This window comes from Nocardia sp. NPDC047654 (assembly GCF_043205035.1).
GTDB lineage: Bacteria > Actinomycetota > Actinomycetes > Mycobacteriales > Mycobacteriaceae > Nocardia.
This window is the reverse complement of record NZ_JBIDDF010000008.1, coordinates 115,344-172,850: the sequence shown is the minus strand read 5'-3', so window position 1 is coordinate 172,850 and position 57,507 is coordinate 115,344. Positions and strand designations below refer to the sequence as shown.

General features: G+C 67.4%; 51 protein-coding genes and 2 pseudogenes (2 of these 53 running past the window's edge). 16 read left to right on the top strand and 37 right to left on the bottom strand.

Annotated features, from left to right (window positions below):
* The 6 genes in view from ACGF7Y_RS21840 to ACGF7Y_RS21815 are tightly spaced (at most 51 nt apart) and all read right to left on the bottom strand, a layout consistent with a single transcriptional unit that may run on beyond the window.
* Positions 1 to 456: the 5' portion of an alpha/beta hydrolase gene (locus tag ACGF7Y_RS21840; RefSeq protein WP_393236405.1), read on the bottom strand. The gene continues 501 nt to the left of window position 1, outside the view; the window shows 456 of its 957 coding nt (coding positions 1–456); its start codon is at positions 454 to 456; its stop codon lies off the left edge, out of view.
* 51 nt (positions 457 to 507) lie between these two features.
* Positions 508 to 2,016, bottom strand: coding sequence for a sugar ABC transporter ATP-binding protein (locus ACGF7Y_RS21835; RefSeq protein ID WP_393236403.1), 1,509 nt, complete (start codon positions 2,014 to 2,016; stop codon positions 508 to 510).
* A gap of 5 nt (positions 2,017 to 2,021) precedes the next feature.
* Positions 2,022 to 3,104 carry a hypothetical protein gene (locus tag ACGF7Y_RS21830; RefSeq protein WP_393236401.1) on the bottom strand — a complete coding sequence of 361 codons (1,083 nt, stop codon included), beginning with the start codon at positions 3,102 to 3,104 and terminating at the stop codon, positions 2,022 to 2,024.
* Positions 3,101 to 5,269: an ABC transporter permease gene (locus tag ACGF7Y_RS21825; protein ID WP_393236399.1), complete on the bottom strand. Its 2,169-nt coding sequence runs from the start codon at positions 5,267 to 5,269 to the stop codon at positions 3,101 to 3,103. The genes ACGF7Y_RS21830 and ACGF7Y_RS21825 overlap by 4 nt, the downstream gene beginning before the upstream one ends.
* A 6-nt stretch (positions 5,270 to 5,275) precedes the next feature.
* On the bottom strand, positions 5,276 to 6,349 hold the full coding sequence (locus ACGF7Y_RS21820; protein ID WP_393236397.1) for a sugar ABC transporter substrate-binding protein: 1,074 nt from the start codon (positions 6,347 to 6,349) through the stop codon (positions 5,276 to 5,278).
* 44 nt (positions 6,350 to 6,393) lie between these two features.
* A complete protein-coding gene (locus ACGF7Y_RS21815) occupies positions 6,394 to 7,413 on the bottom strand; it encodes an ABC transporter permease (protein ID WP_393236395.1) in 1,020 nt (339 codons plus the stop codon).
* A 243-nt stretch (positions 7,414 to 7,656) separates the two neighbouring features.
* On the opposite strand from ACGF7Y_RS21815, the gene ACGF7Y_RS21810 reads away from it, so the two are divergent.
* Together ACGF7Y_RS21810 and ACGF7Y_RS21805 are read left to right on the top strand one after the other, a co-directional pair.
* Complete coding sequence (locus ACGF7Y_RS21810; protein ID WP_393236393.1) at positions 7,657 to 8,712, top strand: LuxR C-terminal-related transcriptional regulator; 1,056 nt, start codon at positions 7,657 to 7,659, stop codon at positions 8,710 to 8,712.
* Between the two features lie 15 nt (positions 8,713 to 8,727).
* Positions 8,728 to 8,961, top strand: a pseudogene (locus ACGF7Y_RS21805) (MmgE/PrpD family protein); the annotation flags it as partial.
* Between the two features lie 156 nt (positions 8,962 to 9,117).
* On the opposite strand, the gene ACGF7Y_RS21800 reads toward ACGF7Y_RS21805, so the two are convergent.
* Positions 9,118 to 10,719, bottom strand: a complete 1,602-nt coding sequence (locus tag ACGF7Y_RS21800; RefSeq protein WP_393236392.1) for a sigma-54-dependent Fis family transcriptional regulator — start codon at positions 10,717 to 10,719, stop codon at positions 9,118 to 9,120.
* A 196-nt stretch (positions 10,720 to 10,915) separates the two neighbouring features.
* Here ACGF7Y_RS21800 and ACGF7Y_RS21795 point away from each other — a divergent pair, with 196 nt between their 5' ends.
* Positions 10,916 to 11,794, top strand: coding sequence for a helix-turn-helix transcriptional regulator (locus tag ACGF7Y_RS21795; RefSeq protein ID WP_393236391.1), 879 nt, complete (start codon positions 10,916 to 10,918; stop codon positions 11,792 to 11,794).
* 475 nt (positions 11,795 to 12,269) lie between these two features.
* Positions 12,270 to 13,490, top strand: coding sequence for a CoA transferase (locus ACGF7Y_RS21790; protein WP_393236389.1), 1,221 nt, complete (start codon positions 12,270 to 12,272; stop codon positions 13,488 to 13,490).
* A 139-nt stretch (positions 13,491 to 13,629) separates the two neighbouring features.
* Here the strand turns inward: ACGF7Y_RS21790 and ACGF7Y_RS21785 are convergent, their stop codons facing one another.
* Together ACGF7Y_RS21785 and ACGF7Y_RS21780 are read right to left on the bottom strand one after the other, a co-directional pair.
* Entirely contained in the window at positions 13,630 to 14,343 is a 714-nt protein-coding gene (locus tag ACGF7Y_RS21785; protein WP_393236487.1) for a nitroreductase, read from the bottom strand.
* Positions 14,344 to 14,354: 11 nt separating this feature from the next.
* Complete coding sequence (locus ACGF7Y_RS21780; protein ID WP_393236387.1) at positions 14,355 to 15,527, bottom strand: CaiB/BaiF CoA transferase family protein; 1,173 nt, start codon at positions 15,525 to 15,527, stop codon at positions 14,355 to 14,357.
* Between the two features lie 277 nt (positions 15,528 to 15,804).
* Between ACGF7Y_RS21780 and ACGF7Y_RS21775 the strand changes: the two genes are divergently transcribed.
* On the top strand, positions 15,805 to 17,286 hold the full coding sequence (locus ACGF7Y_RS21775; RefSeq protein WP_393236385.1) for an aldehyde dehydrogenase: 1,482 nt from the start codon (positions 15,805 to 15,807) through the stop codon (positions 17,284 to 17,286).
* Between the two features lie 23 nt (positions 17,287 to 17,309).
* Complete coding sequence (locus ACGF7Y_RS21770) at positions 17,310 to 18,707, top strand: MmgE/PrpD family protein (RefSeq protein ID WP_393236384.1); 1,398 nt, start codon at positions 17,310 to 17,312, stop codon at positions 18,705 to 18,707.
* Between the two features lie 159 nt (positions 18,708 to 18,866).
* On the opposite strand, the gene ACGF7Y_RS21765 is transcribed toward ACGF7Y_RS21770, so the two are convergent.
* From ACGF7Y_RS21765 to ACGF7Y_RS21725, 9 genes are read right to left on the bottom strand one after another with little or no spacing between them, the layout of a single operon-like run.
* A complete protein-coding gene (locus ACGF7Y_RS21765) occupies positions 18,867 to 20,084 on the bottom strand; it encodes an acetyl-CoA C-acetyltransferase (protein ID WP_393236382.1) in 1,218 nt (405 codons plus the stop codon).
* 13 nt (positions 20,085 to 20,097) lie between these two features.
* Positions 20,098 to 21,246, bottom strand: a complete 1,149-nt coding sequence (locus ACGF7Y_RS21760) for an acyl-CoA dehydrogenase family protein (protein ID WP_393236380.1) — start codon at positions 21,244 to 21,246, stop codon at positions 20,098 to 20,100.
* Between the two features lie 36 nt (positions 21,247 to 21,282).
* Positions 21,283 to 21,939, bottom strand: coding sequence for a GntR family transcriptional regulator (locus ACGF7Y_RS21755; protein ID WP_393236378.1), 657 nt, complete (start codon positions 21,937 to 21,939; stop codon positions 21,283 to 21,285).
* Positions 21,939 to 23,114 carry a CaiB/BaiF CoA transferase family protein gene (locus ACGF7Y_RS21750; protein WP_393236377.1) on the bottom strand — a complete coding sequence of 392 codons (1,176 nt, stop codon included), beginning with the start codon at positions 23,112 to 23,114 and terminating at the stop codon, positions 21,939 to 21,941. Before ACGF7Y_RS21750 ends, ACGF7Y_RS21755 begins: the two co-directional genes overlap by 1 nt.
* On the bottom strand, positions 23,111 to 23,902 hold the full coding sequence (locus tag ACGF7Y_RS21745; RefSeq protein WP_195152437.1) for an enoyl-CoA hydratase/isomerase family protein: 792 nt from the start codon (positions 23,900 to 23,902) through the stop codon (positions 23,111 to 23,113). The genes ACGF7Y_RS21750 and ACGF7Y_RS21745 overlap by 4 nt, the downstream gene beginning before the upstream one ends.
* Positions 23,903 to 23,913: 11 nt before the next feature.
* The gene (locus ACGF7Y_RS21740) at positions 23,914 to 25,068 is read right to left on the bottom strand and encodes a CaiB/BaiF CoA transferase family protein (RefSeq protein ID WP_393236375.1); all 1,155 of its coding nucleotides are present in this window, start codon (positions 25,066 to 25,068) and stop codon (positions 23,914 to 23,916) included.
* Positions 25,069 to 25,082: 14 nt separating this feature from the next.
* Entirely contained in the window at positions 25,083 to 26,252 is a 1,170-nt protein-coding gene (locus ACGF7Y_RS21735; protein ID WP_195152290.1) for an acyl-CoA dehydrogenase family protein, read from the bottom strand.
* Positions 26,253 to 26,254: 2 nt separating this feature from the next.
* On the bottom strand, positions 26,255 to 28,210 hold the full coding sequence (locus ACGF7Y_RS21730) for an AMP-binding protein (RefSeq protein WP_393236373.1): 1,956 nt from the start codon (positions 28,208 to 28,210) through the stop codon (positions 26,255 to 26,257).
* Between the two features lie 37 nt (positions 28,211 to 28,247).
* On the bottom strand, positions 28,248 to 28,709 hold the full coding sequence (locus tag ACGF7Y_RS21725; protein ID WP_067488553.1) for a MaoC family dehydratase: 462 nt from the start codon (positions 28,707 to 28,709) through the stop codon (positions 28,248 to 28,250).
* A gap of 130 nt (positions 28,710 to 28,839) precedes the next feature.
* Between ACGF7Y_RS21725 and ACGF7Y_RS21720 the strand changes: the two genes are divergently transcribed.
* The 5 genes from ACGF7Y_RS21720 to ACGF7Y_RS21700 are packed head-to-tail and all read left to right on the top strand — an operon-like array spanning position 28,840 to position 32,973.
* On the top strand, positions 28,840 to 30,003 hold the full coding sequence (locus tag ACGF7Y_RS21720; protein WP_393236370.1) for an acyl-CoA dehydrogenase family protein: 1,164 nt from the start codon (positions 28,840 to 28,842) through the stop codon (positions 30,001 to 30,003).
* A complete protein-coding gene (locus tag ACGF7Y_RS21715; protein ID WP_393236368.1) occupies positions 30,000 to 30,899 on the top strand; it encodes an HpcH/HpaI aldolase/citrate lyase family protein in 900 nt (299 codons plus the stop codon). The genes ACGF7Y_RS21720 and ACGF7Y_RS21715 overlap by 4 nt, the downstream gene beginning before the upstream one ends.
* Complete coding sequence (fabG, locus tag ACGF7Y_RS21710; protein ID WP_393236366.1) at positions 30,896 to 31,642, top strand: 3-oxoacyl-ACP reductase FabG; 747 nt, start codon at positions 30,896 to 30,898, stop codon at positions 31,640 to 31,642. Before ACGF7Y_RS21715 ends, fabG begins: the two co-directional genes overlap by 4 nt.
* A complete protein-coding gene (locus ACGF7Y_RS21705; protein WP_393236364.1) occupies positions 31,639 to 32,508 on the top strand; it encodes a hypothetical protein in 870 nt (289 codons plus the stop codon). The genes fabG and ACGF7Y_RS21705 overlap by 4 nt, the downstream gene beginning before the upstream one ends.
* A 12-nt stretch (positions 32,509 to 32,520) precedes the next feature.
* The gene (locus tag ACGF7Y_RS21700) at positions 32,521 to 32,973 is read left to right on the top strand and encodes a MaoC family dehydratase (protein ID WP_195152285.1); all 453 of its coding nucleotides are present in this window, start codon (positions 32,521 to 32,523) and stop codon (positions 32,971 to 32,973) included.
* A gap of 58 nt (positions 32,974 to 33,031) precedes the next feature.
* On the opposite strand, the gene ACGF7Y_RS21695 is transcribed toward ACGF7Y_RS21700, so the two are convergent.
* From ACGF7Y_RS21695 to ACGF7Y_RS21655, 9 genes are all read right to left on the bottom strand, one after another.
* On the bottom strand, positions 33,032 to 33,925 hold the full coding sequence (locus ACGF7Y_RS21695; protein WP_195152284.1) for a CoA ester lyase: 894 nt from the start codon (positions 33,923 to 33,925) through the stop codon (positions 33,032 to 33,034).
* Positions 33,926 to 33,981: 56 nt separating this feature from the next.
* Positions 33,982 to 35,118 (bottom strand): lactonase family protein, encoded by a 1,137-nt coding sequence (locus ACGF7Y_RS21690; RefSeq protein WP_393236362.1) that lies wholly within the window; start codon positions 35,116 to 35,118, stop codon positions 33,982 to 33,984.
* Positions 35,119 to 35,400: 282 nt separating this feature from the next.
* Entirely contained in the window at positions 35,401 to 36,900 is a 1,500-nt protein-coding gene (locus ACGF7Y_RS21685; protein WP_393236360.1) for an aldehyde dehydrogenase, read from the bottom strand.
* Positions 36,901 to 37,030: 130 nt separating this feature from the next.
* Positions 37,031 to 37,744, bottom strand: a complete 714-nt coding sequence (locus tag ACGF7Y_RS21680) for a GntR family transcriptional regulator (protein WP_393236358.1) — start codon at positions 37,742 to 37,744, stop codon at positions 37,031 to 37,033.
* A gap of 871 nt (positions 37,745 to 38,615) precedes the next feature.
* Positions 38,616 to 39,056, bottom strand: a complete 441-nt coding sequence (locus tag ACGF7Y_RS21675) for a nuclear transport factor 2 family protein (RefSeq protein ID WP_393236356.1) — start codon at positions 39,054 to 39,056, stop codon at positions 38,616 to 38,618.
* A 48-nt stretch (positions 39,057 to 39,104) separates the two neighbouring features.
* Entirely contained in the window at positions 39,105 to 40,595 is a 1,491-nt protein-coding gene (locus tag ACGF7Y_RS21670; RefSeq protein WP_393236354.1) for an aldehyde dehydrogenase family protein, read from the bottom strand.
* Entirely contained in the window at positions 40,592 to 41,041 is a 450-nt protein-coding gene (locus ACGF7Y_RS21665) for a VOC family protein (protein ID WP_393236352.1), read from the bottom strand. The genes ACGF7Y_RS21670 and ACGF7Y_RS21665 overlap by 4 nt, the downstream gene beginning before the upstream one ends.
* 70 nt (positions 41,042 to 41,111) lie before the next feature.
* Positions 41,112 to 42,665, bottom strand: coding sequence for an aldehyde dehydrogenase family protein (locus ACGF7Y_RS21660; RefSeq protein WP_393236350.1), 1,554 nt, complete (start codon positions 42,663 to 42,665; stop codon positions 41,112 to 41,114).
* Positions 42,666 to 42,904: 239 nt separating this feature from the next.
* Positions 42,905 to 43,141 (bottom strand): aldehyde dehydrogenase family protein, encoded by a 237-nt coding sequence (locus ACGF7Y_RS21655; RefSeq protein ID WP_393236486.1) that lies wholly within the window; start codon positions 43,139 to 43,141, stop codon positions 42,905 to 42,907.
* Between the two features lie 358 nt (positions 43,142 to 43,499).
* Between ACGF7Y_RS21655 and ACGF7Y_RS21650 the strand changes: the two genes are divergently transcribed.
* Positions 43,500 to 43,793 (top strand): putative quinol monooxygenase, encoded by a 294-nt coding sequence (locus ACGF7Y_RS21650; RefSeq protein ID WP_393236348.1) that lies wholly within the window; start codon positions 43,500 to 43,502, stop codon positions 43,791 to 43,793.
* A gap of 25 nt (positions 43,794 to 43,818) precedes the next feature.
* The gene (locus tag ACGF7Y_RS21645) at positions 43,819 to 44,967 is read left to right on the top strand and encodes a lactonase family protein (RefSeq protein WP_393236346.1); all 1,149 of its coding nucleotides are present in this window, start codon (positions 43,819 to 43,821) and stop codon (positions 44,965 to 44,967) included.
* Positions 44,968 to 45,049: 82 nt separating this feature from the next.
* On the opposite strand, the gene ACGF7Y_RS21640 is transcribed toward ACGF7Y_RS21645, so the two are convergent.
* Positions 45,050 to 45,964, bottom strand: coding sequence for an alpha/beta hydrolase (locus ACGF7Y_RS21640; protein ID WP_393236344.1), 915 nt, complete (start codon positions 45,962 to 45,964; stop codon positions 45,050 to 45,052).
* 316 nt (positions 45,965 to 46,280) lie between these two features.
* Here ACGF7Y_RS21640 and ACGF7Y_RS21635 point away from each other — a divergent pair, with 316 nt between their 5' ends.
* On the top strand, positions 46,281 to 47,510 hold the full coding sequence (locus tag ACGF7Y_RS21635) for a CaiB/BaiF CoA transferase family protein (RefSeq protein WP_393236342.1): 1,230 nt from the start codon (positions 46,281 to 46,283) through the stop codon (positions 47,508 to 47,510).
* A 39-nt stretch (positions 47,511 to 47,549) separates the two neighbouring features.
* Here ACGF7Y_RS21635 and ACGF7Y_RS21630 read toward each other — a convergent pair whose 3' ends face one another.
* Together ACGF7Y_RS21630 and ACGF7Y_RS21625 are read right to left on the bottom strand one after the other, a co-directional pair.
* Entirely contained in the window at positions 47,550 to 48,017 is a 468-nt protein-coding gene (locus ACGF7Y_RS21630) for a hypothetical protein (RefSeq protein WP_393236340.1), read from the bottom strand.
* Positions 48,018 to 48,033: 16 nt separating this feature from the next.
* Positions 48,034 to 49,059, bottom strand: coding sequence for an FAD-dependent monooxygenase (locus tag ACGF7Y_RS21625; RefSeq protein WP_393236339.1), 1,026 nt, complete (start codon positions 49,057 to 49,059; stop codon positions 48,034 to 48,036).
* A gap of 369 nt (positions 49,060 to 49,428) precedes the next feature.
* Between ACGF7Y_RS21625 and ACGF7Y_RS21620 the strand changes: the two genes are divergently transcribed.
* The gene (locus tag ACGF7Y_RS21620) at positions 49,429 to 50,367 is read left to right on the top strand and encodes an alpha/beta hydrolase (RefSeq protein WP_393236337.1); all 939 of its coding nucleotides are present in this window, start codon (positions 49,429 to 49,431) and stop codon (positions 50,365 to 50,367) included.
* Between the two features lie 72 nt (positions 50,368 to 50,439).
* On the opposite strand, the gene ACGF7Y_RS21615 is transcribed toward ACGF7Y_RS21620, so the two are convergent.
* From ACGF7Y_RS21615 to ribA, 5 genes and pseudogenes are all read right to left on the bottom strand, one after another.
* A complete protein-coding gene (locus ACGF7Y_RS21615) occupies positions 50,440 to 51,333 on the bottom strand; it encodes a LysR family transcriptional regulator (protein WP_393236335.1) in 894 nt (297 codons plus the stop codon).
* 49 nt (positions 51,334 to 51,382) lie between these two features.
* Positions 51,383 to 52,816 carry an MmgE/PrpD family protein gene (locus tag ACGF7Y_RS21610; protein ID WP_393236333.1) on the bottom strand — a complete coding sequence of 478 codons (1,434 nt, stop codon included), beginning with the start codon at positions 52,814 to 52,816 and terminating at the stop codon, positions 51,383 to 51,385.
* An 8-nt stretch (positions 52,817 to 52,824) separates the two neighbouring features.
* The gene (locus tag ACGF7Y_RS21605) at positions 52,825 to 53,598 is read right to left on the bottom strand and encodes an N-acyl homoserine lactonase family protein (RefSeq protein ID WP_195152260.1); all 774 of its coding nucleotides are present in this window, start codon (positions 53,596 to 53,598) and stop codon (positions 52,825 to 52,827) included.
* 61 nt (positions 53,599 to 53,659) lie between these two features.
* A complete protein-coding gene (locus ACGF7Y_RS21600) occupies positions 53,660 to 55,123 on the bottom strand; it encodes an aldehyde dehydrogenase (RefSeq protein WP_393236331.1) in 1,464 nt (487 codons plus the stop codon).
* Positions 55,124 to 55,303: 180 nt separating this feature from the next.
* Positions 55,304 to 55,930, bottom strand: a pseudogene (ribA, locus tag ACGF7Y_RS21595) (GTP cyclohydrolase II); the annotation flags it as partial.
* A 141-nt stretch (positions 55,931 to 56,071) separates the two neighbouring features.
* Here ribA and ACGF7Y_RS21590 point away from each other — a divergent pair.
* Positions 56,072 to 56,197: a hypothetical protein gene (locus ACGF7Y_RS21590; protein ID WP_393236330.1), complete on the top strand. Its 126-nt coding sequence runs from the start codon at positions 56,072 to 56,074 to the stop codon at positions 56,195 to 56,197.
* On the opposite strand, the gene ACGF7Y_RS21585 is transcribed toward ACGF7Y_RS21590, so the two are convergent.
* Together ACGF7Y_RS21585 and ACGF7Y_RS21580 are read right to left on the bottom strand one after the other, a co-directional pair.
* A complete protein-coding gene (locus tag ACGF7Y_RS21585) occupies positions 56,179 to 57,333 on the bottom strand; it encodes a CaiB/BaiF CoA transferase family protein (protein WP_393236328.1) in 1,155 nt (384 codons plus the stop codon). The two genes, ACGF7Y_RS21590 and ACGF7Y_RS21585, sit on opposite strands and share 19 nt — an antisense overlap.
* Positions 57,326 to 57,507, bottom strand: the 3' end of a protein-coding gene (locus tag ACGF7Y_RS21580) for a CaiB/BaiF CoA transferase family protein (protein ID WP_393236326.1). The gene runs 997 nt beyond the window's last position; 182 of the gene's 1,179 nt are visible here — the last part of the coding sequence; its start codon lies beyond the right edge, outside the window; it ends in the stop codon at positions 57,326 to 57,328. Before ACGF7Y_RS21580 ends, ACGF7Y_RS21585 begins: the two co-directional genes overlap by 8 nt.

Genomic DNA, 57,507 nt, shown 5'->3' with positions numbered 1-57,507 from the left:
CACGGTGCCGACGGCCTTGATCCGGCGGTCGGTCTTGGTGGCGTCGATCGCGTAACCGCCGCCGGCGCACACACCGAACGCACCGATCCGGTCGGCATCGACGAAGTCGAGGGTCGACACATAGTCGACTGCGGCGCGGACGTCCTCGACCCGGGCGAAGGGGTCTTCCAGACGGCGCGGAATACCGCCGCTCTCGCCCTGGTGGGAGGCGTCGAAGGCGAGGGTGACAAAGCCCTCGGCGGCCAGCTTCTCCGCATACAGACCCGCGGTCTGCTCCTTCACGCCGCCGCCGGGATGAACACACACGATCGCCGGGTAGTACCGGTCGGCGGAGAAGTTCTCGGGTAGGTACAGATCGCCCGCCATGGTGACTGTGGCGTTCGGGAAGTCGATGTGCTGCACGATGATGTCCTCGGCTCGTCGGGGTTCTTTCCGGATGACATCAGTCTTCGACATCCGGAAAGCCCCTGGCAGGACGACTCTGTTCCTGGGAAGGATCCTTCCCCCTCAGTGCACCGCCGCGAACATCAGTCGTGCGTCGTCGGCCTCGGCCGGATCGAACTCGGCCACGATGCTGCCCTGCTTGGCGACCAGGATCCGGTCCGAGAGCGCCCGGATCTCCGGCAGGTAGGACGAGATCACGATTACCGCGACACCGTCGTCTGCCAGGGCGCGGATCATCGCGTGGATTTCGGTGATCGTGCCGAGGTCCACACCGCGGGTCGGCTCGTCGATGATCGCGACCAGCGGCTGGCGGGTCAGCCCTTTGGCCAGCACCACCTTCTGCTGGTTGCCGCCGCTGAGTTCCTCGAGTTGGGCCCGGTCGGGTCGCAGCGTGCGCACATGAAACCGCTCGACGAAGCGTTGAGCCACGGTCTTGCGCTCCCCCGGCCGCACCAGCAACGGCAGGCGTGGCGCGCTGCACAAATGCCCGAAATAGATGTTGTCGGCGATCGAGAAGTGGCCGAAGAAGCCCGAGGCCTTGCGGTCCTCGGTGATGTAGACCAGGCCCGCGCGGCGGGCGTCGCGCGGTGTCCGGAAACGCACCTTGCGGCCGTCGAGTCGGACGGTGCCGCCACGCAGACGCCGGCGCTTGGTCACCCCGGCGACGATCATCGCGGTCTCGCTGCGCCCGGCACCGACAAGGCCGTAGATGCCGACGATCTCCCCCGCGTGCGCGGAGAACGACATGTTGCGCACGGCCGGAAGCAGTGTGATGTCCTCGACCTCGAGCACCGGCGCCGGGTCGGGCTCCCGATGCGGCGGTACCCGTTGATATTCCACGCTGCGCCCCACCATCATTCGCACCACCTCGGCACGATCGAAGGCCGGTTTGTCCAGCGTGCCCTGCACCTCGCCGTCGCGCAGCACGGTGATGCGGTCGGCCTCCTCCAGCGCCTCGTCGAGCATGTGGGTGATGAAAACGACCCCGATGCCCTGCCTTTTGAGCCTGCGCATCGACAGGAACAGTTGCAGCCGTTCCTCCGGTGTCACCGAGGCGGTCGGTTCGTCGAGGATGACGACCTTGGCGTCGCGGTGCACGGCGCGGGCGATCTCCACCATCTGCTTCTGGGCGATACCGAGCGCACCCGCGGGCACCTCGGGCCGGATGTGGAAGTTGTGTGACTCCAGCAGTTCTCGCGCCACCACGTTGAGCTGGGAGAGATTGTTGAAGGCCTTCTCCTCACCGAGGAACAGGTTCTGCGCCACGGTCATCGACTCGACGAGCGATCCTTCCTGGTACACCATCGCGACCCCGGCCTCGGCCGATTCCTTGGGGGTACTGAAGTTGCGCATGCGGCCGGTGACGAACAGGGTGCCGGCGTCGTGTTCGATCGCCCCCGAGATCACCTTCACGAGGGTGGATTTTCCCGCGCCGTTCTCGCCGAGCAGGGCGTGGATCTCGCCCGGGGTGACCTCGAAGTCGACATCGCGCAGCGCGTATGTTCCGTTGTAGTGCTTGCTGATCCGGCTGAGCCGGATCACCGGCTCGGCGGCCACGGCGGTGTCGCTCACTGTGCTCACCTTTCGTTGTCTGTCTGCGGCTCGATCAGGTTGCGGAAACCGCGCGCGGCCACCGTGATTCGGCCGTCACGTGACGCCACACCGGTGACCCCGTGGCGGTCGCTGTCCGCGCGCGAATGCACACTTTCGGCGATGCGTCCTCGCTGATCGATCCGGAAAGCCAGGCCGTACGACCGCGCGGGCGCCCACGGTTTGATCACGCCGTGTACACGCAGCTGCCCCAGTTGCAGGGTGTCGGTGTAGGGATCCGGGCACCGCAGGCGGGGGACGAACCACTGGTCCTGACGAATCGTCGCGGTCATTTCGCGCAGCAATTCGGGTTCGTCGAGCAGCAATTCGGTGAAGCGGTTGCGCGCATAGGGCGCGGCGACCCACCAGCCGTCCGTGGTAGCGGCGATCCGGCCGGGATATACCGGCAGGTTCGGCCCCACCGCGGTCCCGGGCTTACCCAGGGCGGCCACGCCGCGCCGTTCGATGCGATGGTCGAAACCCAGCGACACCAGAACCTCACCGTCGCAGACGTTTTCGATGCCGCCCGGCCAGCCGAGACCTTCGGCGACCACCTCGGCGCGCGAGCCGTCGACGCGCAGGATGCGCCCGCTCCGATCATCGGCGACCAACGCGGCGGACCAGTCCTGCACCTCACGGGAGCCGATGGTTGCCAGCACGACACCGTCGGGCAGCAACGCCAGATCGGTGACGCACGCGGCCAGTTCGGCATCGGTGCACAGGTCGGCGGCCACTCCGCTCGCGTCGACCGTGACGAGGCCGACGCCCTCGACGGCGGCGACAAGCCGGTCCTCGGCGACCAACAGACTCCCGACCTGCCCGCCGAGCGTCACCACGTGCGTGACGACGCCGTCGGTCAGCGTGAAAATGCTGTCGCCGCTGGAGAAGACGACCTCACCGTTGTCGCGGATGAGCACGTCGTCGGGTTCGAACTCGGTATCGGGCAACAGGGTCATGCCCTCGTCGAGCCGGCGATTGGGCCGCAGCCCCGCCTCGAACGGCGGCACCGCGCGGTGCCGGGCCCAGTCGGGGTTCAGCCATTCCTTCAGGGCGCTGATCGTGCGGTTCATCGCTGCACCTCCACCATCGATCGACCGGGCACGATCAGCCCGGGAACGGCGGCCGGGTCGATCGTTCCGACCTCGCTCGGGTCGAGCGTGAGTCGACCGATGCGGTTGTTGCTGACACCGCACAGATAGAGCTGACCGGCCCGTTCCTTCACCGCGGTCACCATCGGGTAGTTCGCCAGCGACGAATCCCACAGCACCTGAAGGACTTCGCCGCGATCGTTGAACTTCATCACGCACGAGACGTTGAGTTGCGGCACCACCCAGCTGTCCAGCGGCACCTCCTTGGTCATCCGCCTGCGCACCGCCGGGTAGCGGTTGAGCAGGTCCGACATCGGCGTGCGCATCGACACGAACGGCAGCCAGTAGTTGCCGTCGGAGGAGCGGTTGAGGTTGTCAGGGTTACCGGGCAGGTTCTCCAGCACCGGTTCCAGCTGCCCCTGCTTGGGTCCGGCGATCCAGAGCCGATCCACCCGGCACAGGCCGGTGCTGGCGATGAGGATCGACTGGCCGTCGTGCGAGGTACAGATGCCATTGGGGAACACACTGTTCGAGACGACCACCTCGGTGCCGCCGTCGGGATCGATGCGGACCACGCGCCCGTTGGCCCGCGATTCCACCAGCTCCACCAGGTATTCGGCGGCGTTGGTTCGCGTCGAGAAGTCCGACACGTAGATCGAACCGTCCGGTGCGACGTCGAGGTCGTCGACGGCACGCAGGCCGGAATCGTCGAGCAGGGAGAAACGACTGCGCCTGACCTTCGTCGCGATCGGCTCGGATTCACCGTCCGGGGAGATCCGGTAGATGCCCATGCCGCCGACGGCGACGAGCAGCTGCCTGTCCCGATCCCACCCGTGGCCGAGCGGAAAACCGCCGGTGCGAGCGAAGATCTCACCCTCGTCCGGGTTGTCGGCACGGAAGCGCCACACCCAGCCGCGACGGTCGCCGCAGTAGACGTTGCCCTCGGGGTCGACCGCGCAGTCCTCGGCGCCTTCGATCTTGCCGAGGCCGATCGGGGGCGCGTCGGTCGTTCTGTTGTTGATTGTCCACACCGTGCCCGGCTCGGTGACATCGATGAGCGAGCCGAGAATGATCCGGCCCGGATCGATCTTGAGCTTGTCGGCGGTACGCTGCCGATACTTACCCCATTGCAGGTCGAGCACCGCGAACACGAGCAGTGCGGTGGCGAGAATGACCGTGTAGTACGAACCTTCGAGTCGCAGCGCCACGGTGGCCTGCTGGATCACCTGCACGACGATGATGCCGACGGTGGCCCGTAGCACCGATCCCCGGCCGCCCGCGAGGCTGACACCACCGAGCACCACGGCGGTAAGGGCGATGATCTCCCAGCCCTGGCCCACGTCCGGGTCGGTACGCCCGACCCTGGCCGAGGTGAACAGGGCGGCCAACCCGGCCAGCGCACCCGAGAGGACGTAGACGAAGAAGGTGACCCGGTCGACGGGAATGCCGTTGCGCCGCGCCGAACGCCGATCGCTGCCGACTGCCGCGACCCACCAGCCCCACCGCGACCGGGTGAGGCCGACATGCACGGCTATCAGCACGCACCCGAAGAAGAACCAGCCCGTCGGGATCAGCGCGATGCTGCCCTCGCCGAGGAAGTCCCAGACGATATCGGGCTCGGGCATACTCAGCTCGAAACTGAACGCCGACTGCAACGCGGCGGCCGCACCACCGAAAGCGACCAGGGTGACCAATGTGGTGATGAACGGCCGCATCTTGCGGTAGGCGATGAAGTAGCCGTTCACACTGCCGAGCAGCGCACCGAAGACCACGGCGCCCGGTGCGACGATCGCCATCGGCCAGTCCCAGGCGCGGGAGGCGACCATCGCGCCGATCGCTGTCAGGCCGACCATCGAACCGATCGACAGGTCGATGCCACCACAGACCAGCACCACGGTCAGCCCGATGGCCAGCAGCCCCTTCTCCGACACCTCGTCCAGGATGATCGGGGTGTCGGCCGGTCCGACCGGGGTGAACGAGACGAACAACAGGCTGAGCAGCAGGGCGAGGGCGAGTGGTACCGCGCCCTCCATCCAGCGTTTCTCGAACAGGTCCGACAGGGTCCTGGCCGGCGCGAGCCGGTCACGCCACTTCCCGCCGGTCAGGGGGAAGGCGTCGATTCCCCGCGAGCGTGACTGCAGTTTCATCGCCGCTCACTGCCCCTTGTAGCAGGCGATGGTGGTGTTGTCGACGTTCGCGCGGTCCACGATGGTGTGCGGCACGAACGCGACGGTGTGGCTGCTACCCGCTGGTGCGCCGGTCTGGACGAGCTGCTGGGTGGTGACCACCGCGGCGGTGCCGACGCCTTGGACATCGTAGGAGGCCGAGGCGGTCACCTTGCCCGCGCGCAGCGCGTCGCACCACACGGTGTCGGCAGCCATCGTGTAGGTGCCGAGGGAATCGGCAGGGATCACACCGCGCGATACCGCGCTTTGCACGGCGTCCCCGACGGCGACGGAGTTGAGGTCGTAGGTGACCAGGAACCCGCAGAAGTTGTTCTTCTGCTGCTGGATGATCGACTCGGCGGCCTGCTGCGCGAGCGAGTTCTGCCACTGGGTGTGTGCGGTGGTCACCACCTCGAAACCGGCGGGGTCGAGCACGTTGTGCACCCCTTTGGACCACAGCAGTGAGGCCGCGTCATTGCCCGGACCGTCGATAATCGCCAATCGATGGGGAGCGCCGCGCTTTTCGCAGTCCTGCACCGCCCGCTGGGCGATGTCCTCGGCGGCGGCGAGGTTGTCGACACCGATGTAGGCGTCGCCGAGGCGGCTCGAGATCATGTTGACCACCACCGTGTAGATCCCCGCGCGCTGAGCGTCCTCGATCTGCTTGGACAGCACACCGACGTCGGGGTTGTGCAGGATCAGCACGTCGGCGGCCTTGCGGGCGATCAGGTCGCTGATGATCCTGGTCATCTTGTCGGTGTCGAAGTTGGGGTCGTAGACCTGGAAGTCGGCGCCGAGGTTGCCGAAGGCGCGCTCCATCGACGCGCCCCAGTTCATCGTCAGGTTGTAGCCCTTGTAGAGAATCGGCACGAAGGCGACCTTCTTGCCCTGCATCGACTCGTGCACCTTCTGCGTCGCGTCGAACAGCTGCACGTTCTCACCGAACGTCTGACCCTCACCTCCCGCGGGTCCGGTGGCCGAGGTGCGACCACCGGTGGAACAACCTGCGAGCACGACGGCCGAGACCGAGGCGAGAGCGAGGGCGATCAACTTCTTCTTCATCGTTGAAGACTCCTTGTGAGCGAAGGTGTTTCGAGGCGAGGGCATTACAGTTCGCCGCTCTTGGCGGTTTCCTCGTCGCGCGGATGCAGCCACGAGTCCAGCGCGATGGCCGCGATGAGCACACCGCCACGGATCAGGTCCTGCACCGCGGACGTGAGGCCGTGCAGCACGAGCAGGTTGTTGAGCACACCGATGAACAGCGAACCGGCGAGCACCCCGAGGATCGAGCCGCGGCCACCGGCCAGCGAGATGCCACCGATGACAGTCGCGGTGAGCGCGGTGAACAGCAGCGGGTCGAACGAGGTGGCGGTGGTCTGCACGCTGCCCTGGATCGACACCGTCAGGTACCCGGCGAGCAGGGCGAGCAGAGCGGAGATCACGTAGGTGAGCACCTGCAACGGCCGGACGGGGGCCCCGGTGGCGCGGGCGGTGGCGAAGTTGTCGCCCATCGCCCGGATCAAACGGCCTGCCGAGGTGTAGGTGACGAAGAGCCAGGCCAGTACGAAGACGGCGGCGGCGATGATGATCGGACGCGGCACACCGAGGACCGAACCATTGCTGAGCTCCGCGATCCATGACCCGCCGGGCAGGGCGTAGTAGTTGCTGTCGAGCAGCAGCATGTCCACCCCACCGATGACGAGCAGACCGGTGGCCAAAGTGACGAACAGCGACGGCACTTCGACATAGGCCACGAGCACGCCGTTGACGAGCCCGACGATCAGTGCGACCGCCGCGGCGATCGCGATCGCCTGCCACTCCGGCATCCCACTCGACATCAGGGCGAGCGTGGCCTGCGCGCAGCCGAGCGCGACACCGGCGATGGACAGATCGATGCCTTTGCCCAGAATGACGAGGGCGACGCCGACGGCCAGAATCCCGAAGGCCGCCGACAACCGCAACAGGCTGGCGAAGTTCCCGGCGGTGAGGAATCCCGGCGTCGTCGCGGCACCGACGACGCACAGCACGGCGGTGATGCCGAGAACGAAATAGGCCTGCTCCGAGCGACCGAGCTGGTCGCGCAGGCTGGGGCGGGGCGTGGTGGCCGCCGCGGTGGACGTCGTCATGATGCTCCCCGCATGGGTTTCTCCTCTGAGACTCGGGTCACTCTCGCGAGCTGTGCGAAATATTAAATATGTGCTGTCGTGCTCAGTAGAAGATCGACCCGCGATCAGCTGAAGGGTCTACAGTGCTGCGACCAGCGGTTGATGCGACATCAGAGTTTCGGGCACGATTCGGACGCGCCTGGTGCGATCGCACGATATATTGCATATTCTGTTTGAAAATGATATGAGGACTGGAGTTGACACGTGCTGATCGACATGAGGACACCCAGCGGCGACGTCGCAGTCGAGGCCGAGCTCATCGCCGTCGCCACCGAAGCGTCGGCGGTCCTCGGGCGCCGGATCCAGCCGCCCGGCACCCACTCCCCCGAGGCGGCCAAGCGCCTGCTCGCGCAGCTGTGGGACGAGGCCGTCGCGATACTGTCCGACATCACAGATCACGCGGATATCCAGCGAACGACCGCGCTGCTGGCCCGCATTCGCGCCACCGAGGCCGACCTGGCCGCGGCCGACGCCGCGAACTCGGCCACCCACCTGCGGATGGCCGCGCAGGCGATCGCGCGATTACACGGCGCGCGCGGTGTCGACGACTTGCTGAGCCGGGCCGCGGAAGCGATGGGCGCGATGGGCTTCGACCGCGCGCTCGTGTCGACCACCGAAGGACAGCGCTGGCACCTGCACACCATGTTCGTCGTCGACGACAAGCCCTGGGCCGACGCGATTCTGGCGGCCGGACGCGAGTCCTCACCGACCCTCGACGGCCATCTGGTCGAGAGCGACATCGTGCAGCGGGCCCGGCCGGGGCTCGTCTTCGATGTTCAGCACAATCCTCGCGTCGTCCGGCCGCTGGTGGAGATGACGCACTGCAGTTCCTACGCCGTCGCGCCGCTCACCCTGAACGGCGCGGTCGTCGGACTGGTGCACGGTGACTACTACTTCCAGCGGCGCGAAGCCGACGCGACGGCGCGGGCGATGCTCGCGGTATTCGCCGCGGGCCTGGGCCACGCACTGGCGGGCGCGAGCCTGCTCGACGGCGTGACCGCGCTGCGCAGTGGACTGGATCGACTGACGGGCTCCGCGACCGCCGGCGCCTGCCACCCGGAGGGCCCCGCGCTCTCGTCGCGCGAACTCGACGTCGTCGAATTGCTGGCGGCGGGCCGAGCGAACCGCCAGATCGCCCGCGACCTGGCGATCTCCGAGGCCACGGTCAAGACCCACATCACCCATATCCTGCGCAAACTCGGCGCGGCGAACCGTGCGGAAGCTGTCGCGTACTGGCTGCGCGGCAGCGTCGCGCGTTGAGATGACGAAGCCAAGCGCTTGCTGCTCGACGCGATGGGCTGCGCGCTCGGCGCCGTCGAGGAACCCCACGGCAAGATCGGTATCCAGTACGGCAAGCTCACCGGCGGCACCGATGGCGACGCCACGATCATCGGCACCGACCACCGGGTAGCGATCTTCGGCGCCTCCTTCGCCGACGGTGTACTGATCAACGCCCCGGACTTCGACACCGTGCTGCGTCTACTCGCGCCGAACAGCTCGCAGGCCTGAGGATTTCACCCGCGCTACGAAAGCCCCGCTCGCCCCCTACACGCGCGGGGCTTTCGCATCCCGGTCCGGCTGGCCTCGACCGGTGACATCGACAGTAGAGAGAGCACCGGGCGTGGCATGTCCAGATATCTGGACATGCCACGCCCGGTACAGCTTTCACGCGATACGCAATGCCCTTATGCGGTTGTAGAGGGTGGAGCGGCTGACGCCGAGCGCACGCGCGGCCTGCAGCTTGTTGCCACCGGCAGCTTCGAGGGCCGCGATGATGACCTCCCGCTCGGCCTCGCGGATCGGCGAGCCGGGCACCTGACCACCGCGGTGTGAGGCAGGCAGATCGGTGGGGATGATGTCGCCGGCCGATCGGACACTCGCCACCACTTCCACGACCCGGCGCAGCTCAGCCAGGTTGCCCCGCCACGGTTGAGACGCGAGTACTCGCATCGTCTCGGCGGTGAACCGGGTCCCGGTGTGGCCCGTGACCTCGGTCAGCATCTGCTGCGCCAGCCCCGGGACCTCGTGCCTGCGCCTACGCAGGGGGACCAATTCCCTGCGGTCGTTACACAGCGCACGCAGCGGAGCGTGTACGGCATCGAGGTGTTCGCCAGGCGTGGATGTGAGCACGACTTCGCGGGTGGTTTCCCGCAATCGCTGTGCGAGCAGCGCGGTGAGCTGCTCGGACAGCAGCTGGATGTTCTCGATGATCGCCGGGGGCCCGTCGCCCGCGAGCGTCTCGCCGAGCTGGGCGGCCCACGCGCTGTCACCGATGAGCACGATGTCGGTCGCGTCGAGTGTGCGGGCCGCGGGGCCGACCGAGCCCAGCGCCTCGGTGGTTCGGCCGGTCCCCGCCTCACCGACCACGAGCAGCGGCCACAGCGGCATCCGGTCCGAGGCCACCCTGACACGTCGAACACCGGACTCCTGGGTGATGTCGACGAGCACCCCGTCGGCTCCCTCGATCGACCGGCAGACCAAACGCACCGCACGGCCGGAGGTCAGGACGAGTTCCTGGCTGTCCTGACCGCCGACGGGCACGGCTTCGGCGCAGGCGCGCAATGCGGCATGGTCGGCCGGTTCGAGCAGGTCGACCGCGGCGGGGGTGGCGAGAACCAGGCCGTCGCCGATGACGACAACGGCCCGGCCACGACGGCTCGAGGCCGCCTGGAAGGCGCTCATCAACCTGCTCTGCGCACGGGGGGAATCACGCTGGAGCCGTTCTTCGATATCGCGGACCATGCGGCGGGCCAGCAGCGCCGACAACCGGTGGTCCGCGCTGGTTTTGGCGCCGATTCCCAGCACACCTTCGAGGCGGCGGGTCACCGGATGAAAGATCGGATGCCCGTAGCAGGTGAATCCGCGAAACAGTGCCAGGTAGTGCTCGTCGGCGCGCACGAGCAGGCTGCGCCGGGTCTCCAGCGGGGTGCCGAGCGCGTTGGTGCCGATGCGGTCTTCACCGAGTTCGACACCCGGCACGATGCCGATATCGGACACCGCGCGGCGGATCGATCGGGCGGCGCCGTGGATGTCGACCACCCGGCCGGCCTGATCGGCGAGCACCAGCGCCACCGGCGTGCCTTCGAGCTCACTCGCGACCCGGCGCAGGACCGGGCTCGCCGCTCGCGCGAGGAAGCTGTCGGCATTTCTGCTCGCGAGGTCGAACGGCGGCATCGCGTCTTCACGGATGCCGTTGAGCCGCGATCGGGCCCACGCCGACTCGATGTCCGGTCGAGTCGAATCCCGGTAAGCCTGCAATACAGTCATGGATACTCAACACCACCTTGTCCCGGCCGCCTGAACATGCGGTCGACGCCCGGTCCTCTATGACCGAGCACACTCATATTTTATACACAATATCTGCTTGGTTCCTCGGCCTTTGCGGCGATGCCGACGATTTTTCGGTCGGCGTGGGAGGAATTTGTCCCAGGCACGGCCACACCGCCGGGCATACCGTGGAGAGATGACCGAGAGAGCGCCCCACCTTCGCGAGCTGGGTGGATTCCTGAAAGCACGGCGTGCCGAGCTCAGTCCCGAGGACGTGGGCTTGAGCGTGCACAGCGCCGTCGCGCGCCGGGTGGCAGGTTTGCGCCGCGAGGAGGTGGCGGACCTGGCCGCGATCAGCCACGACTACTACACCAGGATCGAGCAGGGCCGTCTCGCACCGTCGGAGCCGGTTCTGGATGCCCTGGTACGGGTCCTACGCCTGGACGACGCCCAGCGCGATTACGCCGAGAACCTGGTCCGGCGCTCCGATCGCCGCCCGGCCAAGCGAGGCCAGAAATCCGTGCGCCCCCAGCTGCAGCGTCTGCTCGACCAGCTCACCGAGACACCGGCCCTGGTGTTCGGGCGCTATCTCGACATCCTCGCCTGGAACCACCTCGCGGCAGTTCTGATCACCGACTTCGGTCAGATGACACCCCGGCAGCGCAACTATGTGCGGATGGTCTTCACCGATCCGGCGATGCGCACGCTGTACGACGACTGGGAAAGCGTCGCGCGCACGTGCGTCGCCATCCTCCGTATGGACGCCGCGGCCAATCCGACCGACCCCCAGCTCACCGCGCTCGTCGGCGAACTGTCCATCGCCGACGAACAGTTCCGCCAGTGGTGGGCGGCACGGAACGTGGCCCGGCAGGAGTTCGGCTCCAAGACGCTCCATCACCCGGATGTCGGCGAGATGACCCTGAATTGGGACACTTTCAGCTCGTCGGGCGATTCGGAACAGCAGCTGGTCCTCTGGTCGGCCGAGCCGGGCACGACCTCCCACGAGAAGCTGCGCATTCTCACCTCGTGGTCGGCACCGGTCCCCGAACGGGACGCGGCGGACCACCCGAACTGATCCCCGCGGACGAACCGGGCCTGTTCTCCGGTCACAACACCTCTCGCCAGTGGTTAATATATTATGCGTAAATATCCTGCGGACGTCGGCCGCACCGACCCGCTATCTGAGGCCCCCTCGGAGCAAGGAGTGTCGGCGCCCGTCCGTACCACCGTCCACGAACTCCTCGACTACTTCGGACGATGCGGCACGTGCGGCTACCCAGCCTCGGCATCGAGAGTGGTCCAGCACTTCCCCGACGGCTCGATCCAGCACGATGTCGTGGCCACCTGCGGCCTACCCTGCGGCTGGCGCGCCCCCGTCCCGATGCGCGGAATGACCGGCCCCACGCGAGCCGATAGTGGCGCAAGCACTCCGGCCTTGCCGAAGTAACATATATTATATTTGCAGCTGCGGAAGGAGCGGTCCGCCGCGGACGAAGGAGTAGTGCGATGCAGATTCCAGGCCTGGTCGACGTTTCCCCGGTGGTGCACGGGTGAGCGGGCAGCCGCTGGCGGGCCTGCGCGTGGTCGAGTTCGCCAGTTTCGTGGCGGGACCGTCGGCGGGTATGACCCTCGCCCAGCTCGGCGCGCAGGTCATCCGGGTCGACCCGCTCGGCGGCGGACCCGACTACCGCCGGTGGCCGGTCGCTCAGCGCAACGGCGAAAGCCTGTACTGGAATTCGCTCAACCGGGGCAAGCAGTCGATCGCGGTGGACGTGCGCAGCGAGCAGGGCCGGGAACTGGTGCTGGCGCTGGCGACCGCGCCCGGCAAGGACGCGGGGATCGTCGTCGACAACGCGGTCGGGCGGCCGTGGTTCTCCTACGAGGCGCTCGCGGACCGCCGCGCCGATGTGATCAAGGTGCACATCGGCGGTCGGGCCGGTGGCGGTCCCGCGGTGGACTACACCGTCAACACCGAGGTCGGCGTCACCGATCTCACCGGGCCCGCCGATTCGCGTACCCCGGTGAATCATGTGCTGCCCGCGTGGGATCTGGTCGCGGGTATGACCGCGACCACCGCCCTGCTCGCGGCCCTACACCGTCGGGAACGGTCCGGCGCGGGCGCGCATCTGCAGATCGCGCTGGCCGATGTCGCCTTGGCCGGTGTCGCGAATCTGGGGTGGCTCAGCGAGGTTCGGGAACGCGGTGACCGCCCGCGCCACGGCAACTACATGTACGGCTCGTTCGGCGCCGACTTCGTCACCGCCGACGAGGGGCGCGTCATGGTGGTCGCGCTCACGCCGCGTCAGTGGCAGGCGTTGTGCACGGCGACCGGCACGGCGAAGGTGATCGCCTCGCTCGAACAGACCCTCGGTGTGGACTTCGCCGACGAGGCGCACCGGTACATCCATCGCGAGACCATCGCCGCGGTGATGCGTCCCTGGTTCGCCGGCCTGTCCCTCGACGCGGTGGGCGCGGCGCTCACCGAGGCGGGCGTGCTGTGGAGCCGCTACCGCCAGATGAGTGAGGTGGTGGCCGATTTCGAGGCGGGCGTGGGCAGCCGTGTGCTGACCGAACTCGACCAGCCCGGTATCGGACCCGTCATCTCGGCGCACAGCCCGATCCGCGAGGACAGCGAGTACGGACCGGTGCGCCCGGCCGCCGCCCTAGGCGCCGATACCGAACAAGTCCTCGCCGAAGTCCTCGGTCTCAGCGACAGCGAACTCGGGGAGTTGCGTTCCGCAGGCGTCCTCGGGACCGCCGAACTGCCCTGACTTACGTAGAACAGCAATCGGGCCGGTACGCGAAGACGACAGTGTCTTCGCGTACCGGCCCGAGTCGTGTGGGCCGGCGACGCCGACCCGAACCGACCCCCGCGTTCCCGCCGCCCCCACATCGGCGCGAAGCGGAGAACTATTCGCTACTCCAGGTCACGACCTCGTCCAACGGCGCGCGCGTGGTGCGATAACTGTTGGCGGGATGATCGACGTCCGGGTAGCCGAACGAGATGCCCACCAGGATCTTTCGGTCCTCGGGGAGGTCGAAGTACTCCCGGACGAAGGCCGAGCGGCCGGCCAGCGCGGCCTGCGGAATCGTGGCGATACCCAGGCTCGTCGCGGCGAGCAGAAAGGTGCCGAGGTAGAGTCCGCAGTCGACGGCCCCGTACACACCCTGGTCGGCAGCCGTGGTGACGATCGCGACGTGCGGGGCCCCGAAGAGCCGGAAGTTCTCGAACGCCTGCCGGGCCGATGCCGCCCGATCGCCGCGTTCGACGCCCACCGCCTCGTACAGTTGCCAGCCGGTCGCGCGACGGCGCTCGCGGTACACGCCGCGATACTCGGCCGGTGGCGGGAAATCGAACTCGTCGCCGAGCTCACCGCCTCGGGCCGCGGCGTACCCGGCCAGGGCGGTGCGGAAGCGCTCGGTGCCCTGGCCGGTCGTGACGATCACCTGCCACGGCTGGGTATTGCACCAGGACGCGGACCGCTGCGCGAGGCCGAGCAGACGCTCGATCACCGGTCGAGGCACCTCGCGCGATTCGAACGCGCGGCAGCTCCACCGGCCGGTGAGAAGGTCGGCCAATGCCGCCGATGTGCCTTCTTCCCCAGCGTGTTCCGTTGCGCGCAGCCCGGCCACGGTCAGCCGTCCACCGAGAGCACGCCCGCGGCCACGAGTTCGTCGACCTTCTCGGCCGGGTACACCTCACCGGCGACAGCGCGGGTGTCCGCACCCACTCGCGGAGCGACACCGGGGCGCTCGGGCCGCTCGCCGGCGAAGCGCCACGGCGGGCGCAGCAGCGCGAGCCCGTCGTCCTGGGGCTCGATCATGCGCAGCCATCCGACCTGTTCGTGCTCGACGTATCCGGTCATCGACAGCACCGGCGCGAAGGGCACGTCCTCGGCGGTGAGCCGCTTCTCCCACTCCGCGAACGAGCGCTGTTCGAATTCGGCCTCGACGATCTCGGCCAGCTCGAAATAGTTCGCCTCACGGGGCCGGTATTCCGCGAAGCGCGGGTCGACGGCGAGGTCGCCGCGGTCCATCGCCCGGCACAGCGCCTGCCAGAACTTCTGCGATGAAGACAAGTGCACGGCGATGCACTCCCCCGAGGCGGTCGGTGCACAGAAGTTCTGCGCCTGCGGATGCCTGCTACGCCGGCTCGGGTCGGCACCGAGTTCGAAGGCCTGGGTGATCCCGTCGGTGACAAGCACGCTGACCGCTTCCATGATGGAGGTCTCCACGTGCTGGGGTTCACCGGTGCGGTACCGGCCGACCAGCGCGGCGAGCACGCCCGCGGCGGTGCTCAGGCCGGTGACCAGGTCGGCGCTCAGGCCGCCGGCGAGCTGGGGATGGCCCTCGTCGCCGAGCAGGGAGTACAGGCCACCGAACGCTTGCCCGATCGTGTCGTAGGCCGGCCGGCCGGCCAGCGGGCCGCCCGCGCCGAAGCCCGTCACCGAGCCGTAGACGATGTCGGGGCGTAGTTCGCGGCAGACCTCGGGGCCCAGGCCCATCGCGGCCACCTTGCCGGGGCGCATGTTCTCGAGCACCACGTCGAAGCGCGGGATCAGCGCCTTCACCAGGGCGATGCCCTCGGGCTGCTTGAGGTCGACGGCCAGGCTGCGCTTGCCGGTGTTGTACTGACGGAAGTACGGGCTGGCGTCGTTCTGGTGACGGCGGAAGTCCTCGCCCACGATGGGGCGCTCCACCTTCACGACTTCGGCACCGAGGGCGCACAACATCGAGGTGGCGAACGGGAGCGAGATGTAGCCCCCGATCTCCAGGATCCGAATTCCGTCGAGCGGCCTGTGCTCCATAGCCTGTCTCCCTCTCATCACGTGCTCATATTATATATTATCTTCCATCGCGGTGCCATGGGTCACATCCGGCGAAGGTCGATCGGCGCACGACAGCAGCCGACAGAATAGGCGCAGTGGCGGCGAGCACAGCAGCTCTCGCCTGTGCGCTAAGTTATATCATATACTTTACATGAGCCGGGTCACATGGACCGCGAAGGCGCTGCGCGCGAAAACTACCGCTGACCAGGGAATTCCCACCCGGACACAATCGCCGACGAGGACGATAGGTCTACCCATGAGTGTTCAGGCAGAGTTGTGGCAGGGGCAGTTCGACAAGCTGTTCATCGGCGGCGGGTGGGTGAATCCGGCAACGCAGCGCACGTTCGAGGTCGTCTCCCCCGCCACCGAACAACCCCTCGCCCGCGTCGCCGAGGGCAGCGAGGCCGATATCGACGCCGCTGTCGCCGCCGCTCGCGCCGCCTTCGACCGTGGCCCGTGGCGCCGGATGGAGCTCGCGGAACGGATCGCGGTGCTCACCCGCGTGAGCGAGATCCTCGCGGACCGGCAGGACGAGATCGCGCGGCTGATCAGCGCCGAGATGGGGTGTCCGATCACGCTGTCGACACGAATGCAGTCGATGGGCACCCGCATGTTGCTCGACGCCTTCCTCGAACTCGCCCCGCGATACCAGTGGTCCGATATCCGCCGCTCGGTCACCGGCAACGCACTCGTCACCCGCGAGCCCGTCGGGGTCGTGGCCGCGGTGGTGCCGTGGAACGCGCCGCTGCAGATCGCCATCATCAAACTGGCGCCCGCGCTGCTGGCCGGGTGCGCCGCCGTGCTCAAGCCCTCGCCGGAGACCGCGATGTCGGCGTATCTGCTCGCCGAGATCTTCGAGCAGGCCGGTCTGCCCGACGGCGTGGTGAACATCGTCGTCGCGGGGCGCGAGGTCAGTGAACACCTGGTCCGCCATCCCGGCGTCGACAAGGTCTCGTTCACCGGCTCGACGGCCGCGGGCCGCCGGATCGCCGCCATCTGCGGGCAGGACCTGCGCCGGGTCACCCTCGAACTCGGCGGGAAGTCGGCCGCGGTGTTGCTCGACGACGCCGACCTCGATGCCGTGGTGCCGGTGATCCGGGCGCTGTCGCTGCGCAACACCGGTCAGGTGTGCAGCAACAAGACCCGCATCGTGGTGGCCCGTTCGCTGCGCGACGAGCTCTACGACCGGTTGCGCGACATGGTGGGATCGATGCCGGTCGGTGACCCGTTCGATTCGGCGACCGAGGTCGGTCCGCTGGTGACCAGCGCGCAGCGCGAGCGAGTGGAGGGCTACATCGCGCAGGCCCGGTCCGAGGGCACCCAGGTGCTCGTCGGCGGTGGCAGGCCCGAGGGCCTGGACCGCGGCTGGTACGTCGAGCCGACGATCTTCGCCGACGTCGACCCCGACGCGCGGATCGCGCAGGAGGAGGTGTTCGGTCCGGTACTGACCGTGCACACCTTCGACACCGAAGCCGAGGCGATCGATATCGCCAACAACTCCGACTACGGCCTCAACGGTTCGGTGTTCGCCGCCGATCCCGCGCACGCGCTAGCCGTGGCTCGCCACATCCGCACCGGCACCGTCGAACTCAACGGCGCCCCCGCCGGTTTCTTCGCTCCGCTCGGCGGCTTCAAGAACAGTGGCATCGGCCGCGAAGCCGGGCTCGAGGGCTTCGACGCCTACATCGAATGCAAGTCCTACGGCCTGCCGCAGCCCCTGCTCGACACATTGGCCTGACCCCCACTTCCGAAAGGTTCTCCATGCCTTCCTTTCCCCCCTTGGAAGCCGCCGTCGCGCGGCTGGTCACCGACCTCGAGTACGACTCGATCCCGACCGAGGCGCTGGCCGGCGCCCGTCGGTTGATGCAAGACCAGCTGGCCGTGCAGATCGGCTGCGCGTCGCTGCCGTGGAGCCGGGCGGTGCTCGAGCTGACCCGGGCCTCGCACGCCCCCGGTTCCGCCCATGTCACCGCGTCAGGTGACGAAATGAGTGCCGCCGACGCCGCTTTCGTCAATGCGACCTACGGGCACGGTTTCGAGTACGACGACGCCCACCGCTCCAGCTCCAGCCACCCCGGCAGCGCGGTGGTCTCGGCGGCCATCGCCGTCGGCGAGGAGCTCGGTGCCTCGATGGCGCAGGTTATCACCGGCATCGTCGCGGGGTACGAGGTCTACACCAGGATCGGCGTCCTGGCCGCGCCGCAGTTGCTCGAGCGCGGTTTCCATCCGCATGGTGTGTTGTCGGCGTTCGGCGCCGCAGCCGTGGTCGCGAAGATGCGCGGGTTCGACGCCGAGCGCACCGTGCACGCGCTGTCGATCGCGATGAGCCACAGCTCGGGCACCACCGAGTACACATCCACGGGCGGCTCGGTGAAACGGCTGCATTCGGGGATCGGTACCCGCAACGGTATTCGCGCCGCGGCGATGGCGGCGGCCGGCATCACCGGCCCGACCACGTTCCTCAGCGGCGGCAAGGGCTTCTACCGCACCTTCGTCGGCCGCCCCGTCGCCGAGGAGGACGCCGCCGAATTGTTCTCTCCGACCGCCTCTTTCGAGATCACCCGCGTATGGATCAAGCCGTACTGCTGCTGCGGTATCAACCACGCCTATATCGACGGCGCCCGGCAGCTGACCACGCGTGCGGCCGAGGTCGAGTCCATTCGGCTCGGTATCCAGTCCGGCGGTGACGTGATCATCGGCAATCAGAACGCCCACGCCTACGCACCGCAGATCATCGAGCACTTGCAGTACAGCCTGCCGTTCCAGTTCGCGTTGGCGATCCTTGGCCGCGGCAACGGTTTCCGCGCCCACCACGACTACATGGCCGGGCGCCTGGACCTCAGCGAGGGCAGCGAGGTCGCCGAGATGGCGCGCCGGGTGAAGATCGAGGTCGACACCGAGCTCGACGCCGAATACCCGGGGCGCTGGATCGCCGACATCACGGTCACCTACCGCGACGGCTCCACCGAGCACGTCTTCGTCGACAACCCACGTGGCACCGCGGAGAACCAGATGACGCAGGCGGACCTGGATGCCAAGTTCCGTGACCTCACCGTCGCCGATCTGGGCGCCGAACGCAGCAAGGCTCTGCTGACGGCGATCAACGACGGCGACCCCGCCACCCCGGTCACGGAGTTCGCCGCGCTCCTGCGCGCCTGATCGGATCGAAAGCCTGGTCGGGCCTGGTATTCAAGGTACGACCAGGCTTTCCGGTGTTCAGGGCAGCAGGTAGAGACGTTCGTTCTCATCGCTCCGGAATGACTGCGCCCCGGCGAGCCTGTTCGGTTCGCCGGGGCACAATCGGTACCTGAACGGTGATCAGGCGGTCTCGAAGGTGGCAGCCATACCTTGACCGCCACCGATGCACATCGTGGCAAGACCTCGGCCGCCGCCACGGCGGCGCAGTTCGTGCAACAGGGTGGTGACCATGCGCACGCCCGTGGCGCCGATGGGGTGGCCGAGCGAGATGCCGGACCCGTTGACATTGAGCCGGTCGTGATCGCGCCAGCCCCAGCCTTCCAGGACCGCCAGGACCTGGACCGCGAACGCCTCGTTGACCTCGACGAGATCCATCGAATCGAGCAGCGAGACGGTATCGGTGCCCTGGCGCGCGGCGAGTTTCGCGACTGCGGGAACCGGGCCGATACCCATCCGGGAGGGTTCGCAGCCCGCGGCCGCCCAGCCGGTCAGGTAGCCGATCGGTTCGAGGCCGAGCGCGTCGAGTTGGTCCTCGGCGACGATGAGGAGCCCCGCGGCGGCGTCGTTCTGCTGGCTCGAGTTGCCCGCGGTGACGGTGCCGTCGGGCATGATCGTGCGCAGCTTCGACAGGGTCTGAGGCGTGGATTCCGGGCGGATCCCCTCGTCGGCGGCGAAGACCACCGGATCGCCCTTGCGCTGCGGTACGGTCACCGGAACCACCTCGTCGGCGAAGCGCCCTTCCGCCCAGGCGGCGGCCGCCTTCTGGTGGCTGCGCGCGGCGAAGGAGTCGGCCTCCTCCCGCATCAGACCGTAGTCCCGCGCAAGGTTTTCGGCGGTCTCGATCATCCCGGAGATCTTGCCGAACCTGGCCACCGGCTGGGAGCGTTCGCGGCCGCGATCGAGCCGGTCGAACAGCTGCACAGTGCCCGCGCGGGCACCCCAGCGAGTACTGGTCGAGTAGTACTCGATGCGGCTCATCGACTCGACCCCGCCGGCCAGCACCACATCGGCGGCACCGGTCTGCACCATCATCGCCGAGGTGGCCAGGGCCTGCAGACCACCGCCGCAGCGCCGGTCGAGCTGCATGCCGGGCACGGAGATCGGCAGTCCGGCGTGCAGGGCCAGCCAGCGACCGACGCACGGCACCTCGGAGTTGGCGTAGGACTGGGCGAACACGACATCATCGATTCGTTCGGGGTCGATCCCGGAGCGCTCGATCACCGCGTTCACCACGGTGGCGCCCAGGTCCTCGACCGGCACGTCACGCAGGGAACCGCCGAAGGTGCCGACGGGGGTGCGGGTGGGTGCGACGATCGCCGCCCGGCGCAGTGTTGACATTCGCTGACTCCGATCAGATCGCGTTGCGCGCGATGAGCTGTGCGGCAATGACATTGCGCTGGATCTCGTTGGTGCCCTCACCGACGATCATCAGCGGCGCGTCACGGAAGTAGCGCTCCACGTCGTATTCCTTGGAGTAGCCATAGCCACCGTGCACGCGGATCGCGTCGAGCGCGATCTGCATCGCGGTCTCGGAGGCGAACAGCTTGGCCATGCCCGCCTCCATGTCGGCGCGCTCCCCCGCGTCCAACTTCTGGGCGGCGTCGAGGGTCAGCAGGCGGGCGGCGCGCTGCTTGGTCGCCATGTCGGCCAGCAGGTTACCGACGGATTGGTGCTTCCAGATCGGCTTGCCGAAGGACTCGCGTTCCTGCGCGTAGCGCACGGCGGCGTCGAGTGCGGCCTGGCCGACACCGAGCGCACGCGAGGCGACCTGGATGCGCCCGACCTCGAGGCCGCGCATCATGTGGCTCCACCCCAGATTCGGCACGCCGCCCAGGATGGCGTCGTCGCCGACCTTGCGGCCGTCGAAGACCAGCTCGCAGGCCTCCACACCTCGGTAGCCGAGCTTGGGCAGCTTCTTGGAGATGACCATCCCGTCACCGGGTTCGACCAGGATCACGCTCATGCCCTTGTGGGCGGGCTTGGCCTCACGGTCGGTGATACACAGCAGACCGATCAGACCCGAGTGCGCGGCGTTGGAGATCCAGGTCTTGGAACCGCTGATGGACCACTGGTCGCCGTCACGCACGGCGACGGTTCGCATGGCCTGCAGGTCGCTGCCGCCGGCGGGCTCGGTGAGTGCCATCGTGGCCCGGATCGCGCCCTCGGCCATCTTCGGCAGGTACTTCGACTTCTGCTCGGGCGTGCCGAAGGTCTTGATCAGGTAGGTGATCACCGAGTGGCCGCCGATGGCGCCCGCCAAGCTCATCCAGCCGCGCGCGAGTTGTTCGGTGACCCCGGCGAAACAGGCGGTACTCACGTCGACACCACCGAATTCGGCGGGCGCGAGCAGACCGAAGAAGCCGAGCTTCTTCATCTCCTCGATGAACTCCTCGGGGTAGATGTCGTCTTCCTCGAACTCGCGCACGCGGTTCTTGACCCGCTGATCGACGAAGTCGGCGACCAGATCGACCATCTGCTGCTCATCCGCTGTGAGGCTCATGCCTACCCTTCCCTAGTTCACGCATAAAATATTATATCATTTCCAGAAGCCGCGGGATTCCAGCATGTGCACCGCCCGCGCACCACCGTGCAGGAAGTGCTCCTCGGTGACGGCGCGAGCCGTGGCCACATCCCGGGCCAGCAGGGCCGCCAGGATCTCGCGGTGATCGCGGTCGGCGGTCTCGGACCAGTCGTCATGAGTCTCGTAGAAACCGTGCGGGCCCGCGCTGCCGAGCACTTTGAGTTCGGTGAGCAGACGCCGGGACCCGCTCGCGCGGTTGATTATTCGATGGAAGTCGAAGTTCAGCGTTTCACGGTCACGGCTCGCCGCCGTGGTCATCCGGTCCAGGATCCGGCCGAGCGTGTCGAGCGAGGACGCCGGGATCCGGGTGGCCGCGCGGGCGGCGGCCAGCCCCGAGACCACGCCCAGCAACCAATAGTGATCGCGCACATCGTCGCGCGTCATCGGGGCGACGAACGCCCCACGCCGGGGCGGCATGTCGACGATGCTCTCCAGTTCGAGGGCGATCAGCGCCTCGCGCACCGGCAGCTTGCTGATTCCCAGCGAATCCGCGATCTCGTCCTGGTCGATCTTGTCGCCGGGACGCAGCTCACCCGCGAATATCCGCCGCCGAATCTCCTGCACGGCGGTGGCTTTCAGGCTGGTCGGCGGAGTGACACGCGGCAGGTCCATCAGGCCTCGCTCGGCTGGGCGCCCCGTGGCGCGAATTCGGCCCGGATGGCGTCGGTGTGGGCGCCGAGCGCGGGCACCGAACCGTTGGTCACCGGCCAGTCCCGTGCCGTCCCCGGCGGCAGCAAGGCCGGTACGGGTCCGGAGGGAGTCCCGATCTCGCGCCACCGGCCGCGTTCCCGCAGCTGGGGATGCTCGGCGAGCTCGCGCACACCGTTGAGCCGCGCGTTGCCGATACCCGCCTTGTCGGCGGCGTCCTGGATCTCGACGAGAGTTCTCGTACGGCACCACTGTTCGACAATCGCGTCGACCTCACCGCGGCGCGCGACCCGGTCGTCATTGTGCAGGTAGCGCGGATCCTCGGCCAGGTCGGGGCAGCCCATGAGCGCGGTCATCCGCCGCCACTCCCGGTCGCTGGTAGTGCCGAGGACCGCCGTCTGCCCGTCGGAGGTCGGATACGCGCCGTACGGGGCGATCATCGGCGAACCCATACCGACCGGCACCGGCTCCGTGCCCGCGTGCAGCACCTGGTTGAGCGCGAAGCCCATCATCTCCGACACCACATCGAGCATCGCGACCGGCACGACCGCGCCGCGTCCCGTGCGCTCACGGTCGTAGAGCGCGGCCAGGACCGCCGAGTACGAGTACAGCGCGGTGCCGATGTCGGCCACCGGGACACCGGGCTTGGCCGGATGTCCGGGAATACCGGTGATCGCGCACGAACCCGCCTCGGCCTGGATCAGCAGGTCGTAGGCGCGTTTGTGGTCGAGCGGACCGCCACGGCCGTAGCCGGAGATGTCGACGATGATCAGCCGGGGAAACCGGCGCGTCAACTCGTCGACACCCAGACCGAGCCGGTCCAGCGCCCCAGGGCCGAGATTGCTGACCAGCACATCGGCCTCGGTCAGCATCCCTTCGAGGACCGCCAGGTCATCGGCGGCGCGCAGGTCGAGCGCCGCCGATTCCTTGCCGTGGTTGAGCCAGGTGAAGTGCGCCGACAGGCCACCGACCACCGTGTCGTAATGCCTGGTGGAGTCGCCGTATCCGGGCTGCTCGACCTTGATCACCCGCGCGCCGAGGTCGGCGAGGTGGCGGGTGCACAGCGGGGCGGCGATGGCCTGTTCGAGGCCGATCACCGTCACCCCGGCCAGCGGAGCACGCTTGGGTTCGGTGCTCATGAGAACTCGGGCTCCCGCTTCTCGCGGTGTGAGCCGACGCCCTCGACGACATCGGGGCCACCGAAGTGATAGAACTCGAGGCCCAGTGAGGCGTCGAAGATCGGCATGGCCTGCCGGTACCAGCCGTTGAGCGCCATCTTGGTGCCCTGGATGCCGGCCCGCGAGCCGGCGGCCAGCTTCTGCGCGATCTCCATGGCACGGTCCTGGACCTGGTCGTCGTCGACGCACAGCGACACCATGCCGATGCGCTCGGCCTCCTCGCCGGTGAGCACCTCGTTGGTCAGCAAATGGTATTTGGCCTTGGCCATCGAGGTGAGCAGCGGCCAGCAGATCGCGGCGTGATCGCCCGCCGCCACGCCGAGGCGCACGTGTCCGTCGACGATCTTGGCGCGCCGGCCCGCCACCGAGATGTCGGCGAGCAGCGCCGCCACCAGACCCGCGCCGGCGGCGGGGCCGTTGATCGCGGAGATGATCGGCTGGGGCACCTCGATGATGTTGCGCACCAGGTCGCGCGCCTCCCGCATCACCCTGGTCCGGGAGGTGTAGTCACCGATCATGGCCTCGACCAGATCGAAGCTCCCCCCGGCGGAGAAGGCCCGCTCCCCCGCGCCGCGGATGACGACTGCTCGCACCGATTCGTCGAGAGCGATCACCGGCCAGATGTCGGCGAGGTGCCGATGTGCCTCGGCGCCGACCGAATTCAGGTTCGGTCCGTCGAGCACGATCCGCAGCACGCCGTCGGCTGGGCGGTCGATCGTCAAGGACGAGAACTCCTCGTAACCGGGCACTTGTTGTCCTTTCATTCGCTGATCGACACCGCGTCGGCGCCGGTGGGGGTGGCGGTCGCCCACCGCGCCAGAATGTCGTCCAGGTCGCCGAGACCGGTGGGCGGGCACGACGGGGTGCGGGCCGGCGTCCGGTCGAAGCGCGGCGCGGGCACGGGGTGCAGCACTCCCGAAACACGGTGGAATACTCCGCGTTCCACGTTGTGGGGATCTTCGGCGGCTTCGTCGAAGGTGAGCACCGGGGACACACAGGCATCGGTGCCCTGATATATCTGCCACCACTCGTCGCGGGTCCGCTTCGACACCGCGTCGGCGATGAGTTCGCGCAGTCTCGGCCACTGTTCGCGGTCGTCCTGGCCCGGCCAGCCGGTGGTGTCGACACCGAGCCGGCTCGAGAACTCACGGTAGAAGTCGGGTTCGAGCGCGCCGACCGCCAGGTACCGGCCATCGGCGCACCGGTAGGTGTCGTAGAACGGCGCACCGGAGTCGAGGAAGTTGGTTCCCGGTTCGTCGGAGTACAGCCCGGCGGCGCGCAAGCCTTGCAATTTGGCCGTCAACACGGCGACACCGTCGACCATCGCCGCGTCGATGACCTGACCTCGGCCGGTGCGCGCGGCCTCCACCAGCGCGCAGGCGATGCCGAACGCGCCGATCGCCCCGCCACCGGCGTAGTCACCGAGCAGGTTGATCGGCGGTCGCGGCGCCCCGCCTTCGGAGGCGAGGGCGTGCAGGGCGCCGGACTGGGCGACGTAGTTGATGTCGTGTCCGGCGTCCTTGGCGCGGGGACCGGTCTGGCCGTATCCGGTGAGCCGGACGTAGACCAGGCGGGGGTTGCGCGCGGTGGCCACCTCGGGGCCCAGACCCAGCCGTTCGGTGACACCGGGGCGATAGCCCTCGATGAATACATCGGTTGAATCGACAAGGCGCAGAATAGCTTCGCGCCCTTCTGGGTCCTTCAGATCCACCGCCACCGACCCGACACCGCGGTTGACCACATCGGTCTCCTCGGTCAGGCCGACGGTCTGGCTCAACTCACGCGCCGAGCGGTGCGGTGGCCGCACCACCCGGACGACGTCGGCGCCCATGTCGGCCAGCAGCATCGACACATAGGGCACCGGCCCCATGCCTGCCAGCACGACGACACGCACACCCGCCAGCGGTCCCGTCATCGGTATGTCCCCTTCTAGTAGGAACGCGGTAGGCCGAGCACCTGCTGGGAGATGTAGTTGCGCACCATCTCCTGGGAGAACGGCGCATTACGCAGCAGACGCACCTCCCGCCACAGCCGCTCGATGTGGTACTCCTTCGCATAGGCGTACCCGCCGAGTGTGGAGAACGCACGATCACACGCCTCGAAACCGGCTTCAGCACCGAGGTACTTGGCCGCGGCCGCCTCGGGACCACACGGCAGACCCGCGTCGAACAGTTCCGCGGCACGCATGATCATGCCCTCGGCGGCTTCCAGGCGGATCCACGAATCGGCCAGCGGATGCGCCACAGCCTGGTTCTGACCGATCGGACGATCGAACACCACGCGGTTCTTCGCGTATTCGGCGCCGATCTCGAGCGCGGCGCGACCCAGGCCCACGCCTTCCATGCCGACCACGATGCGTTCGGGGTTCAGGCCGTCGAGCAGGTAGTAGAAACCCTTGTCGACCTCACCGACGAGCCGGTCGTCGGACACCTCGAGGTTGTCGATGAACAGTTCGTTGGTGTCGATCGCGGCACGGCCCAGCTTGTCGATCTCGCGCACGGTGATCTTGGAGCGGTCCATGTCGGCCAGGAACAGCGACATGCCCCACAGTGGCTTGTCCTCACGCCGCGGCGAGGTACGAGCCAGCAGCAGAATCTTGTGCGCGTTCTGGGCGTTGGTGATGAACACCTTCTGCCCGTTGATCACCCAGCCGCCGTCGACCTTGGTCGCCTTGGTCTTGATGCGCGAAGTGTCCACGCCCGCAGTGGGTTCGGTGACGCCGAAGGCCATCAGCATCTCACCGGAGGCCAGCTTGGGCAGGTACTCGCGCTTCATCGCCTCCGAGCCGTACTTCACGACCGGGGCGGGCGGGAAGACATAGAAGTGGATCGCCGAACCACCGCTCATCCCGGCGCCGGAGGCCGAGATCTCGCCGAGCATGACCGCGGCCTCTTTCAGGCCCAGGCCGATGCCGCCGTACTCCTCGGGGATCATCGCGCCCAGCCAGCCGCCCGCGGCGAAGGCTTTCACGAAGTCCCAGGGGTATTCGTGCTTGTTGTCCTTGTCGAGCCAGTAGTTGTTGTCGAACTTGCGCGCGAGCTCGCGCGTGGCCTGTCGGACGACTTCGACGTTGTCGTCGGTCGCTGTAGCGGCAGTCATTGCTACTCCTGTTCGTCGCCCGCGGACACGGGGATCGCTTCGAGTGGGGTGGCTGGGTCGAGGGAGGACATGTCTCCGGTCGGTGCCCCGAGATACCGGGACCGAATGGCCCGGCGCATGATTTTTCCGTTCTTGGTCTTGGGCAGGCTCTCCACGACGACGACCGAGGGGGCGAACGAGCGTCCGGCATTGCCGATCGCGGTGTCCTGCAGGTCTTCCGGTGTCCGGCCGGTGGACCGCAGCACGGCGAACGCGACCGCGCGCTGGCCGCGCAGTTCGTCGGGCACGCCGATCACGGCGACCTCGGCGATCCGGTTGTCGCGCAGCAGCGCCGCCTCGATCTCCGCGGGACCGACCCGGCGACCCGACAGTTTGATGGTGTCGTCGGATCGGCCGTGGATGCGCCACATGCCCTGGTCGTCGATGCTGGCCAGGTCGCCGTGCACCCACACACCGTCCCACTGGTTCCAATAGGTCTCGAGGTAGCGCTCGCGGTCCTGCCAGAAGGCATGGGTCATGCCGGGGAAGGTGTTGCGTACCACCAGTTCCCCGATCTCACCGACGACCGGGGTGCCGTCCTCGCCGAACACCGCGGCGTCGACGCCGGGCAGTGCGCCGGTGAAGGCGGCCGGGGCGGCGGGCAGGAACGGGTACCCGATGAGGATGCCGCCGCCGACCTCGGTGCCGCCGCTGTAGTTGACGATGGGCCGGGTACCGCCGCCGACCTCCTGGAACAGCCACCACCAGGTGGGTTCGTCCCAGGCCTCGCCGGTGGACACGAAGGTGCGCAGGCTCGGCATCGCGTGGGTGACGGCCTCACCCGCCGCCTTCAGCGCACGCGCCGCGGTGGGCGCGATACCGGCGACGGTGACACCGTTGCGTTCGATGATCTCCCACATCCGGTGCGCGGTGGGGTGCGTCGGCAGACCCTCGATCATCACGATCGTCGCGCCCAACTGCAGCGGACCGGTCATCAGCATGGGGCCGACGAGCCAGCCGAGGTCGGTGATCCAGGAGACGACATCGCCCTCGTGCACGTCGAAGCCATAACCGAAGTCGACCGCCGTCTTCACCGCGAAACCACCGTGGGAGTGCACGATGCCCTTGGGGCGACCGGTGGTGCCCGAGGTGTAGACGATGGTCAGCGGGTCGTTGGACTCGGTGTCGGCGGTCGGCACCGGGGCCGGATCGGCGTCGAGCTCGTCGTAGTACACGTCGCGGCCCTCGCGCATCGGCACCTCGGTGCCCAGCTGCCGGATGACCACGACCTTGGCCACGGTGGGCGCCGACTCCAGCGCCGCGTCGGCGGTCGCCTTCAGCTCGACCCGCTTACCGCGCCGCGTCGTCCCGTCGGCGGTCACCAGCAGCACCGCTTCGGAATCCTGCAGGCGGGTGGCGAGCGCGTCCGGTGCGTAGCCGCTGAAGGTGGGCACCGACACGGCCCCGATCATCGCGATCGCGAGGAAGGCCACCGCGGCCTCGGGCACCACCGGCATGAACAGCACCACCCGGTCACCGCGCCGCACACCCAGCTGGGTGAGGTTGGCGGCGAAACGCCGCACCTGCGCGTCGAGTTCGGCGAAGGTCAGCGTGCGCCGCTCGCCCTCGTCGCCCTCGTAGACCACCGCGAGCCGATCGGCGGCGGGGCCTCGCGCGTGCCGGTGCGCGGCCAGCCGCGCGATGTTGACGCCACCGCCGGTGAACCATCGGGGGAACGGTTTGCCGGCCGAGTCGTCGACGACGCGGTCGAACGGGACCGAGAAGTTCACGCCCAGGTCGGTCGTCGCGGCCCGCCAGAACCATTCGGGCTCGGCGATGGCTCGCTCGTTGAGTTCGGCGACCGCCGCGGCGTCGTCACCAAATCCCCAGGAGCGCATCGCCGCGAGCAGTCGGCTGCGCTCACGGATCTGTGCGCCGGGCACCCAGGCCGGCTGCTCGGCAGGCTGAACGTCCACCATGACGTGTCCTCCTCGTTGCTGGTTCGTCGTGGCCGGATCAGGCCTGCTCGGCCGGACGCTTCATCATCAGGCCGACGCGCAGGGCGTCACAGACCACCTCGTCGCGCTGGTTGATACCGAGGTGACGGAAGGTTACGATGCCGGAGTCGTTGCGGCTCTTGGATTCCCGCTTGTTCTCGATCTTGGTCTGCACGTGGATGGTGTCGCCGTGGAACACCGGCTTGGGAAACTTGATCTGCTCGAAGCCCAGGTTGCCCAGGGTGGTGCCTTGCGTGGTCTCCGGCACGGTGATACCCGAGACCAGGCCGAGGATGAACAGACTGTTCACCAGGCGCTGCCCGTAGATGGAGTTCTTGCTGTACTCGGCGTCCAGGTGCAGCGGGGCCAGATTCAACGTCATCACACTGAACAGCGTGTTGTCGGCCTCGGTGACCGTGCGGCGGGTGGGGTGGTCGATGACCATTCCCGGCTCGAACTCCTCGAAATACAGGCCAGCCATGTCGCATCCTCTCCAAATATATTATGTACTAGACGGCGCCGAACGCATGCTACCTCACCGTTCGACTTATCATATATTATATCATCGTATATTATATCCAGTATCAGCCTCAACCCCGGAGGAGCCGAGAGTGTCCGAACTCAGTGCCGAGGACTTCGAGCCGATCCTGGCTCACGTCCGTACGTTCATCCGTACCAAGGTGGTCCCGCGCGAGCAGGAGATCCTGGAGACCAACGCGATTCCTGACGACATCCGACAGGCAGCTGCCGAGATGGGCCTGTTCGGGTACGCCATCCCGCAGCAATGGGGCGGTCTCGGCGTCGACCTCACCCAGGATGTCGAGCTGGCCATGGAGTTCGGCTACACCTCGCTGTCACTGCGGTCGCTGTTCGGCACCAACAACGGCATCGCCGGCCAGGTGCTGGTCAACTACGGCACCGACGAACAGAAGAAGCAGTGGCTCGAGCGGATCGCCTCGGGCGAGGTGCTGGCCTCCTTCGCGCTCACCGAACCCGGCGCGGGATCCAATCCCGCCGGTCTGCGCACCCGTGCTCGCCGTGACGGCGACGACTGGGTGATCGACGGCCAGAAGCGGTTCATCACCAATGCCCCGCTCGCGGATCTGTTCGTCACCTTCGCCCGCACCGCCGAGCCCGGCCCCGACGGACCCGGTATCGCGGTGTTCCTGGTGCCCGCCGCTACACCGGGCGTCATCGTCGGACCCAAGGACGCGAAGATGGGCCAGGAAGGTGCCTGGACCGCCGACGTCACGTTCACCGATGTCCGTGTCCCCGCCGACGCCTTGGTCGGCGGCTCGGAGAACGTCGGATACAAGGCCGCGATGGCCTCGCTCTCGCGTGGTCGCGTGCACATCGCCGCGCTCGCCGTCGGTACCGCCCAGCGCGCGCTCGACGAATCGGTGGCCTACGCCGCCACCGTCACCCAGGGTGGTACGCCCATCGGTGATTTTCAGCTGGTCCAGGCGATGATCGCCGACATGCAGACCGGGGTGATGGCCGGCCGCGCGCTCGTGCGCGACGCCGCCGCCAAGTACGTCTCCGGCGAGGACCGCCGCATTTCCCCTTCGGTGGCCAAGTTGTTCTGCACGGAGATGGTCGGCCGTGTCGCCGACAACGCGGTGCAGATCCACGGTGGCAGCGGGTACATGCGTGAGGTGACGGTCGAACACATCTACCGCGACGTGCGCCTGCTGCGCCTGTACGAGGGCACCAGCGAGATCCAGCGCCTGATCATCGGTGGCGGGCTCGTGCGCGAAGCGAAGAAGCGCGCGTGAGCACGAAGATCGCGACCGATCTCGCCACCCGGGTCCGCGTCGCGTCGACCCTGCTGTTCGTGCCGGCCGACCGTCCCGAACGCTTCGCCAAAGCCGCCGCGGCGAATCCGGGTCTGGTCGTGCTCGATCTCGAGGACGCGGTGGCGCCCGATGCCAAGGACGCCGCCCGCGAAAACGCCGTCGCCTGGATCGAGGCGGGCAACGAATGCGCCGTGCGCATCAATGCGGCCGCAACCGTATGGCACGCGGAGGATCTCGCGGCCCTCACACCGCTGCGCTGCGCGATTGTGCTGCCGAAGGCCGATATCGAGGTTCTCGATGGTGTCGTAGCTACCCTCACCGATGCACGAGCGAGCAGTCCCTATCGCCCGAAAGCCGGCGGCAGCCGACACCCGCTGCTCGCATTGATCGAAACCGCTGCAGGGGTATTGCATTCCACGGCTATCGCGGCCACGCCGGGTGTGGAGCGGCTCGCGGTCGGCACCTTCGACCTCGCCGCCGAACTCGGTGTCGACCCCACCGATCGCGAAGCGCTCGCCGGTACGCGGCACGCACTGGTCCTCGCTTCTGCCGCCGCGGGCCTGCCCGGCCCGATCGACGGTGTCACCGGCGCCGTCGATGATGCCGGCCTGGTCGAGGACGACGCCCGCTACGGCAAGCGACTCGGCTTCACCGGCAAACTCTGCATCCACCCCCGTCAGCTCGTCCCGGTAGCCACAGCGTTTCGCCCCACCGAGGACGAACAGGCCTGGGCACGAAAGATCTTCGCCGCGATCACCGATACCTCCGGGGTCGCCGTGGTCGACGGTGCCATGGTCGACAAGCCCGTGCTCGACCGTGCCCGGCGCATCCTGGCGCAGCTCGACGCCACCACCGACAGTGAGGAACAGCCATGACCGGACCACTTCTGGCCGACAAGACCGCCGTCATCACCGGCGCCGCCCAGGGCATCGGCTACGCCATCGCCGAACGATTCGTCGCCGAGGGCGCGCGCGTCGTCATCGGTGACATCGACGGTGCCGCCGCGCAGGCCGCCGCCGACAAACTGGGCGGCGCGACCGTCGCCCGTGGGGTGCGGTGCGATGTCACCGTCGCCGACGACGTCCAAGCCCTGATCGACGCCGCCGCCGAATCCTTCTCCCCCGTCGACGTGATGGTCAACAACGCGGGCATCACCCGTGACGCGACCATGCGCAAGATGACCGAGGACCAGTTCGACCAGGTCATCGCCGTCCACCTCAAGGGCACCTGGAACGGCACCCGGCTGGCAGGTGCGGTGATGCGGGAACGCGGCAGCGGCGCCATCGTCAACATGTCCTCGCTCTCGGGCAAGATCGGCCTGCCCGGCCAGACCAACTACTCCGCGGCCAAGGCAGGCATCGTCGGCCTGTCGAAGGCCGCAGCGAAAGAGCTCGCGCACCTGGGCGTGCGGGTCAACGCCATCCAGCCCGGCCTGATCCGCACCGCCATGACCGAAGCCATGCCGCAGAAGGTGTGGGATCAGAAGATGGCCGAGATCCCGCTCGGCCGCGCCGGTGAGATCGACGAGATCGCCACGGTCGCCCTGTTTCTCGCCTCCGACATGTCCTCGTACATGACGGGAACGGTGCTCGAGGTGACCGGCGGGCGGTTCATGTGACCGCGTCCACCTGGCAACCGCATACGGAAAGCACCACCGAACTCCTCGATCCCGCGCCGGTGGCCGCGTTGGCCGCGCTGCTCGACGACGGCCTGCCCGCCCCTGGCCCCGGCGATCCGCTGCCACCACTGTGGCACTGGGTGGCGCTGCCGCGATGGGCCGCCTCCGGCGTGCTCGGGCCCGACGGGCACCCTCGACGCGGCTCGTTCCTGCCACCGGTCGAACTGCCGCGACGCATGTTCGCCGGCGGTGAGATCCTGCTGCACGCACCGCTTCTCGTCGGATCGACGGTGCGGCGCGAGGCCGAGGTGGTCTCGGCGACCGAGAAGAACGGCCGATCCGGCGCACTGGTCGTGGTCGACGTACGGATTCGTTTGTTCACCGATACCGACCAGCTCGCCGTCGAGGAAACACAGCACCTGATCTACCGGGAGGCCGCACCCGCGCCGGAACAGCCAGCGCAACCGCCTTCGGCCGAGGACACCCTGCCGCGCACTCCCCTGCACCGCACGGCGGACAACGCCTGGGAGCTGCGGACCGATCCGTCACTGCTGGCGCGGTTCTCCGCGGCCACCGCCAACGCGCACCGCATCCACTACGACTGGCCCTATGCCACCGGTGTGGAGGGATACCCGGGGCTGGTCGTCCACGGCCCGTTGCAGGCCATCGCACTGGCCGAGATCCACCGCCTGATGGGCGGGGCGCCGGTGCGGGAGCTGCGCCACCGCGGCCGGGCGCCGCTGTTCTGTGGGCAGCCCGCACGCTTGCTCGCCACCGCGATGCCCGACGGGGTGGCACTCGAATTGTTCGGTCCCGGTGGCGCATCCGCCGGACCGAACGCCACCGTCGACGTCACCACCGATTGAGCAGGAGAGACCGTGCCCCGCGTATTCACCACCCTCGACGAGGTCCGCTCCGCCGTGGGTGAGCCCATCGGCCCGAGCGAACCGTATCTGGTCGACCAGGCGCGCATCTCGGCGTTCGCCGAGATCACCGATGACGAGCAGTGGATTCACGTCGACCCCGAGCGGGCCGCCGCCGGACCGTACGGCACCACCATCGCCCACGGGTATCTCACGCTGTCGCTGATCTCGCATTTCCGGCCGGAGCTGCTCGATTTCCGATTCGGCTCGGCCCGGGTGAACTACGGCGTCAACAAGGTTCGCTTCCCCGCGCCGTTGCCCGCCGGGTCGCGGCTGCGGGCAACCGTGACGATCACCGATGTCACCGATACGCCTGCCGGGGCCTCGGTGACGGCGAAGTACGTGCTCGACGGCGGCGCGGTCAAACCCGCCTGCGTGGCCGAGACGGTCCTGCTGATCGTCGACTGATCGCCTGACGATAAGAGAAGGGGGTGGCCGCGGCCACCCCCTTCTCTTATCGTCGCTACTACACGTTGGCCGATACCGCGTCGGCCAAGGCGATCACGCCCTCCGCCGTCTTCACGTGCGCGAGATCGATGTGCTGGCCTTCGAAGTCGACGGCCGCGCTACCTGCGGCCTCCGCCTCGTTGAACGCCGCGATCATGCGCCGGCAGTAGTCGACGGTCTCCGGCGACGGTGAGAACACCTCGTTGGCGATCGCGACGTGCGACGGGTGGATGGCCACCAGGCCGCGGTAACCCAGCTGACGGTTGTCGAGGCAGAAGCGCCGGGCGCCGTCGAGGTCCTTGATGTCCTGCCACACACCGGTGACCGGGTGGTGCAGCCCGTTCGCCCGCGCGGCCAGGATGATCCGGCTGCGCAGATACAGCGTCTCGAGCCCGGCGGGGGTGAACTCGAAGCCGAGTTCGCGACCGACGTCGGCATTGGGACCGGTGGCACCGAGCAGGGAGGCCACCCGGGGGCTCGCGCCCGCGATCTCCTCGCAGTGCGCCATCGACACCGCGGTCTCGAAGGACACGATCAGCTGCACCGTCCCGACTTCGATGCCCTCACGCTGCTCGATGTGGCTCAGCACCGCGTCCAGGCGCACGATCTCGTCGGCCGTGAACACCTTCGCCAGGAACAGCCCGGCCAGCCCCGGTCGCACGACGGCTTCCAGGTCACCGCCGAGCAGCCCGCTCACCTCCGGGTTGGCCCGCACCCACAGGTCGGGGCGCACGCCTTCGGCCGTGAGACGGTCGATCGTGGCCGCGACAGTGCCGCGCGCCTCGACCTTGTCCGCAGCGGGCACCGAATCCTCGAGGTCGAGGATCAGCGCGTCAGCACCGGAGGCGACGCCCTTGTCGGCCCAGGAACCCTTGTGACCGGGGACGAAGAGCATCGAGCGGTACGGTTTCATCGTGTGCCTCCCTTGGCAGCTGCTGTGCGAGTCTACTCAATATAATATATGTAATATCATCGCTGCACCGCCAGTACCGCGTTGGCGCCGTCGGCGAAGATCAGCCCCGTGTCGACGGACTGCTCCCCCGTCGATGTCAGCCGCCCGTCGGACGCCATCGCATACGTATGCACGCGCGCGGTGATGCCGACGGTCAGAGTGTCGATGAGGAAAACCCGCTGCGATTCCGAGTCGACCACCACGCGGCCCGGCAAGGTGCCCGCCGACGCCGGGTACGGCGATCCGGGCAGCGGGCTCAGCGACCCGTTCTCCGCGATCTGGAACCCACTGATCCGGCCCGCCATCGCCTCGGCGATGTACATCCGGCGACTGTCGGCGGTGAAAACCGCACCGTGCGGCAACGGCATCAGCCCGGTACGGAACGGCGACCCCGGCACGGGGCTCAGTTTCCCGTCGGCACCGATCGCATAGCCGGAGATGTCACCGCTGGCTTCATTACTGACATACATGAACCGGCCGTCCGGCGTCACACCGGGCAGGGTCGACATCAGACCCGCAGCGACGGAATCGACGAGGGTCAGCACACCATCGGCCCCTACGGCGAAACTGAAGGCCGTGGCCTCCAGCCATCCGACGGCGAACACGAAACGGCCGTCCGGCGCGATCGAGAGCTGACTGAGCGCACTCACCCCGGGCACCTGAACCGCACCGGTGAACACCAGCCCCCCGGTGGCGGTGACCGAATAGGTGCGGATTTCGTTCGTCACCGAACCGCTCGTCACGAACAGCCTCTTTCCATCGGGCGCGACCACGGCTCCGACGCCTGGACCGCCGAGCTCGAGATATGCCTCGGGAATCGAGGTGAGAACGCCGTCGCTGCCGAGGCGGAACCCGTTCACGGTGCCCGACACCGTGTTGACCGAGTAGACGTTGCGGCCATCCGGCGTGACCGTCACCGCCAGCGAACCGGTCCCGGACGGAAAGGGTGAGCCAGGCACTGTCGACAACCTGCCCGCGTCGTCGAGGCCGAGCACACTGATATTCGATGATGCCGCACCGCTGATCACCAGAAACCTCGCACCCGGATCCGCCAGGGCGACCGAGGAATCCAGCCAGCCTCCCGAGGCGAGTGCGAGCGTCACAGCGAGACCCGCGGCAGCGCGCCGGGAACGAAAACGCTGGGTAGAGAACATGTGTGCAACCTCCGACCGACCGACGAGCACCGCTGCTCCCCGATCGAATAGACACGCGCGATCTGCGCCAGGAACGAATCGGACGACATTGTCCGTATGCCGCCCTTTTCCCGATAGACGCTAGGCAGATTCCCGTGCACGCAATGTCCAAGAATTTGGACAGCACAGAATTTTCGGGCAGCACAATTTCCAGATCCGCCGAACAACGCAAAAGGCCCCGCCGACCGAAGTCGACGAGGCATTTTCCGGTGAAATGTCAGTGCAGGGTGCACCTGAGCAGGATCAGTTGCCGAGGCCGGAGATATCGGCCGGCTCGTTCTCGAGTACCAGCGTTTTGGTTTCCAGGAAGGACAGCAAACCTTCCGAACCACCTTCGCGACCGACGCCGGACAGCTTGAAACCACCGAAAGCGATCGAGAAGTCGGTGCGCGGACCATTCTGCCCGACCGTGCCGGTCCGCAGCTTGCGTGCCACGCGGTAGGCGCGGTCGGTGTCGTTGGTGAAGACCGAGGCGTTGAGGCCGTACGGGTTGTCGTTGGCCAGCGCGATGGCGTCGTCCTCGTCCTTCGCCGCGATGACGGCCAGGACCGGACCGAAGATCTCCTCGGTCGCGATCACCGATCGGTTGTCGACACCGGCGAAAACCGTCGGCTCGACGAAGAAGCCGCGCTCGAGCCCGGCCGGTCGGGCACCACCGGTCACCAGGCGCGCGCCGCCGGATTTCCCTGCGGCGATGTAGCTTTCGACGCGCTCCCGTTGGCGGGCGGACGCGAGCGGCCCCATGGCCACGCTCTCGTCGAACGGGTCTCCCACCCGGATCACGCTCATCGCCGCGCCGAGCGCGTCGGCGAGTTCGTCGTGACGCTTCTCGGAAACGATGACGCGCGTCAGGCTGTGACACACCTGCCCGGCCAGGTAGCTGATGCCACCGGCGAGCACCTTCGCCGCCGTGCCGATGTCGTAGTCGTCGAGCACGAGAGCGGGCGACTTGCCGCCGAGTTCGAGGGTGCAGCGCGCCATCCGGTCGGCACAGATCGCGCCGATCGTGCGGCCCGCCACCGTGGATCCGGTGAAGGTGACCTTATCGATGCCGGGGTGGCGCACCAGCGTTTCCGACACCTGCCGGTCGGCGGTCACCACGTTGACCACCCCCGGCGGCAGCCCCACCTGGTCGCAGATCTCGGCGAACAGGTACGCCGAGGTCGGCGCCTCCTGCGGTGGCTTCAGCACGATCGAGCAACCGGCGAGCAGAGCCGGCGCGCACTTGTAGGCCATCAGGCCGGCGGGGCCGTTCCAGGGCACGATCGCCGCGACGACACCGACCGGTTCGCGCACCAGCAGACCGGCGCCGCCGGCCGCGGGTGTGTGCGGCTCCCGGAACGCGAACGTCTCGGCCAGATCGGCATAGGCGTTGAACGCGCCCGACAGGAACAGCGGAAGACGGGTCTTGGCCAGCGAGTACACGATGCCCGATTCGATGGACCAGAGCCGGGCGAAATCGTCGCCCCGCCTGGTCAGTTCGGCGGCGATCGCACGCAGGTAGCCGGCGCGCTCGGTCGGCGACATCAGCGGCCACGGACCGGTGTCGAAGGCCTTGCGCGCGGCCGTCACCGCGGCGTCCACGTCCTCGACGGTCGCCGCGCCGACGGCGGTGACGACCTCCTCGGTGGTGCAATCGAGGATCTCGAAGGTCTCCGAGGACGACACCGGAACCCACCTGCCGTCGATATAGGACGCCTCGGGATGCGCAGGTAGCACGCCTGCCACAGCCGACCTGGTCATGGAAAGTCCTCTCACCGCTGTGACACATCTAACGTTGAGAAATATATACTATATTACGTATCGAAGCATCACGCCTTGATCAGTAACAACGCTGGCGAGGAAGGCCGCCGGGTCGAATCCGGCCGACGGGTCAGGCCGTGGATCTGCGGGCCGACTCGGCCCACAGACCCTGCTTCTCCAACATGGCGATCAACTCGTCGGCACCGGACATGATGTGTTCGCGCATCAGGGTATCGGCGGCCTCGGGGCGACGCTTCTGCAACGCTTCGAGGATCAGCGGGTGATCACGCAACGTGTCCTCACCGCGCCCCTCGATAGTGATGTAGAAGCGATTCGGCAGCTGCTTGACGACGGTTGCCAGCAGCATGGCCAACCGGCGTGAGTCCGCCGCCAGGTTGATCGAGCGATGGAACTCGTGACCGTAGGCGACGAGCGCCTCAAAGGATCCGTTCTCCGCCGCCCGCGCGTGCGCTTCGACGACGCCCGCGAGATGATCGAGTTCGCGTGCGGAGATCGACTTCGCGGCCCGGCTCGCCAGTTCACCGGCCATCGTCGCCTGCGCCCAGAACAGGTCGCGCACATCCTGTTTGCTGAACTCCGACACCATGAATCCGCGCCGCGGCACCAGTTCGACGAAGCCTTCGCCGCTGAGCAGTAGCAGACCTTCGCGCACCGGAGTGTTGCTGACACCGACGGCCTCGGCGATCGGTTCGATCCGCAGGAACTCACCGGGCCGCACCCGGCCCGAGATGATCAGTTCACGAACGTAGGTCGCGACGTCCTCCGACAGTTGATGACGCTGCTTGTTCGCACTGCGCGGCAAACGCTGCAGGGTGGTTTCCATCGGGGTCCTTTCGGTCGCCTGTTCATACATTATGCCTCATATGTGACCCTCACCTGGGGGAACACGCGGCAAGCTCCAGCGTGCCGGGCCGAAGAACGCAGGACGAGAGTTCCCGAGGTGAACCAGACAATCACCCGGATGGTCGACTCCGCAGTGACCACACAGCGCTTCCGGCGAGGTGCGTGAACAGCTACTCGTCCTGGCCTCCCGATCTATCGCCTCGACCGGCAAGCTCAGCGACGACGCCGAGGCGGTGGCAGGTCTGGAACGCGCCGTGAGCACGTGCATCCGGTTGGGCGTAGATCTCGACACCACGTTGTCGATCGTCATCGGAGCCATCGAACTGGTCGTCGACGCCGCGCCCGCGATGTCCCCTCGCCGCAGGCTCCGGGCAGGTGCTGCGGACGGTGCGCGTGGCCACCGGGATCGTCGCGCGCGTCTCCGGACACGCGGGCCACCCGACGCACGGCAGCGTCGAAGCAGCGCAGGAAATCGCCGCCGCACTGCGATTCGTCGAAAGTGCTCGGACAATGCGACCGGATAGGCGTCGCCGACGCCTACGCGATCATGACCGTCCTTGTGCCCGCACGGCGCGACAGACCACACGACGCTCCGTGCAGCCTGGCCGAACCCGTGGTGGCGCGGCTGTATTCGGAGCTGCGGCGACGCGTCGGCCCGAGTGCGCTTGCGCTGCTGGGCGAAACCGGCGCAACCGTCCTCGTTCCCGCCACAGCGTCCGGCGAGTTCACCGCGCTCGCCGGCTTCGTCGAAGCTCTCCGCCCCGCCGAGGGCCTCATCCCGACCGGGGTGGTGGTGTGGGACCCTGCGACAGCCGTCGCAGGGTCTCTTCGGGGGCCGTATGCAGTCCGCGCTACGCGAAGACCGGGCTGTCCGCGACGAAGCTCGCGAATTTCAGGCTTCGCGTCTGCCACTGCCCTTCGCGCTTGACAAACTCGAAAGCGTATGTCCCCGAGAGCAGTACCCGGGTGTCATCGGTGGTGAGACGGAAGTAGAAGACATCGGTGGCCGCTGTCGCGGTGTCACCCTGGATGTCGATCACCGGATTGGTGATGTGGTGATGGCACTGCGGAACTTCCCGCCACACCTTGCGCACCAATTCCCGTATTCCGTCGGTGCCGTGCCCCTCACCGCGAGGAAGCAGGTAGTCGGCGTCGGCGGACCAGATGCTCATGAAGGTCTGCTCGTCCTTCTGATCGATTCCGTGACAGTACTTCGCCATCAGTATCTTGATCTGCTCGAGGTCGACGACCCACTGGATCTTCTGCTCCAGGCCGTCACTGAGATTTGCCATAGTTTGTTCGAACTTTCCAGAGTCGGGATCGAAGGTGCTTCGTTCGAATCAGCGGTCGAGCAGTGTGACGACCGATTTGGTCTCCAGGTACTCCTCGAGCGCATCGGGACCGTTCTCCCGGCCCCATCCGGACTGTTTGAAGCCGCCGACCGGCATCTGGACGCCACCGGCACGGTGGATGTTCACGCCGATGCGACCACCGCGCAGCCGGCGGGCGACGCGATGGGCCAGTGCGACATCGCGCGTCCAGACACTGCCCGCCAGCCCGTATTCGGTGTCGTTGGCCGAGGCGATGGCGGCGTCGAGATCAGTGAACGACATGGCCGCGATCACCGGACCGAAGATTTCCTCGCGGACGATCTGCATGTCCGGTGTCGCGTCGGCGACGACAGTCGGCGCGTAGTAGAAGCCCCGTCCGTCCATGCGCTCGCCGCCGCTGACGACCTTCGCGCCCGCCGCCCTGCCACCTTCGACGTACCCGGCGACGCGGTCGAGCTGACGCTGGGAGATCAGCGGGCCGAGTAGCGCGTCCGGATCGGTTCCGTAGCCCACCTTCATGGTCCGGCCCTGCTCGGCGATTCCCTCGACCAGCTCGTCGTAGATGTCGGTGTGCGCGAACAACCGCGTCCCGGAGGTGCAGATCTGGCCCGAGTTCCAGAACACGCCGATCGCGATCCCCGCCGCGGCGGCGGCGATGTCGGCATCGGGAAGCACGATCACCGGCGACTTGCCGCCCAGTTCCAGCGACACCCTTTTCAGGTTGCCGGTGGCCGCCGCGACGATCTTGCGACCCACTTCGGTGGAGCCGGTGAAGCTGATCTTGTCGACGCCGGGATGCTCGGCCATCGCCGCGCCCGTCGCCCCGAAACCGGTGACGATGTTGACGACACCGGCCGGAACGCCTGCCCCGAGCAGTATCCGGCCGAGGGCGAGCGCGGAGAGCGGGGCTTCCTCAGACGGCTTGAGCACACACGTGCACCCGGCCGCCAGCGCGGGCGCCAGCTTCATCGACATGGCGATCAACGGTGCGTTCCACGGCACGATCATCGCCACGACACCCACCGGTTCGCGGTAGGTGGAGCCCTGTAACCGACGTTCGCCGGTCCCGATGTCGACGGTGGTGCCCTGGATCTTGTCCGCCCAGCCGGCGTAGTAGCGGAACTGGTTGATCGCCTCGGCCACCATCAGTTTCGCCTGGGAGACCGGCATACCGACGTCGAGGCTCTCCAGCCGCGCCATCTCCTCGGACTTCGCCTCGAGCAGATCGGCCACCCGCCACAGCACCACACCGCGCTGCGCCGACGACAAACGCAGCCACCGTTCCTCGTCGAAAGCGCGCCGCGCCGCGGCGACCGCGGCATCGACATCAGCGCCTGCCGCCTCGGCGACCCGACCGACTACTTCTTCGGTGCCCGGATCGATCACCTCGAACATCGAGCCCGCTGCGGCGGGCACCCACTCACCGTCGATGAGCAGGCGCCCGACGCCGGAACCGAATGCGGACCGCACCACCGCTTCCACTGTCACGACCGTGCTCATGCGTGATCGTGGATGTAGGGAACCGGGTGCGGGATCTTGGTGCCCGGCGGCGGACTCTGCACCGCGTTCGGGTCACCGGAGACCAACTCGACCAGGTAGCCGTCCGGGTCGGCCACCATGGCCAGGGTCACCGGACCGAAATCGGTTGGCTCGACCCTCATTTCGTATCCGGCGGCCTTGATCTCCGCAGCCGCCGCGTTGACGTCGTCCACGACCAGCACCAGCGGCGCGTACCCGGGGACCGGGGCAGGCGCCGGCAGCAGATCACCGTTGAGCAGAACCAGGGTGCGCACGCCTTCGGAGTTCTCCAGCATCACCTCGGTGAGTTCCGGATCCACGAATTCGAGCAGCGCGCCGACCTTCTGATCGAACAGCTCGTAGAACGCAAGCGAGCGGTCGAGATCGCGAACGATCAGCTTGAAATTGGTGAACTGACCTTTGATCATGAGATTTCCCGTTGGATCTTTCGAATACGAGCCGGGTCTTCCGGGCACGCGTAGGTTCTGCGGAAACGTGCTACTCGGCCGAGGGCGGGGTGCCGAGCACCAGGCCGTAGGCGCGACGGCTGACATCACCGGACAGATCGATGGTGATGCCCTTGTCCTGGGTGAACTCGTCGAGCGCGTCGGGCCCGAGCTCACGACCGGTGCCGGACTGCTTGAATCCGCCGAAGGGCAGGTACTGAGAGATGTTGTGGTAGTCGTTGATCCACACCGAGCCGGCCTCGATCTGGCGGGCAACCTCGAGCGCGCGCTGGTTGTCGCGGCTCCACACGGCAGCGGCCAAACCGTACTCGGTGTCGTTGGCGATCTTGATCGCTTCCTCCTCCGAGTCGTACTTGAGCACCGACAACACAGGCCCGAAGATCTCCTCGCGAGCGATGGTCATATCGTTGGTGACGCCGGTGAACACCGTCGGCTCCACCCAGTAGCCCTTGTCGAAGCCCGCACCGGTCGGCACACCGCCACCGACGACGACGGTCGCGCCCTCGGCCTTGCCCTTCTCGATGTAGCTCAGGATCCGCTCGTGCTGGGTCTTGTTCATCACCGCGCCGATGTCGGTGGCCGGGTCGAGCGGGCTGCCGATCTTCAGCGTCTTCAGCCGCTCGACCAGACGGGCGACGAACTCGTCGTGGATCGAGGCGGGCAGCAGCAGCCGGGTGCCGGATTCACACGCCTGGCCGGCGTGCAGCAGGAAGGCGTAAATCGAACCGTCCACGGCCGCAGTCAGATCGGCGTCGTCGAGCACGATGTTCGGGCCCTTGCCACCCAGTTCGAGCAGCACCCGCTTGACGGTGCCCGCGGCGTCGGCCATCACCTGACGGCCGGTGGTAGTGGAGCCGGTGAACGACACCAGCCGCACATCGGGGTGCTTCACCAAGTGGCCACCGACAGTCGGGCCGTCACCGACGATGACGTTGAGCGCGCCGTCGGGCAGTCCGGCCTCCTTCAGCAGCTGGGCCAGCTCGAGGGCGAAGATCGGGGTCTTCTCGTCGGTCTTGAGGACAACGGTGTTGCCCGCGGCCAGTGCCGGGATCGACTTCCACACGGCGATGACCGCCGGGAAGTTCCACGGGACGATTCCCGCGCACACACCGACCGGCTCCTTGCGAATGAAGCTCGCCGAAAGCACTTGTCCGGCAACCGGTCCCGACCGCTCCCACGCATAGGTGCGGGTCAGCTCCGCGTAGTGGCCCAGGTGCATCAGCGGGAAGCCGACGCCGATGGCACCGGCCAGCCGCAGCGGCATCCCGGTCTCCTTGGCGCTGAGCACGGCCAGCTCGTCCATCTTGCCGCTCAGTGCGGCGATCACCCGATCGAGCACCGCGGCACGCTCGGCGGGCGGGGTGTTGCGCCAGACCCCAGAATCGTGGGTCCGCTTGGCGGCCGCCACCGCGGCGTCGACGTGGCTCGGATCGGCCTGGGCCACGGTGACCACGACCTCTTCGGTGGCCGGGTTGATCACCGGAATGGCGGAGTCGGTGTCGACCCACCGGCCGTCGATGAACAGCCGGTAATGCGGAACTCCGTCACGATCGACAGCCGGAGTTTCGGGAAGAGTGGCAGTCATTTCTCACCTCTGCTTGTGTGGTTCGCCGGAATTTCGGCGCGGGGAATTCAGGAACGGATCATGCGGCGGGATATCGGTTTTCGACTCGTCCCGGCCTCGAAATCAACAGTAGAGAGATCAGCGACACGCGGGTGTCCAAGTTTCTGGACAGTCGATTCGATGCATTTCTGCTATCTCCCAGCAACGAGCACGGAGGCAGCGGAGAACACCAGTCCGGTGCGGCTGCGCCGATTCCTGCGTCAGCCGGCCGTCCGGTGCGATCCGGTAGCTGCGCGGCACAGCCATCGGCGCGGGTGCGGATCGGTCAGGCTCATGCGCGGCCACGGGCCGGTGTCGAACGCCGCGCGAGCGGCTCGGACTGCCCGGCCCATGTCCGCGCGCGAGCCTGCCACCACCCGGCCGATCGGCTGCTCCGTGAACGGCGAGGCGACTTCGAAGGTGCTCCCGGTCTCCGGAGCGACCCACGCACCGCCGATGAACAGACTCGCGTGTTGTCCGGCCGAACCACCATGTCAACTCCCGCCGAATGAAAGCGCCGAATGCACTGCGCCATCGACGAGATGGCCGCTGCCGCGCTGCGATGAAAAACTCCGGAAACACGTTTCCGATGAGTGACTTCGATCATATCGAGCACTACGGGCTATTCAATTGACGTTTTCCGAAACACCGCTTCACCCACCCCGAACCCAGATATCCAGGTACTTCACGCTGGTCGAATCACCACTTTCCGATTTGCCAATTGGCTTGGAATGTGATGTGCGTTACGGTCGTTCCGTTCGCTGCCGGAGTTTCCGCCGAACATTCCTTTTCCCGCCGACAGGAGTCTGCATTTCCATGGCTATTCAGGTGACGATCGACATGGCCGCCAAGGTCGGGCGCTTCGACGATCTGCGGGAGTGGTTCGTCAAGAACCTTCCCGGCACCCGCAGCTTCGCGGGCAACATCAGCGTCGAGGTCGCGCGCGACCAGGACGAACCGGCCCGCATCCTGTTCGTCGAGAAGTGGGACACCCGGGCGGATTTCGAGGCCTACCTCGCCTGGCGCGACGAGTCCGGCGTCATCGCCGAACTGCTCGAGATGCTCGACGGCGACATCACCTTCCGCTACCACGATTTCCTCGGCGTCTGACACGACGGCGAGGGGTAGGTAGTCGATGACGACATTCGTACGAAGAAGGGCACGCCGTCGCGCCGCCCTGCTCCAGAAACCGGCCGCCGCGTTCGCGGCCGTTCTCCTCGGTGCCGGCTGGGCAGCGGGCGTCGCCGCAGCAGCTCCCAGCCACAACGCTCAGTTCCTGCTGATGGGCGGCACCGCGACCGGCGATGTGGCGGTCCTGCGGATCGCCGACGACGGTGGCCTGTCCCCTGTCGGGGGCTCACCGTTCAGCGCGGGCCCCGGTGTCCTGTCAGTGGCCGCGGCTCCCGACAGCCGCACCGTCTATGTCACGCAGGTGGGCGCCCAGCGCGTGACCGGATACCACATCGACCGCAACGGCGCGGCCCATCCGATTCCGGGTGGCGAGGTCGCGTTCAGCGGGGGCCCGGTGGTCACCTCGATCCTGACACCCGATGGGAGATTCCTGTTCATCGGCGCGGGCGGCGTACCGGGCCGGATCAGCACCTTCGCGGTCTCCCCCACTGGTGCGCTCACCTTCCTGCGCGAGACCACGGTCACCGGGTTCGCCGTCTTCCCCATGGTCACGGTCGATCCGAACGGCCGATATCTGCGCTTCACCAGCGCCGCCGACGCCGCGATCCATAGCTACCGGATCGGTGCGGAGGGCGAACTCACCTCGCTCGGTGATCCCGTGCCCGGCGGTCCTCTCCCGGTCAATCCGGGCTACACGCCCGATGGCCGGTTCGTCTACGTGAGCAATGAGCAGGGCAGCAGTGTCTCGGGTTTCGCGATCGGTGACGACGGACGCCTGACACCCACTCCCGGCTCGCCGTATGCCACCGGCGGGATGCCGCACGCGGCCGAGGTCACCTCCGACGGACGCTTCGTCTACGTTCCGGAGGTCGCCGGCGGTGCGGTCGCGGGTTTCTCGATCGGTCCCGACGGTGCGTTGACGCCGCTGCCCGGTTCGCCGTACAGGGCGCCGGCCGGGTCCTATCCCGGGTTGGTGAAACTCAGCGACGACGAGCGCCACCTCTACGTCGCCGACTGCCTGCCGGCCACGGTGACGACCAAGGTCCACATCTTCGATGTCGGCCCCGACGGCACCCTGACCCGCTCGGCACTGCCCTCGGTCGACACCCGAACCATCTTCGGCGACGGACCGATCCTGGTGAAAACTTCCTGACCGACACACGAAACGTCTGCCCCGCACGAGGATCACCCGTGCGGGGCAGACGTCTATGTGAACGGTGAAACGACGGCCGAGATCAGCCGGCCAGACCCTTCCCGAAGAACTCGTCGAGCTTGTCCACGGCGGGGGTGACGTACTGGTCCACGTCGTAGAGGTCGATGTGGCTGGCGCCGTCGACCACGAACAACTCCTTCGGCTCGGCGGCCTTGGCGATGGCCTCCTCGCTGAAGTAGGCGGTATCGGCCTTGGAGCCGACGATCATCAGCAGCGGACGCGGGGAGATCATGGCGATCTTGGCGTAGGCGTCGAACTGGGCGATGCGGTCGATGCTCTGCAACGGCCACTTGTTCTCCGAGCGCTCGTGCTGGCCGCGAGGGGTGCGGTAGTAGTCGTGCGCCTCCCGGTACAGATCGGGCGCACCCTCGAGGCCTTCGGCGCTCGGCGGCGCCCAGATCTGGTAGTTCGGCTCGGCGCCCTGCGCCTCGGCGGTCCGCAGCGCACCGGCGGCGTCGAGCATCTCCTGCAGCACCGACGGGTCCTGGGTGCGGCCCAGGCCGTTGCTCAGGTAGTCGCCGATATCGAGACCGCTGACGGTGGCCACCGCCTTGATGCGGTGATCGGTCTGCGCGGCGAAGGGCACGTAACCGCCGGAAGCGCAGATGCCGAGGGCACCGATGCGCGCGGAGTCGATGTCGTCGCGGGTGGTCAGGAAGGTAACCGCGGACTTGACGTCCTCACTGCGCTGGAAGGGGTCTTCCAGAAAGCGCGGCTCGCCTTCGCTCTCGCCCTGGTAGGCGGCGTCGAACACGAGCGCGGCGTAGCCCTTGTCGGCCAGACGCTGCGCGTAGACGCTAGCGGTCTGCTCCTTGACACCACCGCCGGGGTGCGAGACCACCACGGCGGGCAGGCGCTCGCCGCCGCGGTTGTCGGGGGTGAACAGGATGCCCGCCAGGCGCAGGCCGTTGCTCGGGAAGGTGACGCTTGTGCGCATCAGGCACGATCCTTTCGATGAGATCTGTTCCGGCTCCATGCCGATGCAACAACCTTCTCTCCGGCATAACCTGCCGACAATGGGAAAGATTCTTCCTATGAACCCACGATCCCAGTAATAACTTCTGCCGCAGGGTGACCGCCCGCGATTCAATCCTCGCGAATTCCCGCTTCGGAACATGTCACTGGGTTCGAGCTGCCCACCGGCCTACGATGAGGACAGCCGGTGACCGGGCCTCGGGTTCTCCCGGCACGATTCACGATCGCTGCCGGTGAGCTGCCCCGGCCGTGTTCCCCCATCACGAAAAGAGACGAACATGACCGGACCGCTCGACGGCGTGCGCATCCTCGACCTCACCTCGAACTTCATGGGCCCGTTCGCGACCCTGCTGCTGGCCGACATGGGCGCCGATGTGGTGAAGATCGAGTCGACGGCCGGGGACACCACCCGTGGGGTCGGTCCACGTCGCAACCCCGCCATGGGCGCGATCTTCCTGCACCTCAACCGCAACAAGCGCAGTGTGGTGCTCGATCTCAAGTCCGCCGACGGCAACGCCACACTCCAGCGCATGCTGGCCTCGGCGGATGTGTTGCTCTACAGCCTGCGTCCGAAGTCGATGGCGCGCCTGGGCCTGGCCTACGAGCAGGTCCGTGAGCGCAATCCACGTCTCATCTACTGCGGCGCTTTCGGTTTCGGCCAGAACGGCCCCTATGCCGACCGGCCCGCCTACGACGACCTGATCCAGGCCGCCGTCGGCATGCCGGTCCTGCAGAGCCGCAAAACCGGTGAACCCACCTACATCGCCACCGCGATCGCCGACCGCGTCGTCGGCATGGCCGCGGCCAACGCAATCACCACGGCTCTCTACCGCCGCGAACGCTCGGGATACGGCCAGGAGGTGCAGGTCCCGATGTTCGAGACATTCGCCCAGTTCGCCATGGGCGACCACCTCTACGGCCACACCTTCATCCCCTCGATCGGCACCTCCGGTTACGCCCGGATGATGAACTCCGACCGTCGCCCGTACCGGACCCGCGACGGTTACCTCGGCGTGAACGTCTACAACGACAAGCACTGGCATCGATTCTTCGCCCTGGCAGGCAAGCCGGAGATGGCGCGCGACCCGCGCTTCGCCGATATCGGCGGCCGCACCGAGAACATCGGCCTGCTCTACCGCTTCCTCGCCGAAGTTCTCGAAACCAAGACGACGGCGGAGTGGGTGCAGATCCTGTCCGAAGCCGACATCCCCGCCATCGAGATGAACACCCCCGAAACCCTCCTCGACGATCCGCACATGAAGGACGTCGGGTTCTTCATCGAGGAGGAACACCCGACCGAAGGCCTGCTGCGATCGCTGGGCATCCCACAACAGTGGAGCGACGACACGCCCGAATTGCGTTACCCCGCACCGCGACTCGGTGAGAACTCGGTACAGGTCCTGCGCGAGTACGGGTTCGGGGAAGACGAAATCGAGCACCTGGTGTCGACGGGCGCGGCCCACACACCGGAGACCCTGCAGGCCCGATCCGGTCCGGTGACCGGATGAGCGAGTGGAAGGGAACGAGCGCGGGACCCCTGGCCGGAATCACGCCGAAAGCGACCAGCGCGAAACGCCGTCGCGCTCGGTCACGGCCAAGCGCTGCTGCACCGCGAGCAGGTCGAGATGTTGCATCGTCTCGACGATCGCGAGCGCGGCGTTGTACGGTTCGAGCTGGTCGAGCCGTTGCAGGCGCTTGGTCCACGGGAGCAGCGTGGCGACCTCGGCGGTCGTAGCCGCCCCGTCGGCGACCGCCCGCAGGCACAGGTCGAGCCGGTGATCGTGATGGGCCACCAGCTCGTCGATGCGGGCATGACTGCTCTCGGTGATCGGGCCGTGCGCGGGCAGCAGCCGCATATCGGGCAGGACGCGCACCTTGGCCAGCGAGGCGAAGAACTCGCGCAGCGGCACCTCGGGGCTGCCCGGCTCGAAACCGACCGACGGTGTGATGGTCGGCAGGATGTGGTCACCGGTGAACAGGATGCCCGCCGGGAACGCCCTGTCTCGGTTTTCCACCGCTTTCAGCGAAGTGCTAGACGCCGGCGAAGGACCGACTGAACGACTGTCCCGCCGACACTCGATTGCGCATTCCCGCCAACCGGGCGGATTCGTAGCGCGCGAGGCCTTCTTCGACATCGACGCCGTCGAGTGCCTCGGCCAGTGCTACCGCATCCGTGACCGCCTCTTCGAATCCCGCACCGGTCATGGGCGTTTGAGCGTGCGCGGCGTCACCGAGCACACCGATGCGGCCGTTGACCACCCGCTGCGGCAAATACTCGGTGATCGGCGTGGCCACCACCTCCCTTGCCTGAAACGCTTCGACAACCCCCGTGCGCCACGGTTCGGACCACCGCGTCTCGGCGGTGCGCACCATGTCGTCGTACACCTCGGCGGGAATCGCGTCCACGCGCGGCGTGTGCTTGACCTCCGTGCCCTCGATCGCGCCGATCCGCCGGAACAGCGAGGTGTGGTGCGGATCGAACCAGCCCCATCCGTAGCGGGTGACGCCCCCGTCGCGGTCGATCAGCGGGTACACGGCGAGCATGTCGTCCTCGCCGGAGAAGAAGTCGGGGCCGCCAGTCCGGTCGAGATAGGACTCCGGCAGCTCCGACTGCCCCAGCCACACGACGTAGCCCGCGTAGTCGGCGACGGGGCGGGCCGCGTCCACCCAGCGGCGCACCACACTGCGATAACCGTCCGCCCCGAGGAGGACGTCGCCGGTCCACGTCGAGCCGTCCGCTTCCCTGGCCCAGGCAGCGGTGCCGTCCTGTCCGATCTCGACGATATGCACGTTCTCGACCACCGTGACCAGCGGCTCCGCATCGGCGGCGTCACGCAACGCCGAGTACACGTCCCACCAGGAATGCGGGTACACACCCTGACGCATCGACGCGGGACCGAGCGCCTTGCCGACGATCTCACGCGCTTGCCGACCAAGCGCCCGGCGTAGACTCGCACCGGACACCAGAATCGCCACGCCACGTTGGGTGCGCCCGGATGTCCGCTCGAGGACCGTCACCGCGGTACCGCGAGCCGCCAGCGCGAGCGCCGTTGTCAACCCACCCAGCGAGCCACCGACGATCAGTGCCGCCGCGCGCCGCGACGTCTGCCCAGAATTATTCGTAGAAATGACGGTCTCCTCAGTTCACTCGGCGCGACCGCTTCGCCGCGTCGACGCGGTGGGTGCGTTCGGCCCACGGCACTCGGCCGTGCTGATGTCCGACTCGATGGTGGCACCCGCCGACCACCTGTTGCAGGGGAGAAATTGCTCCCAGGAAGGCCATGAACACCACGGGGAACAACCTGGGCGAAAATTCTCCCTGGTTATCGGGCGGCTAACGGTAAAAACTGTGAACAGGCCGAAGAAGTCGGCCGGTTCGAAATCCCCCGTACCAGTCGTGCGGGCGGTGGCGGAAGGAGCTAGCTGGTGGCAACTGACAACATCGAGCACGTCAAGTTCCGCAATCCGGACATGACGTGGGACATCGCCGCGGATCTGTACTTCCCGCCCTCGTTCGACCGTTCGAAGACCTACCCGACGATCGTCTGCGCACACCCGATCGGTAGCTGCAAGGAACAGACCGCGGGCAACATCTACGCGACCCGGCTGGCCGAGGAAGGCTATGTAGCCATCGCCTTCGACGCGAGCTTCCAGGGCGAAAGCGGCGGCAGCCCGCGCCGTGTCGAGGATCCGACGCAGCGGGTGGAGGACTTCCGGCGGGTGGCCGACTATCTGATGACCCTGCCCTACGTCGACAAAGACCGGATCGGTGTCCTTGGTGTGTGCGGCGGCGGCGGTTATTCGCTCAATGCCACGATGACCGAGCGCCGGTTCAAGGCTGTGGTGTCGATTACCGGCGTCAACTATGGCCGGATGGTACGAGAGAACTCGCTCGCTCAGGGCGGACCCGTCGCGGCCCTCGAGGCGGTCGCCAAACAGCGGTCGGCCGAGCTCGGTGGCGCCAGGGGCGAGGTCAGCGCCGCACTGCCGCCGTCGCCCGAGGTCGCTCAGCAGATCGGCGACATCGACATCATCGAGGCGTACGACTACTACTGCACTCCCCGCGGTCAGGCGCCCAACGGTCCGGCGACGTTCGACATCGCGCACGGTGCCTCGGCGCTCGGCTGGGACGCGTTCCACCTCTCCGAAGTTCTGCTCACCCAACCCGCGCTGATCATCATCGGTGACAAGCCCGGCGCTTTCGGTGCCTATCGCGACGGATATGAGATCTACGACCGGGCCGCCTCGACCGACAAGGAACTCGTGGTGCTGAAGGGCGTATCGCATTATGACCTCTACGACCAGCCCCAGGGCGCGGGCGCCGCGCTGGAGAAAGTAATTCCGTTCCTCTCCAAGCACATCTGATTTACAGATACCGGTTCTCCAGACCGACAGCCGGTAGTTGCACGACAACTACCGGCTGTCGCCGGTTCGCATCTACACCGATAATTGCGATATCTGCCGCATCAAGCACGCGACAAAAGCGGCGACCGTTGGAGTGCCTGCTTTCCGCCTCGCGGTGGCTGCATTGATGCGTCGCACCGCCCATTCCTCGTCGAGTGTCCGCAGCAACATCTCGGAATCCGCTGCCTGGCCGGCCATGCGCCGAGGGACGACGGTTGCCCCGAGGCCGGCTCGGACCATCCCCAGTGCTACCTCCCCTGTGCGCACCACATGCCGGAGGTCGCCGGGCTGGGCTCCGTGTTCTCGGTAGATCGCCGCCGTTGTCTGTGTCGCGATCAGACCCTCCGCGGCGAGTTCGCGGAATCGCACCGAACCCGCGGCTGCGAGGGGATGGTCGCGTGGCAGGACGGCGACGAGTGGCTCGCTGCCGAGCAATGCCAATTCGGCGGCGGCGCACTTCGGTTCGCCGACGCTGGCGAACACGCCGATATCGCACTCTCCGGCTTCGAGCTGGCGAACGACCTCTTTGTTGTCGACTTCGCTGAGCGAGAATTCGACGAACGGGCGCTCGTTGAGGAACAACCCGACCGCGGGCGCCAGGAGATCGATGATCACCGAGTGCGCTGCCGCGACCACCAACCGGTCTTCCAGCCCGACGGTGAGGGCGACCATCTCCGACCGAAGATCGTCGAGGTCGGCGAGCATCTTCCGCGCGTACCGCGCCAGAACTGCCCCCGCCTCGGTGGGCACCACGCCTGTTCGCGTCCGGTCCAGCAGAGGCAGGCCGATCATCGTTTCGAGCGCCTGGATACGCTTCGTCGCGGTGGAGGCAGCGATGTGTTCTCGCGCTGCCGCGAGGCCGATCTGGCGTTCTTCGATGGCCGAGAGAAAGAGTCTCAGGCTGAAAATATCGACCTGCCACTGCATGATCAGGGGATATTACCCCGGCTGTTGCGCCTCGATCGCGAAAAATCGGTCAACTCGTCGCACCTCGCGCCGCGACAACTTTTCGAGCCTCGGCCCATAAAGCCGTGGCCATGGCAAGTGGATCGGAGTCTTCGCGCCAGATCACATCCGCCAACCGCGCACCGCAGCCGTCGGCCCCAGCACCGGCGAGCCCGGCAGCTTTGCCGATGATCTGCTCGACCGACATCGGATGTTCCGATGTTCCGACGCTGTCGACGACCTGTGTCGTTCGGATCGATCCGTCGCTGAGTTCCACCCGCACCGCGGTCGCGAAATGCTGCGGATAGAACTCGGCCTCCATCACCTCGTCCACCTCGAACCGGACCCGCTCGACAACATCGAGCACCGCCGGATCCCGAAGATTCTCCTCGGTGTAAGCGTCATACCGCTCGGGGCCGTGCACGATCGTCGCCGCCACCACGAACGGGCAGCTGTACTGCGCGGTCATCGACGAATCGGCCCGCGTGAGGTGCTGCTCGGCGATCAGCCGAGGTCCTGTCACCAACACGTCCCGGATTTCGTCGGCGGGCACCGTGAACGCGTCGGTGACCACACGCAGCGCCTCGATGGTCGAGTGGAACAGACGGCAGCACGAGTACGGCTTCAAGCTGATCTGGTGGATCGCGAGCCCTCGGTCGGTTCGGACAGCAGTCGGCTCCCCACCGAAGCAGGCCGCCAGGCCGTACACGCCTTCCAGGGCCAGCCGCGGTGCGGTCACCGCGGGCAGCGCCGCGAAGTCGGCCGCGCGGATCGCATTGTGCGCACCGAGCCCCGCGTGCACCCGCTTGACCTCGCCGCCCTCCGGTTCGGCCGAGAATTGCATCGAACCGGAGGGCTGCGAGAGCGCATGTCCCCACGCGGTCTCGACCACCACCGGATCGACTCGCTCGCCCGCTCGCAGAGCCCGCAGGACCAGGGCGGTGGTCGCACCGCCGTAGGTACCGAGCAGCGATGTCGGATGGAAGCCACGGTGGACAACGCGCATACCGCCTGCGGCTTCACCGAGCAATGCCATCGTCTCGTACCCGGCGGTGATCGCCTGGAAGAACTGCTCGCGCGAGACCGGCGCACCGCTCTCGGCGGCCACCGCCAGTGCGACGGCCATGATGACCGAGCCAGGGTGGCTCGCGGTCGCGTTGTGGGTGTCGTCGAGCTCGAAGGCGTGGGCCGCCGTGCCGTGCACGAGGGCGGCGATCGACGGGTCGGTGGTCCACTCTCGTCCGAGCACATGACTGTCGCCGGTCCCGGCGAATCGTGCGGTCCAGTCGGCGAGCTCGGTCACCACCGGACGGGTGGTCCCCCACAGCGAGACGATGAAGTTGTCCAGGAGCAGGCGGCGCAGAGCTTCGGCATCCCGCGGCTGCGGGGGTGTCTCGGCGACCGCGACGACGTGTCGCGCGATCTCTGCCGTGGTCGAAGCATGGCGCGGTTCAGCGACATCCACCGGATCTCCTACACAATCGCGCCGGCGGCGGCGAATTCGGCCCAGTCCTGCGGGTCGTGGAGAACCCATATCTGGGCGTTCTGGGCGGCGGCGAGCTGCTTGATGCGCTGGATCGACATGATCGCTTCGTGGGCGTTGTAGTCGACCGGGCACGGGCATTCGTACTGGACGCCCGCGCGGAGGTGGACGGTGTCTCCGGTGATGAGGAATTTGCCCGCCTCGGCCAGCTCCACCATCAGGCTGATCTCACCGGGTGTGTGTCCCGGCGTCTGGTACAGGACGACGGCACCGTCACCGAACAGGTCGAGGTCCTCGCGCAGCGGGTTCCAGGCGTAGTCACGGACCGCTTCGAAATCGGCCGCGCGATAGAAGCCGCGGAAGTAGGCGTCCGGCCACATCGCGTACCGGATGTCGACCTCCGACATGAAGAACTGGGCGTCCGGGAACAGGTACATGCCGCCGGTGTGGTCGAAGTGCGAATGCGAGATGACCACGTGGGTGACGTCGGAGAGTTCGTACCCGGCCAGCTCGATCTGGTTCTGCAGAGTGTTCTCCGGCGGACAGTCGAGGGCGAACATATCGACCAGATCGCCGTAGACCGCGCGCGGATCCGACCATGCCTCCGGTACGAGTCCGGTGTCGAACAAGACCAGCCCACGCTCGTGTTCGATGAGGAAGGTCGGGATCGGCACCGTCAGCGGACCTCGGGTACCCATGGTGATGAGACCGCTGTCGAGGGTGATCGATGCTCCGGCCAGCGGAATGAGACGTCGCGCGGGCATGGCGGTGTCCTTTCGGGACTCGGTTGTGTTCGAGTGAATAGGGCTCGGCGACGTGCCGAGGTCAGGCGAGTGAATCGGCCAGTGCCTCAGGCACTCCGAACGACGTGATCTCGGTGAAGGCGTCGAAGCCTTCGAGGCCCGCCTCTCGGCCGATGCCGCTGTGTTTGAATCCGCCCAGGGCGGCATGGAATCCGGTGCTCGCGCCGTTGACCTCGACGCTTCCGGTCTCGAGTCGCTGCGCGACGCGCATCGCTCGCTCGTCGTCGGAGCTGAACACCGCCCCGGACAGTCCGTAGACCGAGTCGTTCGCGACGGCGACGGCCTCGTCCACGTCGGCGACGGCGATCACCGCGACGACGGGACCGAAGATCTCTTCCCGCGCGATCGTCATGTCGTTGGTCACGCCGGTGAACAATGTCGGCTCCACGAACTGACCGGCAGCGAACCCGTCCGGACGGCCGCCGCCGACTGTGACGACGGCTCCTTCGCCGCGTCCGGCGACGAGGTATCCCTCCACGCGGGCCCGCTGCCGGGCGCTGACGAGCGGACCGAGCTCGGTGGCCGGATCGGCGGGATCACCGACCCTGATATCGGCGATCTCGCTCGCCAACGCGTCGACGAGGGCGTCGTGCACGGAACGCGGAACGACCACCCGAGTCTTGTTGGTGCAGGCCTGTCCGTTGTAGCGGAACGACAGGGTGCGCAGCGCCTTGGCGGTGGACTCGATATCGGCGTCCTCCAGGACGACGGCTGCCGACTTGCCCCCGAGTTCGAGGGTGTACCGACGCACGTTGTCACCGCACAGACCAGCGATCCGGCGCCCGGCGGCGGTGGAGCCGGTGAACGACACCTTGTCGACGCCGGGATGGGTGACGAGGTACTCGCTCTCGGCACGGTCGGCGGTGACGATGTTCAGCACGCCGTCGGGCAATCCAGCCGCAGCGGCCGCCGCCGCGAGGTGATTCGAACTCAGCGGGGCTTCCGGGGAGGGTTTGAGGATCACCGTACAGCCAGCCAGCAGGGCGGGAGCGAGCTTGAGCATCGCGACCGAAATCGGTGCGTTCCACGGGATCACCGCGGCGACCACACCGATCGCCCGCCGCACGACGAGCGCGTTCCCCAATGCCGAACGCCGCAACGACCGCCATGGATAGTGTTCGGCGAGTTCGAGATTCGCATCCAGGAGGGCCAGCGCCGCCCCTGCCTGTGACGCCGTCGTCTGCGTGATCGGCACACCCATCTCCGTGGTGATCGTCTCGGCGATCTGTGCCGCGTCGGTGGCCAGGTTCTCCCGCAACCGGCGAACCACTTCGGCGCGTTCGCTCAGCGTCATACGGGGCCAGGGACCGTTGTCGAACGCCTCCCGAGCCGCGGCTACGGAGGCATCGATGTCAGTCCTCGACGCGGCCGCCACCGTAGCCACCAGCGCACCGGAGAAGGGCGATACCACGTCGAACGTCGCGCCCGACGCCGCGGCAGCCCACCTACCGCCGATGAAGAAGTGTGCCGCGTTGTCGTGTTGCACGAAGACCGCCGTTTCTGCCGAGTCGCGAGCCTCGAGACTTCTGCGACTGCAACAGCCGGCCCGCGTGAATGTGATGTAAACCTCCCACTCAAGATCTGCCCACGACGGTGCCGAGTCAATTGACAATCGGGAAACGTGGATTCACGGTGAGCGAAACGAGCCGGTCGGACGACCGCCGGCTCAGGTGTACTCGAGAATTCCCGTGGCCGACGCGGAACTGCCCACCGGGAACCGGTCGTGGCTCGGTAACCGGAGATCCGGCAGCGCGTGGCCCATCCGCTCTCGTTTGGTGAGCAGATAGGCGGCGCTGTGAGGGTCTGCCGCCAGGTGAGCGTCAGCAGCGCAGGCACCTGAATCCCGTTGTCCGTCAACGCTATCGCCTTCTCAGGGTTGTCCGTCAACAGCCGCACCGCGCTGATGTCCAATTCGCGGAGGATCTGGGCGGCGGCACCGTAGTCACGGGCGTCGACCGGCAGGCCGAGGGCGATGTTCGCGTCGACGGTGTCGGCGCCTCCGTCCTGGAGACGAGAGGCCCGTAGCTTGTCCGCCAGCCCGATGCCTCGGCCTTCGTGCCCGCGCAGGTAGATCACGACGCCGCGGCCGAGCGCGGCGATGCGGTCCATCGCCTCGCTCAGTTGCGCACCGCAATCGCAACGGCGGGAACCGAAGACGTCACCGGTGAGGCATTCCGAGTGCACGCGGGTGAGGACGGGTTCCGGTCCGGACACGTCGCCGAGGACGAGGGGCGATGTGCTCGACCCCGTCCTCGACGGACCGATAGCCCACGGCGGTGAAGTCCCCGGCCTGGTGCACCATGATCGAACGCGACCTGGCCATTGTCGAGTGCAAGCAAGAGGTAGACAACCGGGAACTCGACGAGGCCCACGCCAGGATGATCTGGAACTATACGGCGGCACGCGCAGCTGGGAGCGCACCGCGGTGGGCCGCGTGGTCACCAACATGCCGTGGCGGGTCGCCGACTATTGGCGGATGACACATCGGATCGAGCTGGCCGATTTCCACACCGCGGGCGCGGTGGTCGAGGCTCGCCGCAGTCAGCCGATCGCGCCCTGATCGCGCAGGGCGGTGAGCTCGGCCGGGGTGAATCCCCAGTCGCTCAGCACCTCGTCGGTGTGCTCACCGGGTTCGGCCGGCGGTCGCTGGATCGCACCGGGGGTGCGACTGAAACGCGGTGCGGGAGCGGGCTGGGCCACACCTTCGACATCGATGAAGGTGCCGCGGACCCGCAGGTGCGCGTTGCGCGGCGCCTCAGTGAGTGAGAGTACCGGGGTCAGACACGCCTCCTGCCCCTCTGCGAGAGCACACCATTCGTCGCGGGTCCTGGTGCGGAACACCGCGGCGAACCTCTCCTGCATCGCGGGCCACTGCGATTTGTCGTGCTGGCCGGGCATCTCGGATTCGTCGATGCCCATGATCCGCAGCAGGTTGCGCCAGAAGCGGGATTCGTTGGCGCCCACACTGATCCAGCCGCCGTCGGCGGTTTCGTAGACGTTGTACCAGGGCGCGCCCGAGTCGAGCCGGTTCACGCCGCGCTCGTCGCTCCAGTAGCCCGCGGCGAACAGACCGTAGAACAGCGTCATCAGCGATGCCGAGCCGTCGACCATGGCGGCGTCGACCACCTGACCGCGACCGGACGTGCGACTCTCCAGCAGCGCGGAAACCACGCCCAGCGCCAAATACAATGACCCACCGCCGAAGTCGCCCGCCAGATTGAGCGGGATGGCAGGAGGTTCACCGGCGCGGCCCACCGAATGCAGCACCCCGGTCAGCGAGATGTAGTTGAGATCGTGACCGGGGTCGCTCGCGAGCGGCCCGTGCTGACCCCACCCGGTCATCCGGCCGTACACCAGCGCCGGATTCACGGCCATACATTTATCAGGGCCGAGGCCGAGTTTCTCCGCGACCCCTGGCCGAAATCCCTCGAGCACCACATGGGCCTCGCCGACGAGCCGTAGTACCGCCTCGACCGCCGCGGGCTTCTTCAGGTCGAAGATCGCGCTGCGCCTGCCCCGGTTGAGCAGGTTGAACTTCGCGTCGATCGGCGCGCCGCCGTCGTAGCCCGGCGGGCGGTCCAAACGGATGACGTCGGCGCCCAGATCCGACAGCAGCATCGCGGCGAACGGAGTCGGTCCGACTCCGCCCAGTTCGACGATGCGAATGCCCGTCAGCGGGCCACTGCTGCTAACCATTGCTCTTTCCGTTGCTGTTGGTGCCGGTTCGCTGTCCGAGCAGGTCGCGCAGCTGATCGTCGGCCCCACCGACGTCCTGGGCGGGCGGCAACGGGGGTGGTCGTTTGCCGTCGAACGACAACGGCAGTCCGACGACCCCGATCTCGTCCTCGGTGGGCGCACCGATGATGCCGA

Excerpts from the sequence above, each read along its gene's own strand:
- ACGF7Y_RS21830 (WP_393236401.1), bottom strand. The coding sequence starts at position 3,104 with ATGAACCGCACGATCAGCGCCCTGAAGGAATGGCTGAACCCCGACTGG.
- ACGF7Y_RS21825 (WP_393236399.1), bottom strand. The coding sequence starts at position 5,269 with ATGAAACTGCAGTCACGCTCGCGGGGAATCGACGCCTTCCCCCTGACC.
- ACGF7Y_RS21820 (WP_393236397.1), bottom strand. The coding sequence starts at position 6,349 with ATGAAGAAGAAGTTGATCGCCCTCGCTCTCGCCTCGGTCTCGGCCGTC.
- ACGF7Y_RS21815 (WP_393236395.1), bottom strand. The coding sequence starts at position 7,413 with ATGACGACGTCCACCGCGGCGGCCACCACGCCCCGCCCCAGCCTGCGC.
- ACGF7Y_RS21800 (WP_393236392.1), bottom strand. The coding sequence starts at position 10,719 with ATGACTGTATTGCAGGCTTACCGGGATTCGACTCGACCGGACATCGAG.
- ACGF7Y_RS21795 (WP_393236391.1), top strand. The coding sequence starts at position 10,916 with ATGACCGAGAGAGCGCCCCACCTTCGCGAGCTGGGTGGATTCCTGAAA.
- ACGF7Y_RS21780 (WP_393236387.1), bottom strand. The coding sequence starts at position 15,527 with ATGGAGCACAGGCCGCTCGACGGAATTCGGATCCTGGAGATCGGGGGC.
- ACGF7Y_RS21775 (WP_393236385.1), top strand. The coding sequence starts at position 15,805 with ATGAGTGTTCAGGCAGAGTTGTGGCAGGGGCAGTTCGACAAGCTGTTC.
- ACGF7Y_RS21770 (WP_393236384.1), top strand. The coding sequence starts at position 17,310 with ATGCCTTCCTTTCCCCCCTTGGAAGCCGCCGTCGCGCGGCTGGTCACC.
- ACGF7Y_RS21765 (WP_393236382.1), bottom strand. The coding sequence starts at position 20,084 with ATGTCAACACTGCGCCGGGCGGCGATCGTCGCACCCACCCGCACCCCC.
- ACGF7Y_RS21760 (WP_393236380.1), bottom strand. The coding sequence starts at position 21,246 with ATGAGCCTCACAGCGGATGAGCAGCAGATGGTCGATCTGGTCGCCGAC.
- ACGF7Y_RS21755 (WP_393236378.1), bottom strand. The coding sequence starts at position 21,939 with ATGGACCTGCCGCGTGTCACTCCGCCGACCAGCCTGAAAGCCACCGCC.
- ACGF7Y_RS21750 (WP_393236377.1), bottom strand. The coding sequence starts at position 23,114 with ATGAGCACCGAACCCAAGCGTGCTCCGCTGGCCGGGGTGACGGTGATC.
- ACGF7Y_RS21740 (WP_393236375.1), bottom strand. The coding sequence starts at position 25,068 with ATGACGGGACCGCTGGCGGGTGTGCGTGTCGTCGTGCTGGCAGGCATG.
- ACGF7Y_RS21735 (WP_195152290.1), bottom strand. The coding sequence starts at position 26,252 with ATGACTGCCGCTACAGCGACCGACGACAACGTCGAAGTCGTCCGACAG.
- ACGF7Y_RS21730 (WP_393236373.1), bottom strand. The coding sequence starts at position 28,210 with ATGGTGGACGTTCAGCCTGCCGAGCAGCCGGCCTGGGTGCCCGGCGCA.
- ACGF7Y_RS21725 (WP_067488553.1), bottom strand. The coding sequence starts at position 28,709 with ATGGCTGGCCTGTATTTCGAGGAGTTCGAGCCGGGAATGGTCATCGAC.
- fabG (WP_393236366.1), top strand. The coding sequence starts at position 30,896 with ATGACCGGACCACTTCTGGCCGACAAGACCGCCGTCATCACCGGCGCC.
- ACGF7Y_RS21695 (WP_195152284.1), bottom strand. The coding sequence starts at position 33,925 with ATGAAACCGTACCGCTCGATGCTCTTCGTCCCCGGTCACAAGGGTTCC.
- ACGF7Y_RS21690 (WP_393236362.1), bottom strand. The coding sequence starts at position 35,118 with ATGTTCTCTACCCAGCGTTTTCGTTCCCGGCGCGCTGCCGCGGGTCTC.
- ACGF7Y_RS21685 (WP_393236360.1), bottom strand. The coding sequence starts at position 36,900 with ATGACCAGGTCGGCTGTGGCAGGCGTGCTACCTGCGCATCCCGAGGCG.
- ACGF7Y_RS21680 (WP_393236358.1), bottom strand. The coding sequence starts at position 37,744 with ATGGAAACCACCCTGCAGCGTTTGCCGCGCAGTGCGAACAAGCAGCGT.
- ACGF7Y_RS21675 (WP_393236356.1), bottom strand. The coding sequence starts at position 39,056 with ATGGCAAATCTCAGTGACGGCCTGGAGCAGAAGATCCAGTGGGTCGTC.
- ACGF7Y_RS21670 (WP_393236354.1), bottom strand. The coding sequence starts at position 40,595 with ATGAGCACGGTCGTGACAGTGGAAGCGGTGGTGCGGTCCGCATTCGGT.
- ACGF7Y_RS21665 (WP_393236352.1), bottom strand. The coding sequence starts at position 41,041 with ATGATCAAAGGTCAGTTCACCAATTTCAAGCTGATCGTTCGCGATCTC.
- ACGF7Y_RS21660 (WP_393236350.1), bottom strand. The coding sequence starts at position 42,665 with ATGACTGCCACTCTTCCCGAAACTCCGGCTGTCGATCGTGACGGAGTT.
- ACGF7Y_RS21650 (WP_393236348.1), top strand. The coding sequence starts at position 43,500 with ATGGCTATTCAGGTGACGATCGACATGGCCGCCAAGGTCGGGCGCTTC.
- ACGF7Y_RS21645 (WP_393236346.1), top strand. The coding sequence starts at position 43,819 with ATGACGACATTCGTACGAAGAAGGGCACGCCGTCGCGCCGCCCTGCTC.
- ACGF7Y_RS21640 (WP_393236344.1), bottom strand. The coding sequence starts at position 45,964 with ATGCGCACAAGCGTCACCTTCCCGAGCAACGGCCTGCGCCTGGCGGGC.
- ACGF7Y_RS21635 (WP_393236342.1), top strand. The coding sequence starts at position 46,281 with ATGACCGGACCGCTCGACGGCGTGCGCATCCTCGACCTCACCTCGAAC.
- ACGF7Y_RS21615 (WP_393236335.1), bottom strand. The coding sequence starts at position 51,333 with ATGCAGTGGCAGGTCGATATTTTCAGCCTGAGACTCTTTCTCTCGGCC.
- ACGF7Y_RS21605 (WP_195152260.1), bottom strand. The coding sequence starts at position 53,598 with ATGCCCGCGCGACGTCTCATTCCGCTGGCCGGAGCATCGATCACCCTC.
- ACGF7Y_RS21585 (WP_393236328.1), bottom strand. The coding sequence starts at position 57,333 with ATGGTTAGCAGCAGTGGCCCGCTGACGGGCATTCGCATCGTCGAACTG.